General features: G+C 41.2%; 53 protein-coding genes, 7 tRNA genes and 1 riboswitch. Of the genes, 4 read left to right on the forward strand and 56 right to left on the reverse strand.

Annotated features, from left to right (window positions below):
• Positions 1–81 precede the first annotated feature (81 nt).
• From LI074_RS06535 to LI074_RS17775, 30 genes are all read right to left on the reverse strand, one after another.
• Entirely contained in the window at positions 82–462 is a 381-nt protein-coding gene (locus tag LI074_RS06535; RefSeq protein ID WP_055053059.1) for a metal-dependent transcriptional regulator, read from the reverse strand.
• Positions 463–894: 432 nt separating this feature from the next.
• Positions 895–1599 (reverse strand): purine-nucleoside phosphorylase, encoded by a 705-nt coding sequence (deoD, locus tag LI074_RS06540; RefSeq protein WP_055059935.1) that lies wholly within the window; start codon positions 1597–1599, stop codon positions 895–897.
• A 38-nt stretch (positions 1600–1637) separates the two neighbouring features.
• Complete coding sequence (locus LI074_RS06545) at positions 1638–2402, reverse strand: hypothetical protein (RefSeq protein WP_025581185.1); 765 nt, start codon at positions 2400–2402, stop codon at positions 1638–1640.
• A 99-nt stretch (positions 2403–2501) separates the two neighbouring features.
• Positions 2502–2582, reverse strand: a tRNA-Leu gene (locus LI074_RS06550).
• Positions 2583–2679: 97 nt separating this feature from the next.
• Positions 2680–2752: transfer RNA gene (locus LI074_RS06555), tRNA-Lys, on the reverse strand.
• Between the two features lie 10 nt (positions 2753–2762).
• Positions 2763–2834, reverse strand: a tRNA-Gln gene (locus tag LI074_RS06560).
• 9 nt (positions 2835–2843) lie between these two features.
• A tRNA-His gene (locus tag LI074_RS06565) sits at positions 2844–2917 on the reverse strand.
• 5 nt (positions 2918–2922) lie between these two features.
• Positions 2923–2996, reverse strand: a tRNA-Arg gene (locus tag LI074_RS06570).
• Positions 2997–3017: 21 nt separating this feature from the next.
• A tRNA-Gly gene (locus LI074_RS06575) sits at positions 3018–3088 on the reverse strand.
• A gap of 35 nt (positions 3089–3123) precedes the next feature.
• Positions 3124–3198 (reverse strand) — tRNA-Pro (locus tag LI074_RS06580).
• 442 nt (positions 3199–3640) lie between these two features.
• Complete coding sequence (locus LI074_RS06585) at positions 3641–4120, reverse strand: metallophosphoesterase family protein (RefSeq protein ID WP_055053061.1); 480 nt, start codon at positions 4118–4120, stop codon at positions 3641–3643.
• A complete protein-coding gene (locus LI074_RS06590; protein WP_081018911.1) occupies positions 4117–4701 on the reverse strand; it encodes an XTP/dITP diphosphatase in 585 nt (194 codons plus the stop codon). Before LI074_RS06590 ends, LI074_RS06585 begins: the two co-directional genes overlap by 4 nt.
• 50 nt (positions 4702–4751) lie before the next feature.
• Positions 4752–5903 (reverse strand): THUMP domain-containing class I SAM-dependent RNA methyltransferase, encoded by a 1152-nt coding sequence (locus LI074_RS06595; RefSeq protein ID WP_055059933.1) that lies wholly within the window; start codon positions 5901–5903, stop codon positions 4752–4754.
• Positions 5904–5936: 33 nt separating this feature from the next.
• Positions 5937–6479: a phosphodiesterase gene (gene yfcE / locus LI074_RS06600; protein WP_055059932.1), complete on the reverse strand. Its 543-nt coding sequence runs from the start codon at positions 6477–6479 to the stop codon at positions 5937–5939.
• A 261-nt stretch (positions 6480–6740) separates the two neighbouring features.
• Positions 6741–7052, reverse strand: a complete 312-nt coding sequence (locus tag LI074_RS06605) for a rhodanese-like domain-containing protein (protein ID WP_173698015.1) — start codon at positions 7050–7052, stop codon at positions 6741–6743.
• Positions 7053–7177: 125 nt separating this feature from the next.
• The gene (locus tag LI074_RS06610) at positions 7178–7375 is read right to left on the reverse strand and encodes a hypothetical protein (RefSeq protein ID WP_022379894.1); all 198 of its coding nucleotides are present in this window, start codon (positions 7373–7375) and stop codon (positions 7178–7180) included.
• 445 nt (positions 7376–7820) lie between these two features.
• Positions 7821–9425 (reverse strand): xylulokinase, encoded by a 1605-nt coding sequence (locus LI074_RS06615; RefSeq protein ID WP_022379895.1) that lies wholly within the window; start codon positions 9423–9425, stop codon positions 7821–7823.
• A gap of 184 nt (positions 9426–9609) precedes the next feature.
• Positions 9610–11109 carry an L-arabinose isomerase gene (araA, locus tag LI074_RS06620; RefSeq protein WP_062807438.1) on the reverse strand — a complete coding sequence of 500 codons (1500 nt, stop codon included), beginning with the start codon at positions 11107–11109 and terminating at the stop codon, positions 9610–9612.
• Positions 11110–11158: 49 nt separating this feature from the next.
• Positions 11159–12250 carry a GntR family transcriptional regulator gene (locus LI074_RS06625; RefSeq protein ID WP_008708150.1) on the reverse strand — a complete coding sequence of 364 codons (1092 nt, stop codon included), beginning with the start codon at positions 12248–12250 and terminating at the stop codon, positions 11159–11161.
• 191 nt (positions 12251–12441) lie between these two features.
• Positions 12442–13329 (reverse strand): class B sortase, encoded by an 888-nt coding sequence (gene srtB / locus LI074_RS06630; RefSeq protein ID WP_020437297.1) that lies wholly within the window; start codon positions 13327–13329, stop codon positions 12442–12444.
• Positions 13326–18035, reverse strand: coding sequence for an isopeptide-forming domain-containing fimbrial protein (locus LI074_RS06635; RefSeq protein WP_265107657.1), 4710 nt, complete (start codon positions 18033–18035; stop codon positions 13326–13328). Before LI074_RS06635 ends, srtB begins: the two co-directional genes overlap by 4 nt.
• 203 nt (positions 18036–18238) lie before the next feature.
• Positions 18239–18700: a DUF1700 domain-containing protein gene (locus tag LI074_RS06640; protein WP_020437299.1), complete on the reverse strand. Its 462-nt coding sequence runs from the start codon at positions 18698–18700 to the stop codon at positions 18239–18241.
• Between the two features lie 199 nt (positions 18701–18899).
• Complete coding sequence (aguB, locus tag LI074_RS06645; RefSeq protein ID WP_055059926.1) at positions 18900–19778, reverse strand: N-carbamoylputrescine amidase; 879 nt, start codon at positions 19776–19778, stop codon at positions 18900–18902.
• A gap of 100 nt (positions 19779–19878) precedes the next feature.
• Positions 19879–20982, reverse strand: coding sequence for an agmatine deiminase (gene aguA / locus LI074_RS06650; RefSeq protein ID WP_055059925.1), 1104 nt, complete (start codon positions 20980–20982; stop codon positions 19879–19881).
• A 34-nt stretch (positions 20983–21016) separates the two neighbouring features.
• Complete coding sequence (gene nspC / locus LI074_RS06655) at positions 21017–22138, reverse strand: carboxynorspermidine decarboxylase (RefSeq protein WP_173698016.1); 1122 nt, start codon at positions 22136–22138, stop codon at positions 21017–21019.
• The gene (locus LI074_RS06660) at positions 22128–23408 is read right to left on the reverse strand and encodes a saccharopine dehydrogenase family protein (protein ID WP_055059924.1); all 1281 of its coding nucleotides are present in this window, start codon (positions 23406–23408) and stop codon (positions 22128–22130) included. The genes nspC and LI074_RS06660 overlap by 11 nt, the downstream gene beginning before the upstream one ends.
• Entirely contained in the window at positions 23405–24265 is an 861-nt protein-coding gene (gene speE / locus LI074_RS06665) for a polyamine aminopropyltransferase (protein ID WP_008708139.1), read from the reverse strand. The genes LI074_RS06660 and speE overlap by 4 nt, the downstream gene beginning before the upstream one ends.
• 2 nt (positions 24266–24267) lie before the next feature.
• On the reverse strand, positions 24268–25725 hold the full coding sequence (locus LI074_RS06670; RefSeq protein ID WP_022380826.1) for an aminotransferase class I/II-fold pyridoxal phosphate-dependent enzyme: 1458 nt from the start codon (positions 25723–25725) through the stop codon (positions 24268–24270).
• Positions 25726–25893: 168 nt separating this feature from the next.
• Positions 25894–26028: a hypothetical protein gene (locus LI074_RS06675; protein WP_255610858.1), complete on the reverse strand. Its 135-nt coding sequence runs from the start codon at positions 26026–26028 to the stop codon at positions 25894–25896.
• 254 nt (positions 26029–26282) lie between these two features.
• The gene (locus LI074_RS17775) at positions 26283–26375 is read right to left on the reverse strand and encodes a DUF6783 domain-containing protein (protein ID WP_319792445.1); all 93 of its coding nucleotides are present in this window, start codon (positions 26373–26375) and stop codon (positions 26283–26285) included.
• Here LI074_RS17775 and LI074_RS17780 point away from each other — a divergent pair.
• The 3 genes from LI074_RS17780 (at position 26352) to LI074_RS06680 (ending at position 28638) form a co-directional block, all read left to right on the forward strand.
• On the forward strand, positions 26352–26405 hold the full coding sequence (locus LI074_RS17780) for a DUF6783 domain-containing protein (RefSeq protein WP_319792444.1): 54 nt from the start codon (positions 26352–26354) through the stop codon (positions 26403–26405). The two genes, LI074_RS17775 and LI074_RS17780, sit on opposite strands and share 24 nt — an antisense overlap.
• 46 nt (positions 26406–26451) lie before the next feature.
• On the forward strand, positions 26452–26532 hold the full coding sequence (locus tag LI074_RS17785; protein WP_306505412.1) for a hypothetical protein: 81 nt from the start codon (positions 26452–26454) through the stop codon (positions 26530–26532).
• Between the two features lie 170 nt (positions 26533–26702).
• A riboswitch (ZMP/ZTP riboswitch) is annotated at positions 26703–26788 on the forward strand.
• 164 nt (positions 26789–26952) lie between these two features.
• Complete coding sequence (locus LI074_RS06680) at positions 26953–28638, forward strand: formate--tetrahydrofolate ligase (protein ID WP_008708136.1); 1686 nt, start codon at positions 26953–26955, stop codon at positions 28636–28638.
• A 108-nt stretch (positions 28639–28746) separates the two neighbouring features.
• Here the strand turns inward: LI074_RS06680 and LI074_RS06685 are convergent, their stop codons facing one another.
• Positions 28747–30189, reverse strand: a complete 1443-nt coding sequence (locus LI074_RS06685) for an aspartate ammonia-lyase (protein ID WP_173696912.1) — start codon at positions 30187–30189, stop codon at positions 28747–28749.
• Positions 30190–30286: 97 nt separating this feature from the next.
• On the opposite strand from LI074_RS06685, the gene LI074_RS06690 reads away from it, so the two are divergent.
• Entirely contained in the window at positions 30287–31222 is a 936-nt protein-coding gene (locus tag LI074_RS06690) for a LysR family transcriptional regulator (protein ID WP_055059923.1), read from the forward strand.
• Between the two features lie 111 nt (positions 31223–31333).
• Here LI074_RS06690 and xylB read toward each other — a convergent pair whose 3' ends face one another.
• From xylB to LI074_RS06810, 25 genes are all read right to left on the reverse strand, one after another.
• A complete protein-coding gene (xylB, locus tag LI074_RS06695; protein WP_022380823.1) occupies positions 31334–32791 on the reverse strand; it encodes a xylulokinase in 1458 nt (485 codons plus the stop codon).
• 144 nt (positions 32792–32935) lie between these two features.
• Positions 32936–34417 (reverse strand): L-fucose/L-arabinose isomerase family protein, encoded by a 1482-nt coding sequence (locus tag LI074_RS06700; RefSeq protein ID WP_008708129.1) that lies wholly within the window; start codon positions 34415–34417, stop codon positions 32936–32938.
• A 93-nt stretch (positions 34418–34510) separates the two neighbouring features.
• Positions 34511–35128: a DUF4867 family protein gene (locus tag LI074_RS06705; protein ID WP_008708127.1), complete on the reverse strand. Its 618-nt coding sequence runs from the start codon at positions 35126–35128 to the stop codon at positions 34511–34513.
• Between the two features lie 94 nt (positions 35129–35222).
• Positions 35223–36071: an AraC family transcriptional regulator gene (locus LI074_RS06710; protein ID WP_008708125.1), complete on the reverse strand. Its 849-nt coding sequence runs from the start codon at positions 36069–36071 to the stop codon at positions 35223–35225.
• A 194-nt stretch (positions 36072–36265) separates the two neighbouring features.
• Positions 36266–36703, reverse strand: a complete 438-nt coding sequence (locus tag LI074_RS06715; RefSeq protein WP_019160637.1) for a GatB/YqeY domain-containing protein — start codon at positions 36701–36703, stop codon at positions 36266–36268.
• Positions 36704–36793: 90 nt separating this feature from the next.
• Entirely contained in the window at positions 36794–38755 is a 1962-nt protein-coding gene (locus LI074_RS06720; protein ID WP_173698017.1) for a DUF5107 domain-containing protein, read from the reverse strand.
• Positions 38745–39260 carry a hypothetical protein gene (locus tag LI074_RS06725; RefSeq protein ID WP_173698014.1) on the reverse strand — a complete coding sequence of 172 codons (516 nt, stop codon included), beginning with the start codon at positions 39258–39260 and terminating at the stop codon, positions 38745–38747. Before LI074_RS06725 ends, LI074_RS06720 begins: the two co-directional genes overlap by 11 nt.
• A complete protein-coding gene (locus LI074_RS18135; RefSeq protein WP_330597679.1) occupies positions 39238–39528 on the reverse strand; it encodes a hypothetical protein in 291 nt (96 codons plus the stop codon). The genes LI074_RS06725 and LI074_RS18135 overlap by 23 nt, the downstream gene beginning before the upstream one ends.
• Positions 39509–39760 (reverse strand): metallophosphoesterase, encoded by a 252-nt coding sequence (locus tag LI074_RS18140; RefSeq protein WP_022380819.1) that lies wholly within the window; start codon positions 39758–39760, stop codon positions 39509–39511. The genes LI074_RS18135 and LI074_RS18140 overlap by 20 nt, the downstream gene beginning before the upstream one ends.
• A 99-nt stretch (positions 39761–39859) precedes the next feature.
• Positions 39860–40219, reverse strand: a complete 360-nt coding sequence (locus tag LI074_RS06735; RefSeq protein WP_022380818.1) for a TerY-C metal binding domain-containing protein — start codon at positions 40217–40219, stop codon at positions 39860–39862.
• Between the two features lie 37 nt (positions 40220–40256).
• Positions 40257–40988 (reverse strand): hypothetical protein, encoded by a 732-nt coding sequence (locus LI074_RS06740; protein ID WP_022380817.1) that lies wholly within the window; start codon positions 40986–40988, stop codon positions 40257–40259.
• Positions 40989–41026: 38 nt separating this feature from the next.
• The gene (locus tag LI074_RS06745) at positions 41027–41854 is read right to left on the reverse strand and encodes a PP2C family serine/threonine-protein phosphatase (protein ID WP_022380816.1); all 828 of its coding nucleotides are present in this window, start codon (positions 41852–41854) and stop codon (positions 41027–41029) included.
• 13 nt (positions 41855–41867) lie between these two features.
• The gene (locus LI074_RS06750; RefSeq protein WP_022380815.1) at positions 41868–42584 is read right to left on the reverse strand and encodes a vWA domain-containing protein; all 717 of its coding nucleotides are present in this window, start codon (positions 42582–42584) and stop codon (positions 41868–41870) included.
• A 39-nt stretch (positions 42585–42623) separates the two neighbouring features.
• Positions 42624–43922: a protein kinase domain-containing protein gene (locus LI074_RS06755; protein ID WP_022380814.1), complete on the reverse strand. Its 1299-nt coding sequence runs from the start codon at positions 43920–43922 to the stop codon at positions 42624–42626.
• A 20-nt stretch (positions 43923–43942) separates the two neighbouring features.
• A complete protein-coding gene (locus LI074_RS06760) occupies positions 43943–44434 on the reverse strand; it encodes a hypothetical protein (RefSeq protein WP_022380813.1) in 492 nt (163 codons plus the stop codon).
• Between the two features lie 51 nt (positions 44435–44485).
• Positions 44486–46801, reverse strand: coding sequence for a tetratricopeptide repeat protein (locus tag LI074_RS06765; RefSeq protein ID WP_173698018.1), 2316 nt, complete (start codon positions 46799–46801; stop codon positions 44486–44488).
• A 136-nt stretch (positions 46802–46937) separates the two neighbouring features.
• A complete protein-coding gene (locus LI074_RS06770; protein WP_173698019.1) occupies positions 46938–48461 on the reverse strand; it encodes a caspase family protein in 1524 nt (507 codons plus the stop codon).
• Positions 48436–48636: a hypothetical protein gene (locus LI074_RS06775; RefSeq protein ID WP_022380810.1), complete on the reverse strand. Its 201-nt coding sequence runs from the start codon at positions 48634–48636 to the stop codon at positions 48436–48438. The genes LI074_RS06770 and LI074_RS06775 overlap by 26 nt, the downstream gene beginning before the upstream one ends.
• A 60-nt stretch (positions 48637–48696) precedes the next feature.
• Positions 48697–49209 carry a hypothetical protein gene (locus LI074_RS06780; RefSeq protein WP_022380809.1) on the reverse strand — a complete coding sequence of 171 codons (513 nt, stop codon included), beginning with the start codon at positions 49207–49209 and terminating at the stop codon, positions 48697–48699.
• A gap of 513 nt (positions 49210–49722) precedes the next feature.
• Positions 49723–50865, reverse strand: coding sequence for a YibE/F family protein (locus LI074_RS06785; RefSeq protein WP_243872212.1), 1143 nt, complete (start codon positions 50863–50865; stop codon positions 49723–49725).
• Between the two features lie 29 nt (positions 50866–50894).
• Entirely contained in the window at positions 50895–52598 is a 1704-nt protein-coding gene (locus LI074_RS06790; RefSeq protein WP_173698020.1) for a fibronectin type III domain-containing protein, read from the reverse strand.
• 170 nt (positions 52599–52768) lie between these two features.
• A complete protein-coding gene (locus LI074_RS06795) occupies positions 52769–54262 on the reverse strand; it encodes an ATP-binding protein (RefSeq protein ID WP_173698021.1) in 1494 nt (497 codons plus the stop codon).
• A 52-nt stretch (positions 54263–54314) separates the two neighbouring features.
• Entirely contained in the window at positions 54315–55685 is a 1371-nt protein-coding gene (locus LI074_RS06800; RefSeq protein WP_173698022.1) for a vWA domain-containing protein, read from the reverse strand.
• A gap of 21 nt (positions 55686–55706) precedes the next feature.
• Positions 55707–56792 (reverse strand): leucine-rich repeat protein, encoded by a 1086-nt coding sequence (locus LI074_RS06805; RefSeq protein ID WP_173698023.1) that lies wholly within the window; start codon positions 56790–56792, stop codon positions 55707–55709.
• A gap of 165 nt (positions 56793–56957) precedes the next feature.
• The gene (locus LI074_RS06810; protein ID WP_020437249.1) at positions 56958–57656 is read right to left on the reverse strand and encodes a metallophosphoesterase; all 699 of its coding nucleotides are present in this window, start codon (positions 57654–57656) and stop codon (positions 56958–56960) included.
• Between the last annotated feature and the right edge of the window lie 15 nt (positions 57657–57671).

Here is a 57671-nt window from a genome sequence, read left to right on the forward strand (position 1 = left end):
ATACCCCCATATAGGACTTTTATATTTCATTGTCCTATATGAGGGTAGCATATCACCGACGGGGGGAGTTTATTTTATCCGCTATTCAACTTCCCCAATCACCTTGTGGAAGTGCTCCTTTATCCTAGTAAAACTCTCATCGCTCAGGTCATGCTCTAACTTACACGCATCTTCTTTTGCAACTTCCGGGCTTACGCCGAGACGTTCCAACATCTTACTCAACACTGTATGGCGTTCATAAATATGCATTGCAATCTGAGCCCCTTTATCCAGAAGCGTCACCGTACCATAACGATCCATCGCGATATAGCCATCCTCACGTAACAGCTTCATCGCATGACTCACACTCGGTTTCGATACCCCAAGCATCGTCGCAATATCAATAGAACGAACACCGCCCCCCTGTTTAGACAACACCAAAATTGCCTCCAAATAATCCTCCGCCGATTTTCTAATTTGCATTCAAAATACCTCCCATATTGTTTTGATATTAACACAATATGAGAAATTTTTCAATCGCTCTTCTTGAGAACAGTCGTCATTAACTGTTACTGCTCACTCCGTTCTCAGTAACGTAGCCAAAATTTCATTCATTCCATATGAAAAAACAGCATCGAAAAATATTTCATTTCATGTGCATTTGCAGGATACTTAGATATTCTTAGCCGCCAAAAATCTGCGTTATGAGCCATCAAGGACACTGTCTGAGCGAAGCGAGTTTGTCCTTGATGGCTCATGCTTTTAGCAGATTTTTGACGGCTTAGAATATCTTAGTGTCCGAAACCGCACATGAAATGAAATATTTTTTGACGCGTCCCTACTGAATTAAAAAAAGCCCTCTGACCAGCATTCCCACATACCAGCCAAAGAACCTTTTTATACCAGGATTATCTTTTAAATTCCTAAAGCAATCTCCATCATCCTGTTAAACGAAGTCTGTCTGGCCTCCGCAGAAATTGCCTCATCCCTGAAAACATGATCCGAAATCGTAAGAATCCCCAGTGCCTCCTTACCGGCTCTCGCAGCATTCATAAACAGCGCCGCACACTCCATCTCCACACAGAGAACCCCCATCTTTCTCCATGCCTTCGAACTCTCCGGATTATCTCCATAGAACACATCTGAAGATATAACAGAACCCACGCGAACCGGAGTTCCCTGTTCCTTTGCAACCTCTACTGCTCTCGCAACCAGATTATAGCTTGCAGTCGGTGCAAAAGCCCCCGGCAGCTGATACTGGCTTGCATAATTTGAATCCGTACATGCACTCATAGCGATCACAACGTCCATTACGCTTACATCATCCTGCAGCGCACCTGCAGAACCAATACGAATGATCTTCTCTACATCATAAAAATTATAAAGTTCATAACTGTAAATACCCATAGATGGCATCCCCATACCGCTGCCCATGACAGATATCTGCTCACCCTTATAAGTTCCGGTATAACCAAACATATTTCTCACTGTGTTAAAACATACCGGATTCTCCAGATATGTCTCCGCAATATACTTCGCACGCAGCGGATCTCCCGGCATCAGAACCTTCTTTGCAATATCACCTTTCTTTGCACTGTTGTGTGGTGTTGGAATACTCATAATCACCCTCTCCTTTCCCGTAATGCTACATCACTGCATTATTTGTCATCACCTGTAAGCCGCAGCACATCCCTGATCTCTTCTTCATCCATATCAAGAATGATTGCCAGCTCCTCTACACTGAACTTTGAACTTTCATCCTCTTCATCCTCTGTAAGTTCCCGGACTGCCGCTTCCAGCTTCTCCACCTTTGCTACCAGATAGTCATCCTCAAATTTCCTCTGTGTCTGCTCCTCGATAGCATGGCGGATTCCACACCGGATACGTCCAAGCAGCCATTTCTCATCTTTCTCTTCCGGTTCTTCCTCTCCCAGAGCCATCAGAAGGCTTATATTTGCCTCCTGAATCAGATCAGCGATAAAAATCTCCTCACAGTTCATTTCAACCGCCATTTCGGCTGCTGCACGCAGATACTTCTGTGACAGCTCTGCCTGTGCCAGCGCATCTCCCTTTGAAATCAGTTCAAAAAGTTCTTCCGCACTTCTCTCTCCCTGCTCCTGTTCTTCAAGACCTTCCAGATATTCTTTCAGATATGCCTCTTCCTCTGCTGTCAAAGGAACTTTTTCTTCTTTTTCTTCGGATACTTCTTCCGGGCCGGTCTGAGATGCTGCTGAAATCTCCTCCGCACCTTCAATGGAGATACCTTTTAATTTTAAATACTGTAATATCTTGATCAGCTGTGACTTGTCCAGATCAAGTTCGCCAAAGCATTCCTTTATCTGTTCCGGTTTCAATACTTTACCATTCTTCTCTCCAAGTTCACACACCTCTGTAAGTTTCTGCTGAAATTTCTGTATATCCATAGTCAAAATCTCCCTGTCCTGTTTATAACTTAACTATACAACAAAAAACTATGTCTGTAAAACAAAAAAAGCACCGTTTTAACCGGTACTTTTTCTGAATGCGGATAACAGGACTTGAACCTGCACGGGAAGCCCACTGGTACCTAAAACCAGCGCGTCTGCCAATTCCGCCATATCCGCATTTTCTCATATTCTCAGAGTGTACCTGAAAAATCATTCTCGCACTCTGCAAAAGCAATAAAATAGCGGAAACCTCACAGAAGATTTCCGCTATTAATGAAGCATCGGGGATTCGAACCCCGGACAACTTGATTAAAAGTCAAGTGCTCTACCGACTGAGCTAATGCTCCATATAAAAGACTGGGCTAGCTGGATTCGAACCAGCGAATGCAGCAGTCAAAGTGCTGTGCCTTACCGCTTGGCGATAGCCCAAAGGCGAAGGGTGGATACAGGGATTCGAACCCTGGGCCTCCAGAGCCACAATCTGGCGCGCTAACCAACTGCGCTATACCCACCACAGCGTGCCTGAAGGGATTCGAACCCCCGACCCACGGCTTAGAAGGCCGTTGCTCTATCCAGCTGAGCTACAGACACATCTCTCTGTACATACAGAGAAGCGGGTGATGGGAATCGAACCCACGTATCTAGCTTGGAAGGCTAGTGTTCTACCATTGAACTACACCCGCATTTCGCTGAAACGGTAATGTTGTTGTTACAGCAGTCGGGGTGACAGGATTCGAACCTGCGGCCTCCTGGTCCCAAACCAGGCGCTCTAGCCAAGCTGAGCCACACCCCGCTGTTTTTCTTTATTTATTTGTGCTTCGTTGTCCGACGCAAGACATATTATATGTTAAGCGACCCCAAATGTCAACACCTTTTTTCAATTTTTTTTGATTTTTTTTGAAAAAGCGATTTTTTATCCCTCAAAAAGTCCATGAAACCCGCTAAACACAAGGCTTTGCGGGCTTTTCGATTTTTTCAAAAAAAATCGTTTTTTTGTTTACAAAAAGGGGTTTTTTACTGGTTTTTGAGATTTTTTGTAAAAAAATATTTTTTTCGCACAATAAAAAAATCTTAACTTTTTTAATTTTTTCTTCTATTCTTTTACTGTCACGTATCTGTAAAAAGAGGTATTGCTGTTATCCAATCAACAATACCTCAAAAATATACAGTCAGATGAGTCAGGCGGATATTCGCAGCCTCCGCAAGTAACTTACCTGATTCAGTTAAATAATTTTTCAGAGGTATCTGATCTCGACCTGAGGATCTTTTCCCTCTTCTATCTGCATAACTGCATAGCTTGGCCTGCGGCCTCTCTGACGCGGGTAGGTAAGACTGCCGGGATTAATTACCAGAATCCCATCCTCATTCTCGATCACAGGCATGTGAGTATGACCATACATTGCAATCTTACATCCCTTAGCCTGCGCATTCTCAACAAGTTTATCATAATCCCGGGACACAAAATAGTGATGTCCATGTGTAACCAGTATCTTATGTCCCTCCAGGGTAACTTCTTCATCATAGGGAAGATCTGTAAAAAAGTCATTATTTCCTGCGACAATCGTACATGGGCACTCTGCCAGTGCCTCAATGAAAATCTCTCTGCCTTCCACATCACCACAGTGGATCAGATAATCAAAGGGAGCTTCTCTGAGCACTGTCTCTTCCAGATTCTCATCCTGTCCATGAGTATCGCTGACGATCAGTACCTTCATTTCAGTTCATCCTTTATGGCACGTAATGCTTTTCCCCTGTGGCTGATCTTATTTTTCTCTTTGCTGGAAAGCTCTGCAGAAGTACATCCATATTCCGGCAGGTAGAAGATCGGATCATAGCCGAAGCCGTTCTCTCCCTTCTCCTCATAGCCTATACGGCCTTCCATTGTTCCACGCACTGTTTTTACACTTCCATTCGGAAAAGCCGCTGCAACGGCGCATACGAACCTTGCAGTACGCTTCTCGTCCGGAACTCCGTTCAGTCTCTCTATCAGACTTGCATTTTTGATATGATATGAGGTATCTTCTCCCATATAACGGGCAGAATAAATGCCCGGCTCTTTATTCAGATAGTCAATCTCCAGACCGGAATCATCTGCCAGAGTGATCTCCCCTGTCAGTTCACAGATTGTCTTCGCCTTAATCACAGCATTTTCCTCAAAAGTAGAACCATTCTCTACAATATCTGCATGGATTCCTGCTTCTTTCATAGAAACAACCTCTACATCCATATCTGCAAGGATCTCGCGGATTTCTCTCATTTTATCCTGATTTCCGGTAGCAAAAATTATTTTTTTCATAATCCTTTGTATCCTCTTTTTATTTTGATTTTTCGCAATTACAGAAGCACTCAGTTACGGTTTTTCTTTGGTGGACGCGGTCCAAGGAACTGATAGTAATAGGTCTTAAGCATACCATTATAGATCTTACGGTTTTTATCTGCTTTTCGCCCGATATCGTTCTCCGCTTTCTCATAAGATGTGATCAGATACATGGACCACTTGTCAAGCCTTTCATAGCTTTCCCCGATTTCACGATAAAGCTGAGTTAAATTCTCTTTTTCTTCCAGTCGTTCCCCATAAGGAGGGTTTGTGATGATGAATCCATATGGTTTGGGATGGCGGAGATCTTTTACCGCTCTCTGCTGGAAATGGATCAGCTTGTCCACACCTGCCATTTTTGCATTAGCTCTGGCAGCCTTCAACGCCTCAGGATCAATGTCAAAGCCCTGGATATCTGTTTCAATATTAAGATTTATCCTGTCCTGTGCCTCTTCATTTGCATCATACCAGCATTTTCTCGGAACCAGATGCTTCCATTCCTCAGCAAGGAAGGAACGGTTCATGCCGGGTGCAATATCTGCTGCCATCATTGCTGCTTCAATAGGAAAGGTACCGCTTCCGCAGAAAGGATCTACCAGAATCCTGTCTTTATTCCATGGCGTAAGCATGATCAGAGCAGATGCCAGTGTTTCTGTGATCGGAGCTTTCACTGTCATTTTACGATACCCTCTTTTATGCAGAGATACCCCTGAGGTATCAATACCGATCGTGGCCACATCTTTCATAAATGCCACGCGGATAGGAAAGCTTGCCCCATCCTCTTCAAACCAGGACACCCCGTATACGCCCTTCAGACGCTCTACAATGGCTTTTTTCATAATGGACTGGATATCAGACGGGCTAAAGAGCTTACTCTTCACAGAATTGGCCTTGGCAACCCAGAATTTCCCATCCTTGGGAATATAGTTTTCCCATGGCAGGGCTTTTGTCTTTTCAAAAAGCTCGTCAAAGGTTTCTGCCTTTACTTCTGCTACTTTCAGCAGGATTCTTTCTGTGGAACGCAGAAAGATATTGGCATCTGCGATTCCCTGTGCATCTGCCTCGAATGTTACTTTTCCATCCTCTACTTTGGTAATCTCATAGCCCAGATCAAGGATCTCACGTTTCAGTACAGCTTCCATACCGAAATGACATGGAGCGATCAGTTCAAATTTTTCCATTCTTTATCCTTTCTATATGTAGATGGGACTTCCCTATAATTCTATGCTCTTAACAATATTTCCCTCAAAATCCTTAATTGTAAACACACCGTCCTCAAAGATCGCATATGTAGGCGGGTTTCCTTCTTTTGGAATAGAAACAGAACCCGGGTTGAGAAGTACATAGTCTTCTTTCTGCTCTGCTTTCAGTACATGGGTATGTCCATGGATCAGAATATCTCCTTCCTGAATCGGAGGCAGATTATTTTCATTGTAAATATGCCCATGTGTGGCATAAAAGGTTCTTCCATCCAGGTTCAGAATACAGTAGTCTGCCATAACCGGAAACTGCAGGACCATCTGATCGACCTCAGCTTCACAATTCCCACGTACAGCATAAATTTCTTTCTTCATGTCATTAAGCATGGAAATGACCTGTTTGGGAGCATATTCTCTGGGAAGATCATTTCTCGGGCCATGATAGAGCAGATCGCCCAGCAGTACCAGGCGTTCTGCCTTTTCTTCTTTATAGACATCCAGCATTTTTCTGCAGTAGTATGCAGAACCATGGACATCTGATGCAAACATATATTTCATAGTTTTGTGTCTCCTCTTTTATAGTGTGCCGACAAGTTGATTCTTGAAACAATCTTGCAGGATAAATTTTTTTATTTCAAGGCGGAGGAAGGAGGCGTAGCGGTGGCTACGGCGACCGACGACAACGCGGAAATAAGAAATTTAGACGCAAGATTGTTCGAGAAATCAACTTGTTGGCACAATAGGTATGCCGACAGATTGATTTCTGAAATAACCTGAAGATATACCGGTTCGTATTTTTTCTCTTACACCTTATCATGCTTATGGCGAAATTACAAGATTTCTTCCCCGATATGCTCCAAAACCGCCTATGACAGACCTGGTACAGTACCCAAGCTTTGCAAGCTGCCTTGCAAGCAGAAGGCTTGCCCCGCCCCTGTCGCAGTACAGAACCAGTATTTTTCCTCTTGGAAAGGCTGTATATCCGTCTATCTCTCCATATGGCATGTTTACGGCTCCTTTTACATGACTGTGCATATAAAACTCTTTTTCTCTCAGATCTATGATCAACGTGTCCCTTCGGCCCACATAATAATCCAGCATTTTTGCAGAAATCGTTTCCACCGGAAACATGGCAGACTCCTTTTTGTTATATCATATGATATCAGGAACAGATGTGCCACTGCCTGACAAAAAACAGCCGACACATAAATTGGCTCACAGCAGATCAGGAGGGGCATTTCCCCCTCCTGATCCAATCAATATCTGTCTTCTTCTGAGCTGTAAGACTGGGAAGTTTTATTTTTTGCTTTACTTCTACAATCTGTCTCGTTTTTGCTTTTCACACTGTTTTTTGCATTACCAGCATGGTTCATTTCATTACCATAGCTGTTCTTATCTGAAGTTCCTGTGTAATTTCTGCTGTTTTTACTCTCAGATTCATAGTTTTTTGCCATTATTATTTTCCTCCTGATGAGATTTATCTGCCCGGATCTCCTGATACTCTGCAAAATCCGGTTTTTTTCTTCCACACTTCATCGCTGAAAGTGCTTCACATTGACTATTATCCCAAAAACCGGGGGGAATATTCATCAAAATATGTTGCTTTTTTCACCAAGCTATATTATAATCATAGCTGTAAAAAGAATTTACCCTTCAAAAATTTTTTTTACATAAACCCCTTATTTAATTATTTATACTCCCCTTGAAAGTCCCGGCAGCTCCCCTGCCGGGGCTTTCTCTTTGTATTTATCCGGCTACGAATCACTTGATAACAATTTCAGAAAAACTGCAAAAAAACAGCATCGCCGGTCTCATGATCTGCGATGCTGCTCTGTTTTTTATATTCTTCTTTTCCTATTCATTTTCATATGCGCCGGCAAACAATTTGTTTCTCAACATTTACCAGATTTCAGACTCTACTGCTGCTCTTTCAATAGAAAGACCTTTCATATAGCTGTCCATAAATGCATTGAATCCAGCCACACCTTCCGGTTTTGGATCCAGTGTGCTGCTTTCCTGATCTGCAAACACTTTATTATCAAGGAAGCTTTCCAGAGTCTCACCTTCTTCTTTATTTACCAGATAAGAAGCAAGAAGTGCGATTCCCCAGGCTCCGCCTTCACCTGCAGTAGCCATTACAGATACCGGTGCATTGACAGCATCTGCCAGAATCTGCTGTCCTACGCCTTTTGTCTTGAATAATCCTCCATGACCAAGAAGACGGTCTACTTTTACATTTTCTTTCTCAAACAGAAGGTTCAGACCTACTCTCATGGCTCCAAGGCATGTATACAGATTAGTTCTCATAAAGTTTGCAAGGTTAAATTTGCTTTCAGGAGAACGTACAAATAACGGACGTCCTTCTTCAAAGCCTGTCATATGCTCACCTGAGAAATAACAGTAGGACAAAAGTCCGCCACAGTCCGGATCTCCTTCAAGTGCTTTATTATAAAGGGTTCCGAACAGTTTATTCATATCCACTTCCATACCCATAGCCTCTGCAAACTCTTTAAATACATTTACCCAGGCATTCAGGTCAGAGGTACAGTTGTTGGAATGAGCCATAGCTACCAGATGTCCGGACGGAGTGGTAACCATGTCGATTTCTTTATACGGTCTGGAGAGTTCTTTTTCCAGAACGATCATGGCAAATACAGAAGTTCCTGCGGAAACGTTACCTGTACGAACTGCCACACTGTTTGTGGCAACCATACCTGTTCCTGCATCACCTTCCGGAGGGCACATCGGGATTCCTGCTTTCAGTTTACCTGTCACATCCAGAAGTTTCGCACCTTCTTCTGTAAGAACGCCGGCATCTTCCCCTGCAACAAGAGCTTTCGGCATAATGTCACGAAGTTTCCAAGAGAATCCGTAAGGTGCTACCAGTTCATCGAATTTATCAACCATTTCCTGATTATAATCTGCTTTTGTTGTGTCGATTGGGAACATACCCGCCGCATCACCGATTCCAAGAACTCTCTTACCTGTCAGTTTCCAGTGTACATAAGCCTCCAGAGTTGTGATATAGTCAATATCTTTTACATGTTCTTCACCGTTAAGGATCGCCTGATACAGATGAGCAATACTCCATCTCTGCGGAATGTTGTAGTTGAACAGTTCCATCAGTTTCTCGCTGGCTTCTCCTGTAATGTTGTTTCTCCATGTACGGAATGGTACAAGAAGTTCTCCTTCTTTGTTAAATGGCATATATCCATGCATCATGGCGCTGACGCCAAATGCACCTACGGATTCCAGTTCTATGTCATATTTTGCTTTTACATCCTTTGCCATATCCTGATAGCAGTCCTGGATACCTGTCCAGATATCATCCAGACTGTATGTCCAGACACCGTTTTCATAACGGTTTTCCCATTCATGTGCACCGGATGCGATTGGCTGATTTTTGTCATCTACAAGTACTGCTTTGATTCTGGTAGAACCAAACTCAATACCAAGTGCTGTTTTATTTGCAATTATCGCTGCTTTTGCTTCTGCTGTTCCCATTTTTATGTACCTCCCTGATTTTTTGATGTACTTTTTTTATATATTTTTAGGGCTGCCATCTCAGGCAATCCAATGAATCCTCTGACATATATGCACAATCCATTGTTCCTGTCTGATATGGCAGCCTTTTATGTTACTGTTCACTCCGTTCACAGTAACCCTTTTATATCACTTATGGTAATAATTATTTTCTGAATGCAAGTTCATTCCATCTCAGTTCATTCTTGAAATCACGAATATTTGTATCTTTATCAATGTAAACAGCTTCAATACCCATAGCTGCTGCCCAGTCACCCATCTGCTCTGCTGTCAGGTCATAGGAGAATGCTGTATGGTGGGCTCCACCTGCAAGGATCCATGCTTCTGCACCTGTCTTAAGATTTGGCTGTGGTGTCCAGAATGCACTTCCTACAGGAAGCTTCGGCATCGGTTTCTCAACCTTCTTGCATTCCACATCGTTGATGATCAGACGGAAACGATCTCCAAGATCGATCAGAGATGTTGCGATAGCCGGACCTGTCTTGCTTGTGAATACAAGTCTTGCAGGATCTTCTCTGTCACCCATGGAAAGCGGGCATACTTTAATGCCGATCTTACCATCTGCGACAGACGGGCATACCTCAAGCATATGAGACTGAAGGATTCCTTCTTTTCCAGGTACAAAGTTATATGTATAATCTTCCATCATGGAAGTTCCTTTTGCATCTTTTACACCAGCTGTCATGATCTTCATCAGACGAACCATTGCAGCTGTCTTCCAGTCGCCTTCTGCACCGAATCCATAGCCTTTTTCCATAAGTCTCTGGATTGCAAGTCCGGGAAGCTGTTTAAGAGCACCCAGATCTCCAAAGTGTGTAACGATTGCCTGATAATTTTTCTCTTCCAGGAATTTCTCAAATCCGATCTCAATCTGAGCCTGAACTGCTACATGACGTTTAAATTCTTCCGGATCTCTTCCCTCAAGAAGAATATCATATTTGCTGTAGTATTCATCTACCAGCGCATCTACATCACCTTTAGCTACATCTTTTACATAATCAGCAATCTCATTTACAGGATAAGCATCAACTTCCCATCCGAATTTGATCTGTGCTTCTACTTTATCACCTTCTGTAACAGCTACGTTTCTCATGTTATCTGCTACACGACATACGCGGATATGGCTACTCTCCATGATACCAACTGCTGTACGCATCCAGGAAGCAAGTCTTTCCTGAACATCTTTATCTGCCCAGTGTCCGACAATAACTTTTCTTTCGATTCCCATTCTTGTAACAATATGACCATATTCACGACCGCCATGAGCAGACTGGTTTTCATTCATAAAATCCATATCAATGGTATCATAAGGAATCTCCTCATTAAACTGTGTATGAAGATGGCAAAGCGGTTTTCTGTATTCTTTCAGACCAAGAATCCATGATTTTGCCGGTGAGAAAGTATGCATCCATGTGATAACACCTGCACAGTCCTCATCTGCATTTGCCTCATTAAATGTTTTACGGATCAGTTCGTTTGTGATCAGTGTTGGTTTCCATACTAATTCAAATGGAAGAACACCGCTCTTGTTTAATTCCTCAACAATGATTCTGGAATGCTCAGCAACTTTTCTTAAGCACTCATCTCCGTAAAGATCCTGTGAACCTGTACAAAACCAGAACTTATAGTTTCTTCCTGTTTTCATGATAAAATTCCTCCTAGATTTATTTTTATTTTTTATTTATTTCATTTGTTTACAATATTTTTCTGCATGATCCCCGTATGATCAGTTCCGGATAAATCAGTCTTTCAACCTTACTTTCTTCTTCAGGAACTCCGTTGATCTTCTCAAGTATAAGCTCTGCTGCCATTTCTCCCAGCTTTTCCTGCGGATGAGCTATCGTTGTGATTCCGCTTCCTCGCTGAGCATACAGTGAATTGTCATAACCGGTAATGGAAATATCATCCGGTATCCTGACTCCCATTTTCTCCAGTTCTTCCATAACCTGAACAGCAATCTGATCATTGTAACAGACGATTCCATCCGGAAGCTGTCCGCTCTGTACCATTTCTTTTGCCATCAGTGCAGGTTTTACTTTCCTGTCCTCTGTATGAAACCAGACAACATCATCAGGATCATAGGCAATCCCTGACTCCTGTAAGGCCTTCACATATCCCTTGTGGCGCTCCAGTCCCTGCATATCGTCTGCCTTAAAGAAACCCTTGATCTTTTTATGTCCCAGTTCCAGCAGATATTTTGTTACAAGATAGCCTCCCTGTGCATCATCCATAAGAATATGAGGTTTATCCCTCATTTCTGAATAGATTCCCTGAATAAACACATACGGAATTTCAAATTTATCCAGATTCTGATAAAGATTTCTGTGTTTACAGATCATCTCACTTTTGCTTGGTTCAATGATCAGTCCATCAATATCTTTCTTCAGAAGTTCCTCCAGACATCTGGCCTCTTTCTGTCTGCTGTTTGCTGTGTTTTTCAGGATAATACTGTAACCGCTTTCTGAAAGGACATTATCCATTCCCTGTATCAGTCTCGGAAAAATATAATCAGAAATATATGTGGTCACTACCGCAATATTCTTTGAATTCTTTATGTGGCGCATATTCTCAGAGCAATAAGTACCTCTTCCGTGAAATGCCTCTACATATCCGTCCTGCTCCAGGATTCCCAGTGCTTTACGAACTGTATGTCTACTCAGGGAATATTTCTGCGAAAGCTCGTTTTCTGAAGGAAGCTTCTCTCCCGGTCGGATAGCTCCTGACATAATATCACTTCTGAGCTGTTCCATCAGTGAGAAATATTTCGGCTTTCCATTATCTGTCATGTCTTCTTCCCTCCTGTATTTAGGATACAACTTGTACGCACGTACGAACAAGTTGTTTTTTATGCATAAATTATACAAAATATCGAGAGATTTTTCATTAGTTTTTTCCAAAACACCTCGAGGGATAGTGATATGTGAACAGTAACAGTTCATCCTTTACGAAAGTTACCAATATCCGATTGATTTCAACATCACTTCGGCCCAGCTTTTTCTATACCATAACATTCATGGCAAATCCCATGTACCGCCATACGTATTTCTTTATCCAGACGTGAATTACAGGTGATCAGAGTCACCATTCTCTCCCTTTCATCAGGCTCTACTCCTGTGTCATACATGGAATTATTTTTCAATATAGATAATTGTCTCCTGTATGCAGGACTGGATAACTTGTATCCATATTCAAATGCCGGGCTTTGGGAAGATGCCTGTTCCACAGAAAAAATTTTGTACAGAAACTTTCTTTTTGGTGTTGTGATCTCAATTTCAGGACATTTTTTCAGAAATTCAGGCTGTTCATAACGGTTCAGATTTGCAAACATCATATTACCTTCTATATTATGCCCGTAAAGAATACTGTGGGAATCTGTAAAATTCTTTTTTATGTCATGTTCCAGAAAAATACATCCAAACAGATCTTCCTCTCCTCTGAAATTATGTTTCAGGTAATATTCATCATCTGCCGCCTGAACTACAGGATAAGAAATATCGGCTCCCGGGACAGTAATCCAGGCAACTGTCTGAGAGTTGATCTTTCTTAAATTTTCCCAGGAAATCCCGAAGGATTCCCTGATTTCATCTGTACAGTTTTTGTTTTTTGATTCAGAAGATCTTCTCTGTTTTTTCCTGCGTTTTTTTTCACTGTTTTTTGTACTGCTGTCTTCATCAGTTTTTTTGCCATCTGCCAATAATCCGGCACCTTCTCTGTTCTTCACCCCTGCCATTTGGGAAAGCTCTGCATATTCCTGCCTTGCTGCAAGATTCTGTTCATAACTTTTTATATAGAAGCCGGCACAATATATAAGAAGCCCGATTGCTGCTATGATCATACTTACTGCAAATGTTCTGAGTTTTTTCATTTCCGCGGCATACCCTTTATATTTCTTTTCCCGGAAACAGTTCTTCTGTAGATCACCACACCTCCTGTCAGCAGTCCCATTCCGATAAGTCCAAGAACAGCCATCATTTTAAACGGTCTGACATCTCCTGTTTTAGAACTTCCTGCCATGGAACCACCCTGATAGCTTCCGTATCCACCGGAATATCCACCCGAATTTGCGTAACTGCTGCCTCCGCTTCCGGAAGTCGTTCCTCCATTATTTCCACCATTGTAAGATGCCAACGGTGCTTTCGTCGGTACAGGAGTCATTTTCGGGCAGGTTCCCGGTACAGATGGTGTTGGTGTGGCTTTTGGCTGCTCTGTCGGTTTCGGTACTTCTGTAGGTTTTGGTGTCTCTGTCGGCTTTGGTGTTTCTGTTGGTTTCGGTGTTGCAGACGGTGTTGGTGTGGCAGTCGGTTCTGCTTTTGCTTTCACATATGCCTCCTGCTGTGCAGTAATTTCCGGTGAAATATCACCTCTTGCTTTCGCTGTGTTTACAATTTTTTCAGGCTCTGTGCTTTCTGTTTTAAATACCATTTCATAGCAGACTTCAATTTTATCCATATCTGACAACGATGCTCCTGTCTGAATTACAAATCCTGTATCATCTGCCTCTATTTTGGCATCTTTCAGTTCTATACCGTTTTTCTTCACAAAAATGCTGTCTTTTACAATGGAAGCCCCTTGGGTTTCCAGTTTATCTTCGATAACAATATTCTGATCTGTGACATCCTCACGCAGTTGTCTTACTGTCAGTTTATAATATCCTTTTTCACCGGACGCATACTCTTTCTTATCTGATTCCTTCACAATTTCCAGAATCGGACTGTGTACCTCTGTCTCTGCTTCCCCGGTTGCAGGTATCTTTTCACTGCTGTCTGCAACTGCAGTATTGTGCACTTTCTGTCCTGCCAGGGCTGCATCAATCACTGCTGCCTGATATTCCACGATCATACTTTTCTGTTCCTGACAGTCCAGAGGATTATATATTACCTGCTCAAAAAGACCGCCTTTATCATTATCGCAGATACTATATCTACTATCCCTGACCAGTGTCCTGCCTGTTGACATCAGGAAAGTATTATCATCATTGATCTGTACATCAGCATCTGCCACATTTCCTTTCTCATCCATCAGAATCACCGAATCCTTCAGAAGACGTACTCCCTGAGTATCGATCACATCCTGCAAAGTAACATTACGCGCCACACATCCGGTCTGCTCCTGTGTCAGGACAATGCGGTATGTAATAATATCACCATATTTGTAAAATGGTTTGTCCGTCGTCTTCTCTACTTTAAGAACAGGCGAGTTCACCCAGATTTTTGAGGAGTCCTTTACTTTCTGTGCATTATCTGCATACGCCTGTGCTGTATTTACAATCTCCATCCCATTTACGCTTTCCTGCGCAGTACAGCGGAAATTAACAGTCACAGGTGTCTGATACGGAAGATCTGAAATCGTCACGATCCATCCGGTTCCCTGACGTGTAACCTGACAGCTGACCGGTTTTTCCACTGTTTCTTTATAATTTTCCGGATTCAGCTGATTTCCTGCATCATCAGTTCCTGCCACCGGATTCTGAATAACAGCCGGAACACCGCTTACAGTAACAGCATCTTCAGCTCCGTCCAGAGCCAGCCCTTCAGGAAGGGAAAGATCACTGATCACAAGATTTCTTGCGATAGATCCCTTCTGAAGATTATTAACCGTAACCTGATAATTCACCTGTTCTCCTACCCGAAATTCATTTTCCGCACGTCCGTCCCCGGCTGCCAGATATGGATTCTGAAAACTTTTCTCAATAGAAAGAACTGCTGTATTTACATACACTTCTGCGTCATCCTGTGAAACAGGGGCATTCTGCGCCTGCACATTGGCAACATTAATGCTTTCCATTCCATTTGCCGCTTCCGTAACTGTGCAAAGGAAAGAAATCATAACCGGAGTATTTGCCGGAAGATCTGAAATGTTCAGTCTCCATCCGCTTCCCTCCTGAAGAAATTCATAATTCACCGGTTTCTCTGATGTCTCATTATAAAATTCCGGATTGAGCTGGTTCAAAACATCTTTGGTCCCTGCTGTCAGCTGCGTAATATTCTGTGGGATTCCGCTTACCGATACATCCTCTGCCGATGAAAGCGCAAGTCCTGCCGGCATACCGGTATCCCAGACAGTTACGTTCCGGGCCACTGTACCTGCTTTTTTATTCTCCACCACCACATTGTACTGTACCTGTTCTCCGACCTGCCATTCATAATGATCTGCAGATTTCTCAATCCAGAATTCTCCTGAATTTACATATACTTCTGCATCATCAGATCTCTCATCTGTATTAACAGCTTTTACAGTTGCTGCATTTACGCTTTCGTGTCCATTTGCCTCTTCCTGTGCGATACAATGGAAAATAATCGTTACAGGCTGACTGTATGGTACATAAGAACAATAAAAAGAAAATCCGTTCTCATCTGCATTCAACTGAGAATCCACAGGTCTCGCTTCATATGCCTGTCCTGTTTTCTTATCCGGTACGGGATAGTTTACCTGTTGCTGAACTCCCAGTACTTCCATGCTCTGTGTACCACCTGCCAGAACCAGTCCCTGCGGCAGACCAATATCAGTAATAGTTACATCTTTTGCAATTGTTCCTGCCGTTACATTATTCACTACGATCCGGTAAGCTACCTGCTCTCCTGCCTGCCATTCATATTTGTCTGCTGTTTTATCAATTTCAAGCTGTGGACTGTTCGGCCATACTTCTGCCATATCCTTTCTGGATTCCTGTTCTCCTGTGTCAGGATTGATCAGATTATCCGCTGTTGCAGTCACAATATTTTCCCATTCCTGTCCATTGGAATCCGCAGATGCCTGACATTTAAAACGGATTGTGATCGTCTCCCCATACTTCAGGGACGGACACTCTGCTTTCCATCCATTTTCTCCCTGTCCGGTAAGCGTACAGTTCTCGCCTCCCTGACTTGTCTCTACAGCATACTGCCCTTCCAGAAGCTGCAGACATGATGGAAGCTCGTCTGTAATAACAACATTTACTGCTTTTACATCCTGTTTTGTCTGAGAAACCAGAACCTCATAATCTATGATATCTCCTGTTTTCCATTCATACTGAGAAGTATTTTTCTTTACTTCCAGTTCCGGTGGAATCACACCCTTTACCCACACTGTTTCCGTATCCATTGTATCTCCGCTTCCGTTTGTACGTTCATAACTCATGGATGCATGGTTTGGTACAAGAATACTGTATCCATCCTCTGCAAGGTATTTTGAAATATTAATTTCTGATTCCGGTCTCTGGCGTACTTTTAAAGTAAATGTGTAAGTCTGATTATCTGTAAATGCTTCATCCTGAAGGCTCTCTGCTTTGGCCCTGCAGGTCACTTTCTGTCCTTCAACAGCAACATCAAACCAGTCTGTCACTGTCTGCCCTGCATCATTCACAATACTGACTTTTGATGCATCCTCTATAGTAAGACAATCCTCAAGTATATCCTGTACCACAAAGGATTTCAGTCTATTGGGTGTCACCTCTGCCCGGATCATATACTGAAATTCCTGTCCCTGACGAATGCCAAAAGGTTTTTCTTTTGATGCAGCAGCTGCCTGTTCCCATGTACAGTTTGCCTCTCCCACACGTTTCTCAGGTGCTTTTTTCATCTCAACATCGCCGAAACAATAGGATGTAAAATCAAAATATGCATATGCTTTACAGTATTTCTGTCCTTTAAAGTTCGGACAATAACTGTTGCCTGATGGATCCAGATATTTATTTCTTGTAATCTCTGCCCATCTTTCCTGAGAACCGGCTTTTGCAATGGCATCTTCACGACTTTTATCCCATTTATCCAGTCTGAACTGATGACAGAATTCTACCGTAAAATTATCTGTATTATAAAAAAGATTCAGCCATCCTCTCGGATCATCCGGCTCAACGGAACCAAGGGGTGAGCTTACAGAATTTCCATCTACCGTCAGATAATCATTGTTTTTCAGAACATATGCATTATCCAGACTGCTGTCTGACGGAATACGGACTCCCTGTCCCGCATCAATATCACGTATGGTTCCATGGCCACTGATCGGCAGTGTTTCTTCTGTTCCATGCTTCAGAAACTGAAACTTAACCTTTGCGTATCCTACAGAATAAATAAATACACCGATACTGTTTTTGGAAAAGCCAACCATTGGATAAGCTTCATTATCTTTCCATGCAAACGTAGCTCCGCCTTTATTCTGAACAATCGATTCTGCAGTGCGCAGATCATAACGGGGTTCTGCATTCTCTACTCCCACAAGAATGAGTCTGACATCAACAATATTTCCATTTCCATCTTTTCCTACATTGTTATAACGCATCCCTGCGCTTCCGGCTTTATAGTCCGCTCCTACACGAACGCACTCTGTGTCACGTTCGCTTTTTCCATTGTCTGAAAAAGCTTCCCTGTCCAGATTATCACACCCAAAAGATTCATATGTGGTAATTCCGGGCTGAAACTTCATGTTAAAGCGATAACCATAATCTACCACCTTGTCACTGTCCCATGTTTCTACAGTTAACGGTGCCGCCTGAGTTACGCAGACAGGCACAAGCCCCAGAATTGCCTGCAGAATAAAAAGCATTGCAAGCAGCAAAGCTCCAAGGCGTTCTTTCAGTTTGAAATTGTGTTTCATTTTCCGTCTCCTTTCCGAACAAAAAATATAAAAATGAATGTGGGATTTTTCCCTGCACCTGGCAGGATTAAAGAATAGAAATAAGTTGAGATTGTATGATTATAAATATTCAAGGGGAATTAATATCGTGAAACAAGAACGTTTACACTTAAGATTTTTAAGATTCTGCGCAGGGTTTCTTTTCTGAAACCCTGCACAGATTTTCATTGATCATTTCTTTTCTTCAGCCATGAAAGAAAATAAAGAATAATTGCAAGAATAATAAAAAACGGAATCGCAACTCCGATTATCAGTATCAGTAAAACAATTATAACAGCCGCCGCTGCAATAACAACAGCCCTGCCATGCCAGGTAGAAAGATCGATTACTTTTTTCCATCTTTTCTCCTGCTGATGAGGAAGCTCTGTCTCATTGCCATAACTGCTTCCGTAAGAAGAATACTCTCCGTAATCTTCCTGTGTACTTCCATCATCTGTATCGATCAGAGTTTTTGCTATCAGATGCGGGTCTCCCAGTTCCTGCAGTACTTCCTGCTCTGAACGTCCGCCACGTACCTGAGACTGTATATAATCTTCATAATACCTGATATGTGCTGCTGCTTTGCCCTCCTGCATCTGACCGGCAAGCTGGCTTCTCAGGATTTCCAAAAATTCTTTTCTGTTCATCTTCTACACTCCATTTTGCCAGAAATACATGTCAAAACTCTACTGCTCGCTCCGTTATCAGTAACGTTCGTACTCTTATTTTACCATATATACCGCAGGTAGCAACTAATATAATCATAAACTTTTTATGAAATTCTTATAAACACATATATCGTTTTGGAAATAACACTGCAAATCCACTCGGATTCTCCTGCTTTCGTCATTTTCCGACAATTTTTGCATACATTTCAGGTCTGCGGTCTCTGAAAAGTCCCCAGTTCAGTCTATCTGCCTTTAATGCATCCAGGTCAAAAGTGCTTACAAGCACCCCCTCTTCCCCTCCGGGCAGTTCTGCACAGAGAGCACCTGTGTTGTCTGTGATAAAAGAAGAGCCGTAAAAATTAAGAGCAGATTTCTGCATTCCGTTTTCCGGACATGGCTCTACTGTTTCCTCACCGATTCTGTTGGCAGCGATCACAGGAATCAGGTTGGAGGCAGCGTGTCCCTGCATACATCTTCTCCAGTGTTCCATGCTGTCACATTCCAAGATGGGTTCACTTCCGATGGCAGTGGGATAAAAGAGAAGCTCTGCGCCCTGCAGTGCCATACATCTTGCCGTTTCCGGGAACCACTGATCCCAGCAGATTCCAACTCCAATGGTTCCAAATCTGGTATCAAAAACCTTAAAGCCGGTATCTCCCGGTGTGAAATAGAATTTTTCCTGATAATAATGGTCATCCGGAATATGTGTTTTCCGGTAAACGCCGAGATTCTTCCCATCTGCATCCAGAACCGCAACGCTGTTATAAGTATTATTGACCTCTTTTTCATAAAAGCTGACCGGGATCACAATCCCCAGCTCTGCCGCTACCCTGCTGAAATGACGCACTGCAGGGTTTTCCTCTGCAGTCTGCGCATATTCATAATACTCATATCTGCGCTCCTGGCAGAAATAGGGCCGTTCAAAAAGCTCCGGAAGAAGAACAATCTCAGCTCCCTTTGCTGCTGCCTGACGCACCAGTTCCTCTGCATGGGCAATATTTTTCTCCACACTTTTACTGCATTTCATCTGAACTGCTGCCACTGTTACATTTCTCATCCTGTCTGTTCCTCCTGCTCCTGTTTACATAAGTAAGTTTTTTCATAACTTTCAGGTATAACCCTCAAACACATGACTCTCAAAGTTTTCTGCATCAGGGTCAGATATTTTTTCCGGGAATCTGCTGGGTAATACAGTGAATATTTCCACCGCCGACAATGATGGCTCTGGCATCAATGGGATAAATCCTTCTTTCAGGAAAACACTTCTGCAGAATCTCCACTGCCCTTTTGTCATTTTCATCCCCAAACTGTGGAAGGATGATTCCTCCATTGGAAATATAGAAATTCACATAACTGGCAGCCATCCGTTCTCCTGCTTCCCGTTCGTCTTCTCCCTCTTCAAACACAAAGCCATCCACATCTTCCCGGGTAAGGCAGACCGGTTTCTGAGGAATCGGAAGCTTATGAATCTTAAATTTTCTGCCTTTTGCATCTGTTTCCTGTTCCAGCACCTTCAGATCAGCCAAAGACATGGCATACTGCGGATCTGTCTCATCCTCTGTCCATGCAAGCACAACCTCTCCGGGCCTTACAAAAGCGCACACGTTATCCACATGCTCATTGGTTTCATCCTGATAGATTCCACATGGAAGCCAGATAATCTTGTGGACACCGAGCCAGTACTTCAACTGTTCCTCTATCTGTTCCCTGCTCATCTGAGGATTGCGTCCCTGACTCAGAAGACAGGCCTCTGTAACGATCAGAGTCCCCTCTCCGTCAGAATGGATGGAACCGCCCTCCAGCACAAAAGGTCTGGCATCCAGACATGGACAACCGAGAGTCCTGCAGATAAAGGCAGCCACCCTGTCGTCCTTCTCCCAGTTCCGGTAAAGTCCATCAAAGTCTCCTCCCCACGCATTAAACTGCCAGTCAACTCCACAGACCGCCCCTTTCTCATCCAGAACCATGGTTGCTCCCACATCTCTGGCCCAGGCGTCATCTGTCTCGCATTCCAGCAAAGTCACACCGGAAACATTCCCAAGCTGATTCTTTGCATTCTCCATCTGAGCTTTGGAAACCAGCATATACACCTTTTCGCTCACTCCAATAGCCTCTGCAACTTTCACAAATGCTTTCTGTGCTTCCCTTGCCCCATAATTCCAGGAACCGGGACGTTCCGGCCAGATCATCACACATCCCTCATGAGGCTCAAATTCTCCGGGCATACGATATTTTGTTCTGTTCTTCTCTGTAACTTCCATGTCTGTCTCCTTTTCTTTGATAGCCCGGCAGATATCAGGAAAGCCGGCTCTTAAAATCTTCGTATCCGAAATGTCTGATAACCTCACACTCTCCGTCCTCATGCATAACCGCAATATCCGGCAGCGGCATACCGTTAAATGTATTATTCTTCACCATAGAATAAATCGCCATATCCATAAAATACAGCTTGTCCCCGATCCGGATCTCTCTGTCAAAGGAATAATCTCCGATCACATCTCCTGCCAGGCAGGTGCAGGAAGATAAGCGGTAGGTATATGCCTTCTCCCCTGCTTCCCCGCTGTCCTTAAGAGGCGGACGATAGGGCATCTCCAGCACATCCGGCATATGGCAGGCTGCAGAAGCATCCAAAATCAGCGTTCTGATCTCATTTTCCACAATGTCCATAACCTCTGTCACCAGATATCCGGCATTCAGGGCAACAGCCTCCCCGGGCTCCAGATAAATATCCAGATCATAGGTTTCCTTCATATGCTGAATACATTTTTCCAGGAGCTTTACATCATAATCCTCTCTGGTAATGTGATGTCCGCCGCCCATATTCAACCAGGAAACCTCAGACAGAAATTCTCCAAACTTCTCCTCTACTGCCTGCAATGTTTTCTCCAGGTCATCTGCATTCTGTTCGCAGAGCGTATGGAAATGCAGTCCGTCGATCCATTTCAGACATTCCCCGTCAAAGTTCTCTCTGGTAACCCCCAGCCTGGAACCCGGCGCACAGGGATCATAGAGTGCATGATCCCCCTGAGTGGAGCATTCCGGATTAATACGGAGTCCCAGACTGGCTCTGGTACACACATCTTTAAATTTCTTCAGCTGTGCTGTGGAATTAAAGATAATATGGTCACAGATCCGATCCAGTTCCTCTATATCTTCTGTACGGTAAGCAGGGGAAAAAACATGATTCTCTTTCCCCATCTCTTCATATCCAAGCCTTGCCTCAAACAGACCGCTGGCAGTGGTACCTGCCAGATATTTTCCGATCATGGGATACAGAGCAAAGCCGGAAAACGCTTTCTGCGCCAGAAGGATCTTACACCCGGTATCCTCCTGGACTTTTTTCAAAATCTCCAGATTCTCCCGCATCTTCTTCTCATCGATCACATAGCAGGGAGTTTGCAGTTGATCAATCTTCATTGGCTTTCCAGACCTTTACCAGTTCAGGATCTTCGCAGACTTTCCATGGAAGTCCCCATTTGTTCAGTGCTTCCATATATGGATCCGGATCAAATTCTTCCACATTAAATACACCCGGCTTCTTCCACTGTCCGGTCACTACCATCATGGAACCGATCATAGCCGGAACACCTGTTGTATAGGAGATTGCCTGGGATTCCACCTCTTTATAGCATTCCTGATGATCACATACATTATAAATATAAATACTTTTCTCTTTTCCGTCCTTAACACCTGTGAAAATACAGCCAATATTTGTTTTACCCACTGTTCTCGGACCCAGAGATGCAGGATCCGGCAGAAGAGCTTTCAAAAACTGGATCGGCACGATCTCCTGTCCATTAAATTCCACAGGTGCGGTGGAAAGCATTCCTACATTTTCCAGACATTTCATATGTGTCAGATAGCTCTGTCCGAATGTCATAAAGAAACGGATCCTCTGTACTCCCGGAATATTTTTTGCCAGTGATTCAATCTCTTCATGATGAAGAAGATACATATCCTTCTTTCCTACCTCAGGGAAATCGTAGACAGATTTAAATTCCATAGGCTCTGTTTCTACCCAATGTCCGTCTTCCCAGTAGGAACCATTTGCGGAAACCTCTCGAAGATTGATCTCCGGGTTAAAGTTTGTGGCAAAAGGATATCCATGATCACCGCCGTTACAGTCCAGAATATCAATGGTATGGATTTCATCAAAATAATGCTTCAGGGCATAGGCACTAAATACACTGGTAACACCCGGATCAAAACCGGTTCCCAGAAGAGCAGTCAGTCCTGCTTCCTTAAATTTCTCATCATAAGCCCACTGCCAGGAATAATCGAAATATGCAGTAAAGCCTTTTTCTTTACATCTCTTTTCGTAGATTGCACGCCATGTGGGATCTTCTGTATCCTCTGCTTCATAATTGGCAGTATCAATATAATCCGCACCGGCTTCCAGACATGCATCCATGATGGTAAGATCCTGATATGGAAGTGCCACATTCAGGACAGCATCCGGCTTATAGACTCTGATCAATTCTGCGACCTCTGCTGCATTATCCGCATCTACCTTTGCTGTCTCAATTTTTGTCTTCGTTGTACTTTCAATCTTCTCTTTGAGTGCATCGCATTTTTCCTTTGTCCTGCTTGCGATCATAATCTCTGTAAAAACATCGCTGTTCTGACAGCATTTGCGAATTGCCACTGAAGCTACCCCACCACATCCGATTACCAATAATCTGCTCATAAACTGTTTTCCTCCTCTTCCAGTAAATCTTCTACATATTTTGGAAGCATAAATGCTCCTCTGTGAAGGTTTGTTGTATAATACCATGTTTCTATATTAAGATTATCAAACCTCTCCGGCCTGAAATCTTCCAGTGGATGATATTTCTTTGATGCAAATCCAAAAAGCCAGTATCCCGAGGGACAGGTAGGGATATGTGCCTGATAAACCCTGCTCACCGGAAATGACCGGAAAACCTTTCTGTGCATCTTTCTGCATTCCACCTCATCCTCATCATAAAAAGGACTTCCATGCTGATAAACCATGATTCCGTCATCTCTGAGAGCCTTATAACAGCTTCCGTAGAATTCCTTTGTAAAAAGTCCCTCTGTATGTCCCAGCGGATCTGTGGAATCATTGATGATCAGGTCATATCTGGCCTTTTTATTCCGCAGGAACCGAAGGCCGTCTTCATAATAAATGTTGACTCTCTCATCCTTCAGTCCCTGGGCAATATCCGGAAACATCTCCGCACATACATCCACAAACATTTTATCGGATTCCACCACATCAATGCTCTCAATCTGTGGATAATGGATCAGTTCTCTGGCAACTCCACCGTCACCGCCGCCGATGATCAGAACATTTTTTACATTGGGATGTACTGTCATTGGCACATGCGTGACCATTTCATCATAAATAAATTCATCTTTATCAGAGAATACGATCTCACCGTCCAGAGCCACAAATCTTCCAAATTCTTCAGACTCAAACACATCGATTCTCTGAAATTCACTTTCCCCTGAAAATAACTGTCGGTTAATCCGGACAGAAAGCTTTACATTTCCTGTATGGAACTCGGAATACCATAATTCCATGATCAGATACCCCCTTTCAGGACCTGAAGATGTTCTACCTTCGGATCCTCCATTCCCTGCATGGAACAGCCTTTGTCTCTTGCATAAAGAATGTATTCTACAATTTCCTGTGTCACCATTTCTCCAGGAGCAAGAATCGGGATTCCCGGAGGATAACACATAACAAATTCACCGCTGATCCTGCCTGCCGCCTGTTCCATGGGCAGAGATTCTTTCTCCGCATAAAATGCCTGCTGTGGAGACGCCACCACTGCAGGTGCGATATATTCCCCGGAAAGCATACCTGTGCTGTCCTTCTTATACAGACGTTCAATATCAGCCAATGCCCCTACCAGTCTCTCAATATCCTGAAGCCTGTCTCCGATGGAAATGTAAGCCAGAATATTACAGATATCTCCAAACTCGATCTGAATATCATATTCATCTCTGAGAAGATCATAAACTTCAATACCTGCCAGCCCATTTCCCAGTGTATAAATGGAGAGTTTTGTAACATCAAAATCAAAAACACTGGTTCCATTGATCAGATCCATACCATATGCATAATAACCGCCGATCTCATTGATCTCCTCTCTGGCATACTGCGCCATCCCTGCAACCTTTTCAAAGGATTCCTCTCCCCTGAGTGCCAGATTTCTTCTGGAGATATCCAGACTGGACAACAGAAGATAAGAAGCGCTTGTGGTCTGAGTCAAATTGATGATCTGGCGCACTTTCTCTGCATTCATACTCTTATTCAAAAGCAGCAGCGAACTCTGTGTCAGACTTCCGCCGGATTTGTGCATGGAAACTGCCGCCATGTCAGCACCTGCCGCCATTCCGGACACAGGAAGGTTTCTGCCGAAATAAAGATGGGTTCCATGAGCCTCATCTGCCAGCACCTTCATTCCTCTTGCATGAGCCTTCTTTACGATAGTCCGCAGATCCGAACAGATTCCATAATAGGTAGGGTTATTTACAAGAACTGCCACCGCATCCGGATTCTCATCCATAGCCTTCTCCACCTGACTGACTTCCATGCCAAGGGAAATGCCCAGCTGCGCATTCACCTCCGGGTTTACATAAACCGGAATTGCACCGCACAGTACCAGGGCATTGATGGCACTTTTATGTACATTTCGCGGCAGAATGATCTTATCCCCTGCCTTGCAGACAGACAGGATCATGCTCTGCACTGCAGATGTGGTTCCTCCTACCATAAGGAATGCATGCGCTGCGCCAAAAGCATCTGCTGCAAGCTCCTCCGCTTCTCTGATCACCGAAACCGGGTGGCAGAGATTGTCCAGCGGCTTCATAGAATTAACATCCAGCCCCACACATTTCTCTCCCAGCAACTGTGCAAGCTCCGGATTTCCTCTTCCTCTTTTATGTCCCGGCACATCAAAGGGAACGACTCTCTTCTTTCGGAAACGTTCCAGTGCTTCATATATGGGCGCATGCTGTTGTCTTTCATAATCCATTTGACATGTTCCTCTTTTCCTGTCGTCATGTACCGGCAAATACAGTTCTATCATTCAGCAATTGTATACTGCCTCAAACCGGCACAATGATTCAATTATTTCTATATATATATTTGCTATATCTGCACAAAAAAAGAAGCAGATAAGTTCATTCACCATCTGCTTCTCTCATGATCTATAGAATTTCTCAGGCTCTGTCTCTTTATATACTGACCGGATTTCCCGTATAAATCCGTCTGTATCCTGTGCCTGTTCCCGTATTCTGAAATATTCATGACTGCTGTCGTCTTCAATCGCTGGCAAATATATGCTATGCTCTTATTGACCGTTTCACAAGATGATGTGTGCTTACGCACTGATTATTATAAAGTAATCAACTTATAAAATTTGAGCTTCTAACTCAATCAATAATGTGGTGTCTCCCACCCGGCAACTGCCCCGCCTGTCCGTATGGCTTAACATTCAGAAACTGTCTCTGAATGTGAGCAAATATTTGCATGAAAACGATAGTGTCTTTTCATACTAAAATTTAGAATAACATATCTTCTGAACTGTTGTCAATTCCATTTTCCATATTTTGCACTAGAGCGTGTCTGAAAAAGGCTTTCTGCAAGATGTGCGTCACAATTTGTGGGATATTTTGCCCGGATGAGGGCGCCGTAGCGGGCTACGGCAACTGAATTCGGGTGAAATATCCCGCAAAGTGGGGGCGTGCAGATTGCGGGAATGATTTTTCAGACACGCTCTAGCTTTACCCGCTTTTTATATTTTCTTCATTTATCAGGGAAAACTGTGTTTATTTTTTAACAATTTCTTCCCTTGAGAAAACGTATTTTCTTTCATTACCAGGGATTACGATTCTCTTCTCTTATCAATTTGCACAACTTTTATCCAGTTTACTCACATTTTTTGACGTTTCAACAAAAATTTTCTTGACATTTTTTTCTCAAAATGATATATTGTATTCATCAATTGAAAGAACCTTCGAGTACTGACGGAAAGAGTGGAGTGCAAACCACGTGGAGTCGGAGGTTTGCGGGAGCCGACCGTCTGGGCAGTATTTGAAATATTCAGATACTGGCCTTTTTTTATAACTTTCAGGGCAGAAATCAGGAATACCAGGCAGACCGGCCAATACTTCTTTCAATTAATAATTGTTGCTGATCGCGGAGTGAACAGCAACAGAAGTTTTTCATGTTATGCGGAAACGAAAGGAGAAAAACAATTATGGGATTCAAATCAGACATTGAAATTGCACAGGAATGCGAGATGCTTCCAATTACTCAGATCGCAGAGAAAGCAGGTATTGACGACAAATATCTGGAGCAGTACGGAAAATACAAAGCAAAAATCGACTACAATCTTCTGAAAGAAAGTGATAAGAAGGATGGAAAATTAATCCTCGTTACAGCTATCAACCCAACTCCAGCAGGAGAAGGTAAAACTACTACTACTGTAGGTCTTGCAGATGGTATGCAGAGACTTGGCAAGAGTGTTATGGTAGCTCTTCGTGAGCCATCCTTAGGACCGGTATTCGGTGTAAAAGGTGGTGCAGCAGGCGGCGGATATGCACAGGTTGTTCCTATGGAAGATATTAACCTTCACTTCACAGGTGACTTCCATGCCATTGGCGCAGCTAACAACTTACTTGCAGCTATGATCGATAACCATATCTTCCAGGGCAATGCATTAAACATCGACCCACGTAAGATCACATGGAGAAGATGTGTAGATATGAACGACCGTCAGCTTCGTAACGTAGTAGATGGTCTTGGCGGAAAGACAAACGGTATGCCTCGTGAAGACGGATACGACATCACAGTTGCATCTGAAATCATGGCAGTTCTCTGTCTTGCAAGCGACATCAAAGACCTGAAAGAAAGATTATCCAAGATCATCATCGGATATACATACGGAAAAGTTTCCGAGCAGAAACCTGTAACAGCAGGTGACCTTCACGCAGAAGGCGCTATGACAGCCCTGTTAAAAGATGCTCTGAAACCAAACCTTGTACAGACTCTGGAACACGTTCCTGCAATCGTACATGGCGGACCATTCGCAAACATCGCTCATGGATGTAACTCTGTAACAGCTACAAAGATGGCTATGAAGCTTGCTGATTATGCAATCACAGAAGCTGGTTTCGGTGCTGACCTTGGTGCTGAGAAATTCCTTGATATCAAATGCCGTATGGCTGGTTTAAAACCAAGCGCAGTTGTAATCGTAGCTACAGTACGTGCCCTGAAATACAACGGCGGCGTTGCTAAAGCTGACCTTAACAATGAAAACCTGGAAGCTCTTGAAAAAGGTATCCCGAACCTGTTAAAACACGTTTCCAACATCAAAAACGTATACAAACTTCCATGTGTTGTTGCTATCAACGCATTCCCTACAGATACAAAAGCAGAGCTTGACTTTGTAGAAGCTAAATGTAAAGAACTGGGCGTTAACGTTGCTCTTTCTGAAGTATGGGCAAAAGGCGGCGAAGGCGGAATCAAACTTGCAGAAGAAGTTATCCGTCTTGTTGAAGAACCAAACGACTTCTCCTATGCATATGAACTGGAAGGTTCTATCGAAGACAAACTGAACCAGATCGTTCAGAAAGTATATGGCGGTAAGAAAGTAGTTCTGACAGCTAACGCTCAGAAACAGGCGAAACAGTTAGAAGCTCTTGGCTTTGGCAACTGCCCGATCTGTGTAGCTAAGACACAGTACAGCTTAACAGATGACCAGACTAAACTGGGTGCTCCTACTGACTTCGAAGTTACAGTACGTAACCTGAAGATTTCCGCTGGTGCAGGATTCATCGTAGCTCTTACAGGCGAGATCATGACAATGCCAGGTCTTCCTAAAGTTCCGGCTGCTGAGAGAATCGACGTAGACGAGACAGGTAAGATCACAGGTCTGTTCTAATCCGGTTGAAATCAGTCGAATAATTCAAAAATATAAAAATCATATTTATATATGATATGTGTCCAGACGATTTTACAGGCGGGAAGATTTTCCCGCCTGTTTTTTTCTTTATTTTTTTATAAGATAATCTTTTCCGGAAATACCAGGTTCCGTCATATGGACCGGATCCAGAATGCGATTAAGTTCATCCTCGTCCATAAGCTTTTCTTTCAGAATCAGACTTCTTACAGATTCGCCTGTCTTAATTGCCTTTTTTGCAATATCCGCAGCCTTCTGATATCCAAGATGGGGGCTGATTGCAGTGATAATACCTACACTGTTTTCTACCAGATAACGGCATCTTTCTTCATTTGCCGTAATTCCTACAATACAATTATCCACCAATGTCTGGACTGCATAGCCAAGAGTATCGATAGACTGGAACATGCAATAGAAAATAATCGGCTCAAACGCATTTAATTCCAGCTGACCAGCCTCTGCAGCCATGGTAATGGTAACATCATTACCAATAATATTAAAAGCAACCTGATTCACTACTTCAGGAATAACCGGATTAACTTTACCTGGCATAATAGAAGAACCATTCTGTTTTGCCGGAAGATTAATCTCCCCAAAACCAGTACGTGGACCGGAGGACATCAGACGGAGATCATTTGACATTTTGGAAAGAGTTACCGCACATGCTTTCACAGCACCGGAAACGGCTACAAATGGATCCAGATTCTGAGTGGAATCAATCAAATCAAAGGCCTGTATAAAGTCCATTCCTGAGATTTCAGTAAGATTTGGAACAATTCTTCTCAGATAACCTTCATCTGCATTAATTCCCGTTCCAATAGCAGTGCCTCCCATATTAAGAGTCCGCATTTCATCCATTGCTTTATCCATTCTGTGGATATCACGCATGATTGCTACCGAATATGCCTTAAATTCCTGTCCCAGACGAATCGGCACTGCATCCTGCATCTGTGTACGCCCCATTTTTATTATGTGATCAAACTCTGTAGCTTTTTCATTAAGAGCATCATATAGGCGAAGAAGCTGTTTTTTCAGATTCTGCAACAAACGAAGAGAAGTCATTTTACCGGCAGTAGGAATAACGTCATTGGTAGACTGTCCACAATTCACATCATCGTTAGGATTTATAATTGTATAATCGCCCTTTTTTCCTCCCAGTATCTCAATCGCGCGATTTGCAATTACTTCATTGGCATTCATATTTAAAGATGTGCCAGCTCCTCCCTGAACAGGATCCACAATAAATTCATTATGGAATTTTCCTGAAACAATTTCATCACATGCCTGGACAATCGCCTGTGCTTTTTTCTTCTCAAGAAGCCCCACCTCACAATTGGTTATCGCTGCTGCTTTTTTTATGTATGCAAGACTGTTAATAATTTCCGGATGCATATTCAACCCCGTAATGTGGAAATTTTCAGCCGCACGTAAAGATTGTACTCCATAATATACATCTTCCGGAATATCCTTTACACCAATAGAATCCCTTTCTACACGATAGTCTGTTTTTTTCATAGTTATTCGCCCTCCCATGTATTTGCCCTCATTATATATCTCTGCTATAATATAATCAAATACATATATTTTTATAAAATATATAGTGTTTAAATTATATATCGGAGGAGTTTATATGTTTCAGGGAATGGAATACATCTATGAGGTCTACAAGGAAAAAAGCTTTTCCAAAGCTGCTGCTGCTCTTTTCATTTCGCAGCCTTCTTTAAGCGCCAATGTAAAACGTGTGGAAAACCGTATTGGCTATCCTATTTTTGATCGAAGTACCAAACCTTTACAGTTAACTGAAGTCGGAAAACATTATATACAGGCTGTTGAAAAAGTCATGGATATTGAAAATAATCTCGAAAACTACCTACTGGATCTGGGAAATCTCAAAACAGGAACTCTTAATGTAGGTGGCAGTAACTTTTTTTCTTCGTGGATTCTGCCTCCCCTTATTGCTGATTTTTCCCAAAAATTCCCCCATGTTCAAATTTCTCTTGTAGAAGAAAGTACAGCAAAGCTATCCCAGTTTCTCCAGGCCGGAAAGTTAGATCTGGTGATTGATAACTGTATTCTGGATAACCAGATTTTTGAACGTTATATCTACCAGAAAGAACAACTTCTTCTTGCAGTTCCCAAAAATTATTCAGTAAATACCAGACTGCAGAAATATCAGATTCCTATTGAGGAAATCCGGAACGGGCAGTTCCGTTCTTCTCATATTCCTTCTGTTCCATTAAACAAATTCGAGAACGAACCATTTATTATTCTTCGTTCAGATAATGATACCGGTAAGCGTGCACTTACCATTTGTCAGGAAAATCACTTTTCGCCTTCTGTAGTATTTCGCCTGGATCAGCAGATGACTGCCTATAATATTGCATGTTTGGGAATGGGTATCACTTTCATCGGGGATCTTCTGCTCTCCAGAGTTCCAACAAATTCAGAACTTGTTTTTTATAAGCTGCCCGGTCAGAGCAGTAAACGCACTGTGTTTTTTTACTGGAAGAAAGGCCGCTATATCAGCAGAGCCATGGAAGAATTCCTGAAGCTGCCCTTTTCCTGATATGTCATAATCAAATAGGCTATGGTGATTGGTCATCATCAGATGTACGTCAAAATGGGGTTGTTGTGCTAAATAAGCACAACAACCCCAGTATGTCAGGCAGATATTCGATTAGAACAGTGGCTTCATAGCCGGATACAGAGTTCTGAACTTCTGATATCTCTCTTCATATTTTGCAACCAGTTCAGGATCCGGTTCTACTGTATCAACAACTTTGGCAAATTTCTTACCGATGGTTTCTACATCCGGGTAAGCACCACAGCCTACTGCTGCCAGCATAGCTCCACCCATGGACGGTCCTTCTTCGTTCTCCAGAACATCAACCTTCAGGTTCATAACGTTTGCAATGATCTTCTTCCACAGTGGGCTCTTAGCTCCGCCACCGCAGATCTTGGTTCTCTCAATCTTGATTCCAAGGCTTCTTGCAACTTCCAGGGAATCACGAAGACCAAAGGCAACACCTTCCAGAACAGCCTGTGTCATGTCTGCTCTTGTGCTGTCCATGGACATCCCGAAGAATACACCTCTTGCATCAGGATTATTATGAGGTGAACGTTCTCCCATCAAATATGGAAGGAAGAATACATGATTCTCTCCCAGCTTCTGAATTGGAGCCTGCTCTGCTGCGAAATCCTTTGTCTGAAGAATCTCCTCTGCCCACCATTTGTTACAGGAAGCTGCGCTGAGCATGCATCCCATCAGATGATAGCTTCCATCTGCATGACAGAAAGAATGAAGTGCGTTATTTTCGTCCACACCAAAGTTTTTACTGGAAATAAACACAGTTCCGGATGTTCCAAGAGAAATATTACACTGACCGTCACCAACTGTACCTGTTCCTACAGCAGCTGCCGCATTGTCACCTGCACCTGCAACAACTTTTACATTCTCACTGAATCCAAGTTCTTTCGCAATCTCAGGTTTCAGAGTTCCTACTACTTCCCAACTCTCATACAGTTTCGGAAGCTGCTCTTCTGTGATTCCACAGATCTCCAGCATTTCTTTTGACCAGCAGCGGTTCTTCACATCAAGAAGAAGCATACCGGAAGCATCAGAAACATCTGTACAAAAAGAACCGGACAGACGATATGCCAGATAATCCTTAGGAAGCATAATCTTTACTACCTTCTTAAAGTTCTCAGGCTCATTTTTCTGCATCCAGAGGATCTTCGGTGCTGTGAAGCCTGCGAAAGCAATATTTGCTGTATACTGTGAAAGTTTGTCTTTTCCGATCACTGTATTCAGATATTCTGTCTCTTCGCCTGTACGTCCGTCATTCCAGAGGATTGCAGGACGGATTACATTATCATCTTTGTCAAGAGTTACAAGGCCATGCATCTGGCCACCAAAACCAATTCCTGCTACTTGAGTTCTGTCAATATCCTTTGTCAGTTCTTTCATGCCTTCCATGCTCTGTATGAACCAGTCCTCCGGTTTCTGCTCAGACCAGCCCGGATGTGGGAAGAATAATGGATATTCTCTGGATACGATGTTACAGATTTTTCCTGATTCTTCCATAAGAAGAAGTTTTACAGCGGAAGTACCAAGATCAATACCGATATAATACATAAGTGCGCTCCTTTTCTATTTCTAATCTAATACATCCCAGAGCAAAGCCCCGGGATGCCTTTAATATAGTGTCAGTTTATTTATTCTGTATTCAGATTCATTCACATCACATGAACATTAATAACCCGTTTTACTGATTTCTCATTAACCCCATGGATTCTCTGTCGGATATCTTACACCTGCCGGCTGGTTGTATCCAATCTTCTTAACATCCAGTCCAAGGAATTTCACTACCTCATAGAATGCTTTTCCGTAATGTCCAAACATAACTGCTCCATGATGCGGATAGTTGCCCTCGATCAGTACGTGACGGTAGAATCTTCCCATTTCTTTGATTGCGAAAATACCGATACCACCGAATGATCTTGTAGGTACATCCAGTACTTCACCTTCTGCAACATAAGAAACCAGCTCGCCCTCGGAATTGCACTGTAAACGATAGAATGTAATGTCAGATGCAGCGATATCACCTTCAAGAGTTCCTCTTGTGAAGTCTGGTTCAGATCCTGCCGGCTCAAGAAGTCTGTGCTGGATCAGCTGATATTTAACAGCTCTGGAATCACACATCTTGCATGCAGGAGTATTTCCACAATGGAATCCCATAAATGTATCAGTAAGCTTATAATCGTATTTTCCTTTAATATCTTCATCATAGATATACTGTGGAACAGAGTTGTTGATATCAAGCAGTGTAACTGCATCATTGGAAATGCAAAGTCCGATGTACTCGCTGAGTGCTCCGTAGATATCAACCTCACAGGATACCGGAATTCCTCTGGAAACCAGACGGCTATTTACATAGCAAGGTTCAAATCCAAACTGTGACGGGAATGCAGGCCAACATTTGTCAGCAAATGCAACGTATTTTCTTGCTCCCTTATGAGCCTCTGCCCAGTCAAGAAGTGTAAGCTCAAACTGTGCCATTTTCACATTAAGGTCAGCATAATATTTGCCTTCGCCCATCTCTTTTGCCATATCTGCACAAACTTCCGGGATACGAGGATCATTTTCATGCTCTTTGAAAGAAACAAGAAGATCAAGCTCTGAGTTCTCTTCAATCTCAACACCCAGCTCATAGAGGCCTTTAATAGGTGCGTTGCATGCGAAGAAGTCCTGTGGACGTGGTCCGAAAGTAATGATCTTAAGATTGCTGACACCGATGACTGCACGTGCAACCGGTACGAAATCAGCGATCATCTTTGCAATATCATCTGCTGTTCCAACAGGATATTCCGGAATATATGCTTTCAGATGACGCATTTTTAAGTTGTAGGAGCAGTTAAGCATACCACAGTAAGCATCACCTCTGCCGTTGATCATATCACCGTCACCTTCTGCTGCTGCTACATACATACAAGGTCCGTCAAATCTCTCTGCGATCAGAGTTTCAGGAGTTTCAGGTCCGAAGTTTCCAAGGAAAACAACCAGCGCATTACACTCTGCTTTGTTTACATCTTCAAGAGCTTTCTCCATATCCTTCTCGTTCTCAACAGTTACAGGACATTCATAAAGTTCACCTTTATAAGTTTCCTTGATTGCTGCACGTCTCTTTTCAGAAAGCTGAATCGGAAAACAGTCACGGCTTACTGCGATTAATCCAAGTTTTACTACTGGTATATTGTTCATAATATAAATTCCTCCATATTTGATATGTATTTATATGATTTTGTTATTCATTTACTATATTCTGATACTCTACTGCCACAGATTCCGAGCAACTCAGTCAATGGTGATATTCTCTCCACGAAGTCCGTTTACTGCACCCTCGATTGCCGCATCTTCATGTGCAATGAGCCATTTGTTCTTAGCTGTCAGCAGGCTGTCCTCGCCTGTCTTAGCTGTCTCAAATGTAAGATCTGTATTGGTTCCTGCCGGAAGTACGACTACACACTGGAAACCGCCATCCTGTACATTGCATGGCGCATAATGAAGTGTAGTTGCATATACTTCAATACCTGTTCCTGCAGGTACCAGGAATGCTTCGATCTTAGAAGTATCATATGTAAAATCATCTGTGATATCCTGCTGGCTTCCGATAAGCAGCACCAGATCTGTTACCGCTACATTGATCTCTGAACTGCGGTGATATTCTACTGCATTTAATTTCTTATTATGTCCGTTGCAGTATCCAATTTCGATCGGGATTCCGCCAAATCCTTTATTCTGCAGTGCTTTTGCTACATCCAGAGCTTCCAGCTCCTCAACAGATGGTACATAAACCACATCATCCGGAACCGGTGTATGTTTCATTTCTTTGAGAAGAGCACTGAAGTCATACCCTTCAAGCACCTTTCCATATTTACGGAAGGAAGCATCTGTTACATTCTGAATTTTCACTTCAAAAACCTCCTTATATTCTGTAGATATTACGTTTTCTTGACTGTGCTTAGAATATATCAGAATAAAGGGTACTTTTCGCCAGTTTTCTTGTCTAATCTATAGCGTTTTTTTGACCTTTTTCATTTATCTGTTTTCGCATCTCACTTGGAAGTACCCCATATCTTTTCTGAAATTCCCCGGAAAAACCCCTGCTGCTGCAAAATCCATTATCTAGTGCAATCTGACTAATTGTATGGTCTGTATTCAGCAAATCCCTGTACGCATATGCCATACGGATATCCTGCAGATAAGTTTTATAGTTGATTTTTGCATATTTTTGGAACATTCGCGACAAATATGCATCCGAGTATCCAAAAGTAGCCGCCACATCAGAAAGCTTCAGTTCCTCCCTGTAATGCTCACGCATATATGTGGTGATTTTTGACAATGCATCCAGACGGCGGCTGTGTCGGATATCCTTCTCCCTGGTCTCTGTCACACGGTAATCCTTCACCAGGATATACATAATCTCGTAAAAAATAGAAATTGTCCGGAACTCATATCCAATTTTCCGCTCGGAATACACATGATATAATTTACGAAGCAAAGAAGCCAGTTTCTTATCCACCAGCTCCTCCTGCCCCCGAAAACGGATATATCTCTGAGCAGTAAAATAATTCTCAAACTGTTTCAGAGGAATCTGCAGAACTACTGTTTTATTTTTCTCCACAGCATGGATAGAGTGGGTCTCATTGGAATTAATGATTATCTGCTCTCCAGCTTTCAGCGGATATTCATCCTTATTTACAAAAAAATCCAGGCGCCCCTCCATCACAGCAAAAATCTCTACAGACGTATGCCAGTGCTTCTCACGCACATAATTGCCATTTCCTCCTTCAAAAAGAAAAACCTTAAACGGAAATCCCTCATTAGGAATGATCAGTTCATGCTGAAACTCCATATATATATATTCACCTCCTAATAAAATACCGCAGTATCCGGACATTCCAGCATACTGCGGCTATTTTGATAACTATCCAGCTTTCTGCATACCAAATCTGCTGGATGATCCTATTCTTCACATAGTCCCACCCACTGCTTATTGCTTTTCGCAATTGAAGCAGGGGACTTACTTGATTCGGTTAAGATAACACATTATTTGCAGAGCTCTGCCACAACCTGATTAATCACCTTTCCGTCTGCTTTTCCCTTCATATCAGCCATAACAGCCTTCATGATCTGACCCTTATTTTTCGTCGCAATCACATCTGCAAATTTTTCTTCCAGATATGCTTTTACCTCTGCTGCATCCATCTGTTTTGGCGCATATTTGGCAATCACATCATATCTTGCCTGGTATTCAGCCTTCAGATCCTCGCGGCTCTCCGGACAGGTATCCAGCTGTTCTTTCACAGTTTTCAACTCTTTCAGAATAACTCTGTCCACCAGATCACTCTTAATCTCATCACGGCATCCCTCATCGATCGCTACCTTCTTTACCGCAGAGATCAGAGAGGAGACTGCTTCTTTTGTTACTTTATCTTTGGCTTTCATAGCTGCAACCATATCTTTTCTTAATACTTCTAATTCCATTTTATATTCCTCCTCGTTTCCTGTATGATTCTTTATCTCAAATCATCTTTCTATCCATCAGCATACCACTATTTATCTGAAAATCCAATGCTAATTTGCCTGGAAATTAAATTTATGTGGAAGTTTTCCCTCTTTTTTATAGACACTTTTATACAATTCTTTCCAGACTTTCCCCAGGGAATCCTCTCCTTCACGAATATCCTCTGGTATGAGACCACCTTTACTTTCCAGTAGATCAAGCGCCTTTTTATCTTGTTTCAGCCCATGAAGTGCCTGGACATACCCAAGTTTCAGTCTGCTGTCTTCTTGTTCTTCTTTATCCAATTTCCGATAGAAATGACTTAATTCTTCATATTTCTCTGCCAGCAAAAGAATTCTGAATCCTTCTTTCAGATAGGACAGTTCTTTTCGCTCAAACGCCATTCCCTGAAGGATATATCTGCCAGCCTGATCCTTTTCATTCTGCATCAGTTTTACACAGCTAAGACCATGGAATGCCCATGCACTTTCTCTCAATTTGAGCGAATCCTCAAAAGCTTTCTCTGCCTTCCCGTAGTCTTCTTTTCGATAATATCCCAGCCCAAGCTGATAGTACGCATACCAGCTCTGTGCATTTTCTTCCATATGAGCTTCCAGAAAATCTACATTTGTCTCATCTATCATAAATTCATCTGGTGCTTCCAGTGGTTTCGGACAATGCAAAATTCCTGTTTCAAAAAAATGCTTCCATTTTTCCAAACCTGCCTCTTCTTTTGAATTTTCAGCTTGAGATTCATTTACAGCTTTCATAGAAAATTCCAGATGTTTTGTACTTTCTCCATGCACTGTAAGTGCCCCATATCCGCTTCCTCTATATACTGTCTGCGCTTTCTTTCTTGACGTCTCTTTTGATGTTTCCAGTTTCTCTTTCAACTTTTCGTGAAGTCCTGTCTCAAGAATCTTTTCGGTTACCAGAACTGTACGTTCCCTGTATTCTTTCTCCAGCACATCTTCAGAAATCTGAACAGAACCATACTGTTCCATCCACTCCCAGGCTGTGTGAGGCGCCATCGGAATACATCCATACTGTGTCTTTCCAAGTCCTGCCTGAATCTCCAGATAACGTCCTGCCTTATCTGTGAGATACTCCTGCCAGTGATTAGACGCATCCTGATTTCCCCAGGAAAAAAGCTTTCTGCTACGTAAACGATCTGTCGAAATCTGCAATAAACCATAACCGGTTTCATCTATATTTGCTATATATTTCGGACATCCAGCCGGAATATCAAAGAAGTAATCTACAGATTTTTTTATAGCAGTATAATCAGAGATATCGATATTCTCTACTATCGGAAGATCTACCTTCGTAACCTGTGTTCCTCTTGATGTAAATGCCTGTACTGCCGGCACAACAACTCTTCCGTTTTCGTATTCCGGAACCGCCATATTACTCCACCAGTACATTGGTACTACTTCTTTTCCCTCGTTTACAATACGCATCCGGCAATTCAAAAAGCTGCTGTCTTTTTCCAGCCAGAAGTCCATCTGATAAGTCACTTTTCGAATACGCTCATATTCATACATACGCAGAACCGGTTCCCCATCTTCATTAACAGTCTGTGCGGTGTAAAGCGGTTCAGTTGTAAAAGGATTATGTCCGATAATACCTATGTTCCATTCCACACCTCCGCTAAACCAGGCGTTACGTACTGCCAGATTACTAAACTGCAGAACATCATTAGTATACAGCAGGTTTCTTCCTGTATATTTATCCCAGAGTTCCCATAACCTGCCTCCGAATTCCGGAAGAAATACAGCCTTTAAATATCTGTTCTCAAGAACTGCTGTATGTATTTCCATCTCCTTAAGCTCTCTTGTATAAGTGTTCCTCTGCCGATATGGATAAGCACTTTTTACGCGTCCATATCCTTCATAGATCTCATCTGTTTCGTCCAGATGAAATTCCAGCTGATTCTGCATAGTCAGTTCTCCAAGGAGATCTGGCACGCAGCTCTCCTTTCCCAGATCAGCCATTCTGATTTTTTTTGTCTCAAATCTTAATTCAGACACCATCAATAATCCCCCGTTTCATTGTACTTTCCAATTCCTCCATCTGCCCCAGGATCAGTTTCTGTCTATCATCAAACAATAGTCCCTTATTATGACGATAATACTGATCTGAACCATTTTCCCGGATAAACCAGATACTGTAAAAGTTTGCATTTAATTCTGTAATAAATGCTACCATTTCCTGGCTGTCTCCAAAAGCCGCCTCCATAAAATCAAAAACATTCTGCAATGTCTGAGCAACCGTTTCTGTCTGCTTTTCCAAGTCATCTGCCTCTCTGGAAAAAGCTTCCTTTACTTTCTCGTAAATATCACATTCGGCCTGCGTTATTCCTTCCATCTTCAGCCAGATATTTTCCAGAAAAGTATTCACTCTGAGAAACGTTTTCTCCTCATTTCGAGTCAGCAGTTCTGCTTTTCTTGCTGACTCCAGATCATTCTCCGCTTTCTGACAAACTGCCTTCAGAGAAATATTTGCAAGGTTGTCTCTATAATATACCATATATTTCATACAGTTTTGTTATGTAAGAATCTGTTAAATAACATTCTGTGAACAGCTGACTTAATTTTCCGTTTAAAAGCCCCACCAGACTTAAGTGTTCGTCCATCTCTCCGATACTGGTAGGCGGATAATGCAGAAACATAATAAATTTCTCATACCCCGCTGCCCTTGCCACCTCAAAAGAGTAGCGCAGCCTCTCCAGCTTTCCCTTAAACATCTCGTTTAATTTCTCCGTCTTCTTCGCATCCCAGAACATATCATGATTTCCACGAAGCAAAATCTTCCTGCCCGGCAACGCCATAATAAAATCCAGATCCGCCTGACACTCCTCCAGATTCCGCCCCCAGGAATGATCCCCCCGTGATCACAACAGTGTCACGCTCCGTTACTTTTTTCTTCCAGTACTTCTCGATCTTAACTACATGATTCTTCCATCGCTTGTCAAATACGTCCATTGGTTTGTTGACCGTAAAAGACAGGTGGAAGTCACCGATTGCATATAGACTCATATTATTTCTCCGTAAAGTATGTTTTTGCTGTTTTGTGCGCATCGAAATTCTCAAATCAGTCAAAAAAACTTTTGCTATATTTAAAGCCTCTTTAATGTCTTACATATCCTCACCAGATTGAAATCCATCCCCCTCATAATCCACTAATGTTCCTGATTCTCCACACCATTCGCAAACGAACTCCCCAGCTTTATAATTATTGCAATTTAACTTTCCACATTCACAAACTACAAATAATTTCGTCCTACAATATGGACATCCTGGATAATTCTCTGTGGGATAAATATTTCCAATAATCTGCGTGTTTTCATATCCTTCTCTTTTCGCCGATGTCTCTTTTATTTTAAAAGCCCATGTATATTTCCACCCATCTTCACTCTTTTCAAAGCGGACTCCGTAGGTTTTCTTTCCTTCTTTACATTTACATAAAGCTATCCTAGCGTCTCTTTTAGGATTCATATTGCCTATCCTCTTATCATTTATTTTTATGTATTTCTTATATAAATACCAGTTTAAGCTTCATCTCATCTGTATAATAGTCTTTATCATTTATAACATAACGTAATTTTAATGCTAAATCATGTATGTCTTTTACTGCCTGTACCCCACAATATTTACATTTTTCTAAATCCACACTGAAACCAATGATTTTCTTATATCCCGCCTGACTATATGCAAACGTATTTATACTAAATCCAATTCCATTAACCACAACAATCTCATCATAGAAAGTGATTTTTTCATCCGTTTTATTTTGCGCAATAAATTTAATCGATAATCTATACGGATTATCTCCTCCTACTATTTCAATTCCCAAATATGTCATTTCAACATTTTTATCTTTATACACAAGAGAATTAATGTCAAATATATTATCCTTCATCACTATTGGATTTTCGTTACTTATTTTATTATCCGTTGACTCGATTGAATCGTATAATATCCCCAATCCATCAGCCCAACTATATATTGCCTCTAATCCATATATAGAAGATGTTCCGTAAAGTTTTTCTAAAATAGAAAGATAATTCTTTATATCCTTCTTTTCAATATAATTTAATTGCCTCATTTGCAAAGCAATTCCTGATTCCAATACTTCTATTAATATATTGACCTCTCTGCTCATTTCTGGATAGATATCTCGAAGAATATTTTTTAATTTTCCCTTATTATTATTCACTACATCTGGATATTTCTGCAATATTGGTTTCAAATCTATTGTATTCATTCTTTTTTCTCCCAATCACATCACATAATAATCAACTTTCAGCCTTCAAAATACAACATCAAAAGTGTAATATCATCCCCACAACCCAGCTCACTTGTTTCTTCTAACCATTTGTTTAAATTACATTTTATATCTTTCTCGCGATGATCTATAAATAAATTATAATAATCTTGGCAAGTCTTTTTAAATTCGTTGGAATCAATATAACTATTAGCCAGTCCATCTGTTGACATAAAATATAATCTAGGTGTATGTTCCAAAATATCATTCTTTACAATGCTTGTAACAGATTTTTCCCATGCATTCTTTCCGCTAAGAGAATGTGTTTCAACCCCTAAAATATGATCTCCATCTATTACAGTTCGAACTCCATTCGAATCTACACACATGATATCCCCGTCACCCATTTGGTATGAAAAAATAAATTCATCTGTAATTAACATTCCCAACAATGTACAACCATACATTTTATATACCGCTGACCAGTTAATTTTTCCATTTATATCCTTAGGCGTATTAGATGATATTTTTGTATTGTTTTCTTGAATTGCCCGTATTTTCCATTGCCATGCTCTCTCAATATTTTTTGAAAAACTGACTTCTCCTTCTCTATGAAGAAATGTTGTAAGATTTTCTAACTGTCCACGATATTCTTTTAAATACTCTTTAACCACATCGTGAAACACATTTGTAGCAGAAATTGCACCAGTCCTGCTGTAAGGACAGGATTTACTCCCGTGTCCGTCTGCGACTGCCAGAATTATATACTCCTTCTGTACATCCACTTTAAAAAAATCCTGACACTCTTTTCCAGTTCTCTTATGTGATGCTCCCTGAATAGATTGCCCCAAACAGATTTTTCTCATTCGAATACACTCCTTACCACACATCGTCTCCATCAATATCTGGAATATTATCAACCATATCTACTACAACCGGATTCGAAACAGATATTCCATCATTATTTTTCTCACCTGCCGAAGCAATGCTTGCAGGAGAGGATACTACGGAGGCTGCGGTTGAAGCCCACTTTATCATTTTAACTAACATTTCCGCATTATTTGCCTGTAACACTAATTCTCTATTTCCAGTAAACTCTGCAAGAACCTCATCATCCGCATCCTGACCTATAGAAATTGCTATCTTAACAGCTTTTTTACCCCATGGAAGTTTCTTTAACTTTTCCAATGCTGTTTTGTAATCATCCGTTGGTTGTCCATCAGACAATAAAACTAATACTGGCGGAAGCGCCCTTTCTCCAAGCTGCTCTATCGATAATTGTGCTGCCAATAAATCATAGGCCTCACCAAGGTCAGTCACTCCTCCAGCTTCCAAATCATCCCATGCATACTCTTCAATATTCACTGGTGCACTTGTAATCCATGAAGCACCTGTAGAAAACTTTAACGCTCTTACCATTAACTGCGCATTGGGATTATTATCTGCTGCATTTTTCATCTCTGGAATCACTTCTCTGATGGCACAGTTAACAGCTCCAATTTTATCGCCATACATTGAACCAGAACAATCAACAATCCAGAAAAAATGTAATGGTCTACTCGCTAACTTACCACCTGGTCTTCTCATTTCACTCATTTTTCTCTTCCTCGCTTCATAAAATTTATCATTCTGTTTTTATACAAATTCTCCTGTTAACTGACCAAAATTTATCTTTGCTCCTTCAACTATTGCAGCAGACCTCTCATGTGCTACCGGAATTTGTGTTCCATCTGCTCGAATATATGTCCAGTTGTCCTGTGTTTTATTTTTTATACCAAGCAAATCCGGATTTTTCGGATTCTCTACTACTTCTCCAACTTCTTCTGACATATCTCTGTTTCCTGTAATATGATGTTTATACAATTTATTACCCTTTTGAAGTAAAACCACGCTCTTACCGGAAACTAATATATGTGGCATCTTCACTGTTTTTTGGCAAGACCAACATATATGCGCAGTATTTTTATTAACTTTATCCATATCATAAAATACTTCCGCCTGACAGTTAGGGCATATCTCAATACCAGATATCAAATTTGCCAAAACATCCAGCCACTCTGCTTCCGTTACACGTTTATTTGCTTCATTAATTCCCACAGTAAAAGATCTTATAAAAAGCTCCTTTAACTGTCGCGGATACAAGTCCCAAAATAATAATGCATTATCCTGGTACCCTCTCACAGGACGATTGGAAGTATCTTTTGGATCAAAAATAAATACTGGATGTTCTCCATATAATCGATTCATAGCCAGATAGTCCATACATTTAATTTCAGCCTCAAGTTTTCCCTCTAAAGGATGATTTAGCATAAACATATAAAACAACAGGACCGCTAACGAAAATAAATCTGTATTTGTAGATGGTTTTGCTTTTCCATTAACAATTTCCGGAGCCATAAAACGCGGAGTTCCATAAATGCCACTTGGCGCACTGTTATAAGAAACGTTGTCGTTATCACAAATCAATACATCTCCTGTATCTGGATCAAAAAAAACATTTCCAAAAGATATATCACGATAGCAATATCCCATATTATGTAAAGCGCGATACCCTTTCGTAAGATTAAATGCAGCTTTACACAAACAACTGAAACTTGGTTCTGCTTTTCGTTTCATCATATCTATAATTCCCTTATAATTCTTCGGTCTAAGGGGCATAATATATCCAAATGGCTTTCCTTCTTTTTCAAAAATTAAATCCTGTGGCCATAAAAAGGATTCATCGGGTTTTCCTTTTATAATCAGATTATCTAAAATATCTTTTTGATTTTTGGTTGCACTTTTAGGAAAATACCATTTTAAAGCATAAGAGATTCCCTTAGCTTCTACTGAATATACTTCTCCTTGTCCGCCAGATCCAAGTAACTGCTTTACAGTATAAACTTCGCCTGCTTCCGATGTTAGTATTGTTCCAGTCTTTAATTGTCCGTCCATATTTTCCCTTCTCCTTCGTTTCAATTTATCATCTTTAATACATGATACACCAAATTTCCATCTGCCACAATCAGACAATAGGTTTTCGTTCCATACTGTAATTCTATAGCATTTTGATAAGGTTTAATCGCCGTCAAGTATCGATGTTGTTTATCGAATCCTTCTGTCTTAGCTTGGAGAATCACACGTTTATTTGTAATATATAAAATCCCCCTGATCTGCTGTGTTTCTGTATACTCAACTGGATGCCCACTTCCCCAAGTTATTCTCGTTCCTTTAAAAAGGCCTGGTGCACTTCCGCCTTTATGTTGATATATTTTCTTTGTTTTATCAATTAAAAGAATCGTTTTATCTATATAGCAACAATATTCTCCTGTTTTAAGAAAAATATTATTTGTATTCAGTCTGGGTAATTGGTTCTGCAAAATAGCCTGTTTTGCCACTTCTGGCAAGATACTTACTGCAATAGATGGTATTTTTCTTTTTTCTAAAAATATATCTAACAGATTCATTTTATCATTCTCTTTATTAATATTCTTCTATAATTTTATCACAAATACAAGTCAATCTTCATCAAAATCTTCCGTTTCGTCTATTTCAACGAGTTCATCTCCGTACCACTCATCTTCAGTCTCGTCTACATCAACAAGTTCATATTCATTCTCATCTAATTGAATGAATTCATCTTTATGCTCTTCTATATCAATCAATTTCTCTTTGCTACTACATGATATTTCTTCTAATTCCAGCATACTTCTTAAATCTGCAATCTTTTCTCGCGCGCTCTCATCACCTTTTGCTTCTGCTTTCTTATACAACTGATACGCCTTACTAACATCCTTGTTCACATAATTTCCCTGTTCATACATTTCTGCCAACAATAATATTGCTTTTACATTTCCCAGTTCGCTTGCCTTATATAAATATTTTAAACCTTCTTTTCTGTTCTTTCTAATTTTAAAATCATAAATTTTACCATTAGGCATCTCAAAATGACACCTTTTTCCCAAATACATTGCTCCTATCGTCAACAGCATTCTACCTGCACGCTCTAAATTTTCCCATTCATCATCTATCGCTAGCAGTTCCTTCCAATATCGATACCCCTTTTGCGTATTTTTTTCTATATATAGACCTTGAATATATGCGCATCCTAAATAAAACTTTACTTCTGCTTCCTCCCCAATTAAAGATCGAACACAAAAAATATTTTCATAATTTATCAATTCATCAAAATATGCAAACCATTTTATAACATTTTCTAAATTACATTCTAACTCAATTAAATTCTCATTCCATTCTACTTTCGCACCAGTTAATAAAATTCCATAAAGATAATAATCCCCATCCCACCTTAAATCTGCCATTTTATTAAATAACACAAAGTAATCTTCATACCCACATAATGAGTCCTTTTTGAACAGAAGCATGAATATATTTCTAGAATAACAATTTTCCTCTGTGTCATAGTTTTTTATCACTGGATACAACAAATATACGCATCTCAATACCTCTGGGAATTGAGGCGCTTCTTCAAATATCTTATATATTCTACACCATAATTCATCATTATATTCAGTCGCTTTGCTAATATCCACTACTTCATCAATTAATTCTACAACTGTTTTATTTTCTTTTATCCATTCCGCAGCTTCATCATCTCCATTTTCTTCTGCCTGTTCATATAATTGCACTGCATGAAAAAAATCTTTTTTTACATACTCACCCTTTTCATACATCTCAGCCAGACAGAATAATGAAAATGCATCTCCATATTCACTCGCTTTCTCTAAGAATTTATATCCTAACTTCAAATTTTTTTGAACTTTGATTTCATATTCTTTAATTCCATCTACCGATACAGTTACCGATTTTCCTATATATGCCCCACCTACACAACGAAGAACTTTTTTAGCATCCTCTATATCGGAATATTCATTTACATTTCGTTTAAGCATGGATTTCCAACACATAGTAGCTTTTTTTATATCTTTTTTTACATATTTTCCCTGCAAATATGCAACACCCAATGCGAATTCCAAATTTTCAATATGAAAATATAATCCTCTAGTTTTTGTAATATTATTCATCTTCTTTAACTTTTCAAAAAAATATGCACACCACTTATATCCTTTTTCCTCATTAAGCTTCACGCTAACTACTCCATCCTTTGAATGTGCACCTTTTAACAAAAAAATTCCATAAATATAATAATCCACATTACATTTCATACTTAGTAATGTATTATACAAATTCATATAATCCTCATATTCACAAATAGATTTTTCATTATATATCGCATAATACATAATATAAGAATATTCTGTTTCTTCCGTATCATAATATTGCTTCAAAACTGGATATAACATATATAATTTTCCTAACACATTGGGATATTGGGATGCATTTTGAAATATCGTCAAAATATCTTGTAGTGCATTTTCAGTATAATGCATATTTTGACTAATCTGAATAATTTTTTCGACTAATTCATTTGCCTCCTTAGAATTAATCGCCGTATTTCTATGAACATACTTTCGAACATTATTATCTTTTTTCAAAATATAGTTTCCATAACTCTCAAACCATATATTTACCGCCCACTCAGCTTCTTGCTCCTGAGTTCTATAATTACTGGTAAGATCCTTTTTAAATCGCAAAAAGCTTTCAAATTCCACACTTTCACATTTTTCTATTTCTTCTACAATTCCATCTTTGTACAATGAAATCAGTAAATGATTCAGCCATTTTTCTTTTGGAAAATAATCACTAATTAAACCTCTAAGTTTTCTCTCATCTTTAATAGCTTCTATATTTTCCTCTAAAAGATTGGAAAATCTATCCTGAAAAATTATCAATTGTTTTTCTTCTTCACACATTTTACACCCAATCATACTTTCTGATATTGCTACTTCAAATCACGTAACTATAAACGTATAAATTATATCATAGCAGTATGCATAACGCACAATTTTTATCTCAATCTTTCACATATTTTATATTTTTTTACAAATCTTAGCCTTCCATCCCCCTCAACCTCTCCAAGTCCTCATAATACCTCCGCACGCAATTCCTGAACACCCATCTGTCCAATCCTTTAAATTCTACATCCTTTCTCAATTCCAGCGCCATATCCAGCACGCAGCCCACCAAATCCTCCACCACACCAAACCAGTCATGCAGTTCATCCGGCGGTACCGGAATTTCTGTCATTTTGTAATATTCCTCATAGACCTGGCGTATCCATGGTTTATATTCCCGCTGAACTTCCTTAATGGTTTTGGTTCTGTTATCAACCTCTTCCAGATCCGCAATAAACTGCTCTGCCATAGATACCGTTTTGCTCAGAAGCTGTTTTGCCTGTTGCCGGAATTGTTCTTCTGAAATATCGGTTTGTTGAAGTTTTCGCACGATTTCATAGGAAGAATCCTGTGAGATCCAGATTCCACCTATAACTTCCGCATTCTTTTCATTCCTGAAATATTTTTTCTGTAATTCGCTATTACAGCACCAGATACCCGTTGCAAAATATCGGTGATTTACCATATCGCTTTCATCATATCCAAAATAGAACCATATAGCATCTGCTGATTTATGGCCATGGATATCTTCCATTTTTTGTGTCGAATACACATCTGCATACTTTACTTCCTGTACCGCTTCTCTCGTAATCGCAGACAACTGCCTGGCATTGCTCTTCTCTTTTACCAGAATAAAAACTGCCAATCGCTTTTCCTTTAGCGTAGACAACGACTCAACAGACTGGATTATATAATCATTTTTCTCAAGATATACCTGCAAAGACTGATACGGTTTATATTCTTCTACCTGAAAAAATATCGTGCCGCCTAAGCTGGCACGATAGATAGGATGCTGGATTCTATCTGGATTTTTCATGTTCCAGATTTTTATAAGCTGTTTCACTTCCTCATTGATATCCGCCAGTGAAACTCTTCCCTGTCGGATTTTTCGATTGACTGTCATAGCGGTAGTTAAAATTCCTGTATATAAGCTATGCGTTCCTCCCACTCCAAGCCAGGACTTTTCATCAGATGCTGAAGATGCCATGACAGCAATCCCATGCCCCGCAAAATCATCTACCGTTTTTTCCATGTCCATTTTCATACTTTGACTCATACGGAAGTCCCCAGAATAACAACAATCCATAATAACGATCTTACTTTTCGCTTTGATCTTTTTGATAAATTCAATGATGCTCTGAATGGAAACTGCTGCATCTGAAAAGCATAATCCTCTGTTATCTCCATGACCTGAAAAATAAAATATAAATCCGTCTTCTCCAGAAACATATTTTGAAATTTCCGCAATATTCCTTGCAAAACTCCTGCTTGTAACTACTCCATCTTCGCCGGAAATCCGTATATTGTCATCCGGGATTTTCAAGCCCTGCATCAATGCTGTCTTCATTAACTCCGAATCCATTTTCCATGATGGAAGGTTTTTTCTTTTACCGATTTCATAAACTCCAACCGGTGCAAGTAATGCATAGAATTTATTTTCCATCTTCACTTTTTCCATACTTTCTGCTTAATTGAATAACTGCATTTAACGCTACTGCCTCGTGATTGGGTTCGTTAAATTCATCTGAAGTATATTCGTGAACATTTCCAAGCTGTTCGTCTGACATCTGCGTTACTTTCTCTACGATATCCCCAATTTTCGCTTTTCGCTCCTGCTTTGTTAATACTCCCATCTTTTTTCTCCTTTCCATTTCCAGGGCATGTTTAAAAATCACTCTCGCAATCTGCACGCCCTAACCCAGAATCGGCTGTCCATATTCATCAAGCATAAAATTAATTGCCATCCGGTCGTATACTTTATGTTCGATAAAAAATTTAATGATCAGATCCCCTTTGTTTGACGGTGAAAAAGCATACTCTGCGCGGGATAGAAGGTCATTTGTTTTATTTATATCAAGTTCCAGAGCAATCGCCAGTGCCAGCACGATATTTTTCCCCGGATGATATGCCGGATTGCTGCGGATTTTTGAAAAAAGCTTTCTATCTAATCCTGCTTTCTTATAAATTTCTGCATCCGTCATGCCGCTATTATCAATATACTGGAACAATTTGTCGTGAAAAGTATCTCCCACTTCATCTATCAGGCTCTTTAAATCCAGACTTTCATTATTCGTCAGTCCCGCATCCTTTGCTAATGATTCACCCGCATCCCACATAAGGTATTGGTCATCATCTCTACAAAGCTCTGTATAATTTTTCACTATGTAAGCATTTAGTTTTGTCTTAAAAGATCTGTCCAATAACATTTCTCATCCTCATCTATCAGTGTTTTATGTATACTTATTATAGCAACAGTGAGATATATCCACAACGTATGATATATAGCATTACCGCTAAATCACCTTTTAAAGGTATTCTCATAATACACCTGTCATATTTTTTGTGGTCTCTTTTTGAGCGACATTTCATTTGCTTACAAAAATTGTACTGCTATTTTCCAATAAAAAACCTCCTCATAAAAATTCCTAAAAATATGTCATTTTAAAGCGCTAAAGCACTAAAATTTTAAATCACATCATGTTATACCAGTACAGCGTTTTCGAAATAATTATACCACTTACAGATGACATCTTTGCTTGCACTCCTCCTGATACAAGTAAGTCCCCTGCTTATTGCTTTTCGCAACCTCCGCAGGGGACTTACTTGATTCGATTAAAATTCATCACTTTTTACAATGACTTATGCATACCCTTGAACAGTAACCGCAAAAGAAAGCCACCCGGAAATCATAGGGTGACCTTCTCATATATGATTCAGCTTTATTTTTTATGAAAAAGAATTGTGCAGATCAGCACAGTAAAAGGTACCGAAAGTACGATCCCAAAACTGCCTGCCAGCCCCTGCATGATCGCAATTCCGATATTATTGGAATTGATGATCTGTTGGTACGGAAGATTATAGGAATAATCAAGAAGAAGAGTACTGACACTGCTTCCTGCAAATGCCAGTATAAGCGTATTGCTGTCCGTTCCCATCATGTCTCTTCCCACACGCAGCCCAGCCTTAAAAAGTTCCTTTCTGGATAAAGACAGATTCTGTCTGTAAATCTCATCAATGGCACTGCTGATGGACATGACAACATCCATAACTGCCCCCAGACAGGAAATCAGAAGGCCGGAGAAAAGCAAACCTCCAACCTGGATACGATTGGTATTCCAGAGAGTCATCAGGGTCTCAATATCCGAAACATTGTATCCGGAAATTCCTGATGCCTTGCTGAAACACCAGGCAGAAACCCCGGCAAGAATAACACCAACAAGGGTTCCAAGTGTTGCAGCACAGGTTTTCCGTGTAGGTCCGCCAATCAGATACATCGTGACCAGTGTAGTGATAAAACATACAAATACAGCAGTCCAGAAGGGGGAATATTTCAGGTACACCAGAGGCAGATATACAAAGATCACACAGAAGAATGTAAAGACAAGTCCCAGACATCCCTTTATCCCCTGCTTTCCACCGATCAGGCAGAGAACCAGCAGGTAGATCAGTGCAAAAATATAGATAACTCCTTCTCTGTCCTGGGTATAAACACTGGCAACTGTAGAATCACCTGCAACACTCTGCATGACAATTACCTTCATCCCCGGTTTGCAGGCAGCGCCAAACAGATATCCTGAGCTACTTGTAATATCCAGCTCTTCCCCCTTTCTCACTCCTGTAAGCATACGGACACGAACCTTCTGCTCACCCACACGGGTTCCGTTTTCCTCCAGATTATCCTGAAGGATTTTCACTACTTTTGCTTTCTCAAATGTCTGTCCTGTCCGGACCACCAGCTCTGTTTTTTCCACCTGATTCAGTTTAATGACAAAAACAGCGAACACACAGACAAATAAAATATAAATAAGATACCGGACCGCTTTTTTTCTGGTAAGCAGCCCGGTAAATTTTATTTTTTTCATACTCATGAAACTATTTGCGAAAGATTATCTTAATTCTCAGAAGCTTCTGCTGCTGCATCTGCGGATGTATCTGCAGCTTCTGCTGTGTCTGAAGCACTGTCTGTGGTGTCTGCAGCAGTGTCTGTATCATCTGAGGAACCGTCTGTAGTATCTGCAGAAGCATCAGCTGCGTCTGCACCAGTCTTTTTAATTGTAAATGTAGAATCAATTGCTTCCGCCTTGCCATCATCTGTAATCTGGTAAGTATCAATCGCAAAGGTATCTGCAGTTAATGTGATTACAGAATAACTTGGAAGCCAGTTCTGGCTGCGGGCTGCCACATAATCCTGCTGAGTGGAAAGAAGCTCATAATATTTGGAACCAGAAGCTGAGTTTGCAGTCATGTAGAGAATTCCCTGTGGATCTGTAACTGTATCTCCGTCAACTTCCTCAATCGTATAGCAGTTATTATCCTCATGGAATGCATCCAGTGCTACCTGTGCATCTGTGTCTCCCTCTTCCGGAGCAAGTGCGATCTGTTCCTGTGTATCTACATTTGTCGCATGATCCCAGTCATAATCTGTTCCGTCTGCATTCAGACTGAACTCATATTTACCATGAGTCTGTCCGTCACCATAAAGCATTTTGGAACGGCTGTATGTATGATCGTGTCCCTGAAGAACCACATCAATATCATTTGCATCAAATACAGGTGTAAGCTGTGTACGAAGGATCATACCGTCTGTGTCAGAGTGGTCAAGACCTGATCCGTAAATATCCTGATGAATGGTTACAATTCTCCATTTTGCATCCGGGTAAGCTTTGACAGCTTCTTCAATTGTTTTCTGATGCTCTGCCACATTGTAATTATTGGTATTCAGAACAATGAAAAGACCCTCTCCATAGCTGTAGTAGTAATCACCACCTGCCTGAGTTTTACCATTTTCTGTATTATTCGGGTTATTGAAATGATACATATAATCCTCATTCAGAGAATCATGGTTACCAATTGTAGTTGCCACTGCAAGTCCCTTCAGAGCATCTGCGCTTAAATAAGAAGCATATTCTTCCTCTTTTGCTTCACCGGTTTTGTTAACCTGGTCACCTGCAGAAATCACAAAGTTGATATCCGGATTCTGCTCAAGCGCTGTATTGAGAGTACGGTTCCATGAAAATCCGTCATTTTCTGCTGCTTTATTGGCTGCACCGGACTCATTGGTAAGCTCTGCTCCATTCTGTGTCTGACCTTTGGAAGCACCGATCTGCGGGTCACCTACATAGAGGATTTTTACTGAATCTGTACCCTGTGTTTTGTACTCAGATACCTCTGTCTGCTCACCATTTTTCTCAACTGTATAATAATAAGTTGTGTTCGGCTCCAGACCTGTAACTGTTACATGATTATATTCATATGCTTTGTCTCCTGTAAAGCTCTGGTCTACATCACCGGCAGTTCCTTCAAAGGTTTCAAGATTGTCCTTGTCTGTTCCGAAATGAACTACAGGTGTTGCATCGCTGTCACCTTTTTCACTGTACCATGCAAAGTTCAGCTGTGTATCATCAGCACCAGGTGTTAAAGATACCTTTGTAAAATCAGCTGCTGTTGTTTCCCAGGCTGCATCCCAGTCAGACCATCCGGAATCAGCACCAACCACGCTGCTGTCTGTATAATGCTCTGTAGATGCATATGCTGCCGGACAAACCATAGTCACTGAAAGAGCTGTCAAAAGACCTGCAATTAGTTTTCTTCTCATAATAATAATAGACTCCTTTTTACTCAAAAAATATTATTTTTTTGTTGACAAGTGGAGTATATCACCTGAATTTTCAAAAAACAATCAGGTTTGCTTATGTTTGACAGACATTTACACTTTCCTTAACAAAAGCAGATATTTGTTAAGTTTCATACATCCCAGAGAAACAATCATTTTAATACAGAAGGGAAGTTGTTCCCCTGCTCCAGTTCTTCCATCTGTCCCAGAATCTGCTTCTGACGATTGTCAAAAAGCAGACCTTTATTGTGACGATAATACTGATCCGAACCATTCTCACGGATAAACCAGAGACTGTAATAATTGGCATTCAGTTCCGTGATAAAGGCTACCATTTCCTGGCTGTCGCCAAAGGCCGCTTCCATAAAATCAAAAACATTCTGAAGTGTCTGGGAAATATATTCTGTCTGAGTTTCAAGGCTGTCAGCCACCTCTGCAAAAGCTGTTTTTGCCTTCTCATAAGTAGCCTTTTCTGAAATTTCATTTTCAAAGAAATTCACTGTACGGATAAATACTTTTTCTTCATTTTTAGTGAGAAGCTCAGATTTTTTTGCAGTATGAAAATCATTTTCTGCCTTTTTATAAATAGATTCCAGCGTCATTTCCGGAAGGTTATCTCTGTATTCTGTCATGTAACCATAGAGCTTTGTCACATAGGCATCCATAAAATAACAGTCTGCAAATAACTGGCTAAGCTTTCCGTTCAACAAACCAACAATACTCAGATGCTCATCCAGTGAAGCATTGCGGATCTTACCCAGAGTGATCGGTGTCCATTTACCCTGAAGCAGATCCTCCACTGCATAGTCTGTCTTATACTTATTGTATAATGCCAGATATGCGGCAAAATCTTTTGCGATCATTGGATGCTGGATATACTGATATACCACCTCTCTGTCCACTTCTTTATCCAGTGTTTCATATACCTGTATCAGCCTGGAAAGATCTTCCCAGCCTCTGGCGGTGGCAAAAATACGACCGTCTACTGTGTTCTCCATTCTGTAGAAATTCTTTCTGCGAAGCTCCAGATAAGAGATCACAGCAGGATGGATTCCCTGCTCATAGGCATATTCTTTCCATACTTCAAAATCCGGCTGCACATCGATTCTCTTGATTCTGTCAAGGGTTACTACGTCAAATTCGCGGACAGATTTATTGTATTCCGGCGGGTTTCCTGCTGTCACGATCACCCATCCCTCCGGTACTTTCTGATTGCCAAATGTCTTTCCCTGAAGAAACTGCAGCATCATAGGCGCCAAGGTCTCTGATACGCAGTTAATCTCATCAATAAAAAGAATTCCTTCTCTGAAACCTGTTTTTTCCATCTTTTCATAGACAGAGGCAATAATCTCACTCATAGTATATTCTGTGACAGAAAAAGTCTCCTGACCAAAAGTTTTCTCTTTGATAAACGGCAGTCCTACTGCACTCTGACGGGTGTGATGTGTGATAGTATAAGATACCAGACCTACCTTACATTCCCTGGCGATCTGTTCCATAATCTGCGTCTTTCCAATACCCGGTGCCCCCATAAGGAGAATCGGTCTCTGGCGTATGGCAGGGATCAGATATTCTCCAAATTCATCCTTCGCAAGGTATGCTTCTATTGAGTCCTTTATCTCCTGTTTTGCTCGCTTTATATCCATAATGTAAATCCTTTCCTGCTGAACACTTCTTACTTTTACTCAGCTTTTTATTTCATTGCCTGTCTGACTTATCAAAATCATCCTCATCCAGGATCAGTTTCATAGCCCATACCGGCACATCCACATCTCTATAATTATCCTGCATAAACACAAATGCAGTCTTATATGATGGCATTTTCTTCGGGTAAATTCCGAATCCGTCTGTAAAATAGATCATCCCTTTCAGGTTATGAAATTCATGCTGTTCCAGCAGTTTGTCCACCCATTCAAATGCAGGCCTGAAATCTGTTCCGCCATCTCCATACAGTTCCAGATGTTCCATATAGTCTTTCATTTCTTTCCGGGAGGTAATCCTTTTATCTGTGTGGACTTTCTCATCACACTGAATGATGTGCACATTGATTTTTGTAAAAAAGCTCTCACTCTCACTAAGTACACCGTAGGTTTCCTCCAGAAACTTTCTCACCAGTTCTCCTGAACAAGACATGGAGGTATCGATAATGATCACGAACTCCTCTATCTTCTTAACTTCTTTGGATTCCAATGGTTCGATCAACGGCATATTTCCATAAAGGCGCAGACCATAGGTATAGAAATTGTAATCAAAACTGTCATCATCCACTGCAAGTTCTTCGTGAAAAACTGCAAATTTCCGCAGGAATTCTCTGTAATCGTATCGTCTTCTGTTCTCTGTTTTTATCTGCTCCAGGAAATTTCCATCCCGCTCACCTGCCTCCTGTGAAAAGGTTTCCAGGTCTGTCTCGATTCCATCATTAATCTCCCCCCATTTGCGGCTGAGCATGGGATTCGTTTTCTGATCCGATTTCTTACTTTCCCAGTATCTGTGGTCATCTGTGCGAAATTCCTGTTCCAGATTTGTAAGATCCTTTTCGTTCAGATTCCATTCTGACAATATTTTATATACTCTCTGTGCGTTGAGGGTTTTTCCCTCTTTTTCAAGGAGACGGTAGGTTTCCCTTCGCAGAAGACTGCGTGAGAAACGGATACTCCGATAGTTCATCCCATCTATCATATGCTCCACTGCAATGTCACAACTCAGATCACGCATACGTTCCTGGATTGTGATTCCATCGTCAGCCCTCTTCTTACCTTCTGTACCGCTCCATGCAAAATGCCGGAAAATACAGTGGAATACCATATGCAGATATCCTCTGTTCACCAGAATCCTGTTCTCTCTATATAAGCCTCCCAGCATCTGCGGCTGGAAATACATCACTCTTCCATCCGTTCCAAATCCATGGACCTGACCATCCATCTGATAAGAAAAACTGCTCAGCGCCACATCCAAAAACCGCATTCCCAGATATAATTCATCCCGCGCAACCCTGAGAATACTGCTGCCGATTTCCTGCAAACGCTCTGCTCTTTCTGCTATTTCCTGTATTTTATCCTCTGGCTGCATTATTATTTTCCTCTATATCTATCACAGTTCAAACCTCTTTTTTCTTAGTATAGTTCTTCTATTCAAAGATTTTTCTGTAGTTTGTGATTGTTCATTTTTCCCCTGCTCTGTCCTGTCAGCTTCCTGACTATTTTGCAACTTATCCACATCTATACGTTCACTTCCTGCCGTATTATCCACCAGATTTGCTCTTTCATTCATCAAAAATGCGGATACTTCCGTTTCTTTTCTCTTAGATGCACAATCCAACGCAGAATCAATTCCCTCCAGTGTCCAGAGTTTTTGCGAGGATATCACTTCCAATCTGTGCATATCCTCCTGCTTTACCAGATATTCTGCAATATCTCCTAGATTCTTACGGATATATTCCCTGTAATTCTCCCTGGCTTTCTCGGTCAGTTCATAAGGAAACTCCAGTCTGCCAAATGACATATCAACCAGAACTTCCAGCTTATCCATGGCTACCGCCATTTCAAAAAGCCTGTCATATTCCTGATAATTCAGCTCCTTATCATAAAAACACTGCCTGTAATTACTGCCTGATCCATGATATTCCGTATACAAAATACGCGCCGGAGTGTTCTCAACCGCCTCATCATAATGCTCCGGAAATACAAGTCTGGCTTCTTCATACTCATAAAGAAAGTTTACATCTATCCTCTGCCACATCTCGCCCAGCATTTCCTTAACGCCTGACTTCTTTCCCTGTCTCATATGAACAGTCAGCTTCTCCAATGCATGGCAGCCTGTAAATGCACCACAGCCTATCTGCATCAGGCTGTCAGAAAACTCCAGCTTTTTCAGATTTCCGCAGCCATAAAAAATATATCGTCCAATCTCTTTTAAAGTGTAAGGAAAAACAATCTCCTCCACATCATTTCCTGCCAGAACATGCTCTTCTCTGCCAAACCCAAGACCATCTGACACTTCCCACAGGCTGGCATTTTTCAGTTCTTCTTTCTCATCCATATGACTGGAAAATGCATACGGTGCCGCACTGATCACCAATTTGCCATCTATCATTCCCGGAATCTCAACTCTGCCCTCTATTCCAAAACACCGCAGAATTTCAATCCCGCCAGATTTCTCTCTGTAGTAAATCTTCATTTTCTCATTTCTCCCCGAAGATATTTTCTCTCAAAGCACATAAAATCATCCCTGAAAAGTATAATACTTCCCAGGGATTTTTTCTATACTACTGATGCTTAATATTAAACAGATATTCGCACTCCACTACCCACCTATAATCGAATACCGATATAAAGATTACCATTAGCGTAATACTGGCTCCGGTTTAAAATTCAGATAATCTCCTGATACCAGCTTGTACTCTATTCCATCCACATAGCCTTTAAAGCTGTCATCATACCGCTTCTCTCCATGACAGTGAGAATAGATTACCTTCTCGGCGCCAAATTCCTGTGCCATCAGGGTAAACGGACTCTCCATCTCTCCAATACTTGTAGGTGGATAATGAAGAAACATGATAAACTTCTCATATCCTGCTGCCTTCGCCGCTTCAAAAGAGCAGCGCAGCCGCCCCAACTCCCGCTCTCGGATCTTCAGAAAATGCTCATAGCTGTCTTTTCCTTCATAACAGTAGCCTTTGGTTCCCACCAGTGCATAATCCTCATATGTATAAAAATTATTCTGCAAAAATTCCAGCTTTCCTCTGAACATCTCATTCAGATTTTCTGTTTTCTTCGCATCCCAGAACATATCGTGATTTCCCCGAAGCAGAATCTTCCTGCCCGGCAGAGCCATAATAAAATCCAGATCCGCCTGACACTCTGCAAGATCTCTCCCCCAGGAATGATCTCCTGTTATCACTACTGTATCATTCTCTGTTACTCTCTTCTTCCAGTACTTCTCAATCTTAACCACATGGTTCTTCCATCTTTTATCAAATACATCCATAGGTTTATTGACTGTAAACGAAAGATGAAAATCACCGATTGCGTATAGGCTCATTGTACACTCTCCTGT

The organism is Blautia sp. MSK18_10 (assembly GCF_020553185.1).
GTDB classification, from domain to species: domain Bacteria; phylum Bacillota; class Clostridia; order Lachnospirales; family Lachnospiraceae; genus Blautia_A; species Blautia_A wexlerae.

Bases quoted from the DNA above. Each gene is read 5' to 3' on its own strand.
- LI074_RS06535 (WP_055053059.1), bottom strand. From the start codon at position 462: ATGCAAATTAGAAAATCGGCGGAGGATTATTTGGAGGCAATTTTGGTG.
- deoD (WP_055059935.1), bottom strand. From the start codon at position 1,599: ATGAGTATTCCAACACCACACAACAGTGCAAAGAAAGGTGATATTGCA.
- LI074_RS06545 (WP_025581185.1), bottom strand. From the start codon at position 2,402: ATGGATATACAGAAATTTCAGCAGAAACTTACAGAGGTGTGTGAACTT.
- LI074_RS06585 (WP_055053061.1), bottom strand. From the start codon at position 4,120: ATGAAGGTACTGATCGTCAGCGATACTCATGGACAGGATGAGAATCTG.
- LI074_RS06590 (WP_081018911.1), bottom strand. From the start codon at position 4,701: ATGAAAAAAATAATTTTTGCTACCGGAAATCAGGATAAAATGAGAGAA.
- LI074_RS06595 (WP_055059933.1), bottom strand. From the start codon at position 5,903: ATGGAAAAATTTGAACTGATCGCTCCATGTCATTTCGGTATGGAAGCT.
- yfcE (WP_055059932.1), bottom strand. From the start codon at position 6,479: ATGAAATATATGTTTGCATCAGATGTCCATGGTTCTGCATACTACTGC.
- LI074_RS06605 (WP_173698015.1), bottom strand. From the start codon at position 7,052: ATGTTTCCGGTGGAAACGATTTCTGCAAAAATGCTGGATTATTATGTG.
- LI074_RS06610 (WP_022379894.1), bottom strand. From the start codon at position 7,375: ATGGCAAAAAACTATGAATCTGAGAGTAAAAACAGCAGAAATTACACA.
- LI074_RS06615 (WP_022379895.1), bottom strand. From the start codon at position 9,425: ATGGGAACAGCAGAAGCAAAAGCAGCGATAATTGCAAATAAAACAGCA.
- araA (WP_062807438.1), bottom strand. From the start codon at position 11,109: ATGAAAACAGGAAGAAACTATAAGTTCTGGTTTTGTACAGGTTCACAG.
- LI074_RS06625 (WP_008708150.1), bottom strand. From the start codon at position 12,250: ATGACAGATAATGGAAAGCCGAAATATTTCTCACTGATGGAACAGCTC.
- srtB (WP_020437297.1), bottom strand. From the start codon at position 13,329: ATGAAAAAACTCAGAACATTTGCAGTAAGTATGATCATAGCAGCAATC.
- LI074_RS06635 (WP_265107657.1), bottom strand. From the start codon at position 18,035: ATGAAACACAATTTCAAACTGAAAGAACGCCTTGGAGCTTTGCTGCTT.
- LI074_RS06640 (WP_020437299.1), bottom strand. From the start codon at position 18,700: ATGAACAGAAAAGAATTTTTGGAAATCCTGAGAAGCCAGCTTGCCGGT.
- aguB (WP_055059926.1), bottom strand. From the start codon at position 19,778: ATGAGAAATGTAACAGTGGCAGCAGTTCAGATGAAATGCAGTAAAAGT.
- aguA (WP_055059925.1), bottom strand. From the start codon at position 20,982: ATGGAAGTTACAGAGAAGAACAGAACAAAATATCGTATGCCCGGAGAA.
- nspC (WP_173698016.1), bottom strand. From the start codon at position 22,138: ATGAAGATTGATCAACTGCAAACTCCCTGCTATGTGATCGATGAGAAG.
- LI074_RS06660 (WP_055059924.1), bottom strand. From the start codon at position 23,408: ATGAGCAGATTATTGGTAATCGGATGTGGTGGGGTAGCTTCAGTGGCA.
- speE (WP_008708139.1), bottom strand. From the start codon at position 24,265: ATGGAATTATGGTATTCCGAGTTCCATACAGGAAATGTAAAGCTTTCT.
- LI074_RS06670 (WP_022380826.1), bottom strand. From the start codon at position 25,725: ATGGATTATGAAAGACAACAGCATGCGCCCATATATGAAGCACTGGAA.
- LI074_RS17785 (WP_306505412.1), top strand. From the start codon at position 26,452: ATGATTTTTCAGACACGCTCTAGCTTTACCCGCTTTTTATATTTTCTT.
- LI074_RS06680 (WP_008708136.1), top strand. From the start codon at position 26,953: ATGGGATTCAAATCAGACATTGAAATTGCACAGGAATGCGAGATGCTT.
- LI074_RS06685 (WP_173696912.1), bottom strand. From the start codon at position 30,189: ATGGGAGGGCGAATAACTATGAAAAAAACAGACTATCGTGTAGAAAGG.
- LI074_RS06690 (WP_055059923.1), top strand. From the start codon at position 30,287: ATGTTTCAGGGAATGGAATACATCTATGAGGTCTACAAGGAAAAAAGC.
- xylB (WP_022380823.1), bottom strand. From the start codon at position 32,791: ATGTATTATATCGGTATTGATCTTGGTACTTCCGCTGTAAAACTTCTT.
- LI074_RS06700 (WP_008708129.1), bottom strand. From the start codon at position 34,417: ATGAACAATATACCAGTAGTAAAACTTGGATTAATCGCAGTAAGCCGT.
- LI074_RS06710 (WP_008708125.1), bottom strand. From the start codon at position 36,071: ATGGAGTTTCAGCATGAACTGATCATTCCTAATGAGGGATTTCCGTTT.
- LI074_RS06715 (WP_019160637.1), bottom strand. From the start codon at position 36,703: ATGGAATTAGAAGTATTAAGAAAAGATATGGTTGCAGCTATGAAAGCC.
- LI074_RS06720 (WP_173698017.1), bottom strand. From the start codon at position 38,755: ATGGTGTCTGAATTAAGATTTGAGACAAAAAAAATCAGAATGGCTGAT.
- LI074_RS06725 (WP_173698014.1), bottom strand. From the start codon at position 39,260: ATGAAATATATGGTATATTATAGAGACAACCTTGCAAATATTTCTCTG.
- LI074_RS18140 (WP_022380819.1), bottom strand. From the start codon at position 39,760: ATGAGTCTATATGCAATCGGTGACTTCCACCTGTCTTTTACGGTCAAC.
- LI074_RS06735 (WP_022380818.1), bottom strand. From the start codon at position 40,219: ATGAATCCTAAAAGAGACGCTAGGATAGCTTTATGTAAATGTAAAGAA.
- LI074_RS06740 (WP_022380817.1), bottom strand. From the start codon at position 40,988: ATGAATACAATAGATTTGAAACCAATATTGCAGAAATATCCAGATGTA.
- LI074_RS06745 (WP_022380816.1), bottom strand. From the start codon at position 41,854: ATGAGAAAAATCTGTTTGGGGCAATCTATTCAGGGAGCATCACATAAG.
- LI074_RS06750 (WP_022380815.1), bottom strand. From the start codon at position 42,584: ATGAGTGAAATGAGAAGACCAGGTGGTAAGTTAGCGAGTAGACCATTA.
- LI074_RS06755 (WP_022380814.1), bottom strand. From the start codon at position 43,922: ATGGACGGACAATTAAAGACTGGAACAATACTAACATCGGAAGCAGGC.
- LI074_RS06760 (WP_022380813.1), bottom strand. From the start codon at position 44,434: ATGAATCTGTTAGATATATTTTTAGAAAAAAGAAAAATACCATCTATT.
- LI074_RS06765 (WP_173698018.1), bottom strand. From the start codon at position 46,801: ATGTGTGAAGAAGAAAAACAATTGATAATTTTTCAGGATAGATTTTCC.
- LI074_RS06770 (WP_173698019.1), bottom strand. From the start codon at position 48,461: ATGGAAAAAGTGAAGATGGAAAATAAATTCTATGCATTACTTGCACCG.
- LI074_RS06775 (WP_022380810.1), bottom strand. From the start codon at position 48,636: ATGGGAGTATTAACAAAGCAGGAGCGAAAAGCGAAAATTGGGGATATC.
- LI074_RS06780 (WP_022380809.1), bottom strand. From the start codon at position 49,209: ATGTTATTGGACAGATCTTTTAAGACAAAACTAAATGCTTACATAGTG.
- LI074_RS06785 (WP_243872212.1), bottom strand. From the start codon at position 50,865: ATGAAAAAAATAAAATTTACCGGGCTGCTTACCAGAAAAAAAGCGGTC.
- LI074_RS06790 (WP_173698020.1), bottom strand. From the start codon at position 52,598: ATGAGAAGAAAACTAATTGCAGGTCTTTTGACAGCTCTTTCAGTGACT.
- LI074_RS06795 (WP_173698021.1), bottom strand. From the start codon at position 54,262: ATGGATATAAAGCGAGCAAAACAGGAGATAAAGGACTCAATAGAAGCA.
- LI074_RS06800 (WP_173698022.1), bottom strand. From the start codon at position 55,685: ATGCAGCCAGAGGATAAAATACAGGAAATAGCAGAAAGAGCAGAGCGT.
- LI074_RS06805 (WP_173698023.1), bottom strand. From the start codon at position 56,792: ATGAAGATTTACTACAGAGAGAAATCTGGCGGGATTGAAATTCTGCGG.
- LI074_RS06810 (WP_020437249.1), bottom strand. From the start codon at position 57,656: ATGAGCCTATACGCAATCGGTGATTTTCATCTTTCGTTTACAGTCAAT.